A 40,697-nucleotide genomic window follows, 5' to 3' on the forward strand; every position below is an offset into this window, starting at 1 on the left:
GTTGGCACCGCTGGGGGCCAGACGGGCATTCACAAGCACGTCGTGCAAAAGCACCTCGGGCACGGGCTCTCGGGTGAAGCCGCGCACCGAGGTGCGCGCTCGCGCCAGAGCGCCGAAGGCGTCAACTTCGGACATGGGGATTAATAACCCCGCCCTGCATCCACCAACCCGGCGACTGTTTGCCCGCCCTGTAACGCGGCAATCTTGCGGGCAATCTGGGCAATGCTTTCTGCCCGCAAGGTACGCGCTGAGGTGTGGGGTGTGAGGGTAATCTTGGGGTGCGACCAGAAAGCATGGCCTTTGGGCAAAGGCTCTACCCGAAACACATCCAGGGTGGCGCCGGACAGGTGGCCACTGTCAATGGCGGCGAGCAAATCCGCATCCACCACATGGGCGCCACGGGCCACATTGATGACATAGCCACCGGCGCGGATATGCGCGAGGGTGCCGGCGTTGAGAATGCTATCGGTCTCGGGCGTCAAGGGCAGCAAACACACCACGATGCGGCTGGCCGCCAGAAACTGGGTGAGCTGCGCCTCTCCATGGAAACACTGCACGCCGTCCAGCGCCTTGGGTGAGCGGCTCCAGCCATTCACCGGGAAATCGAACTGCGCCACCGCCTTGGCCACGCGCTCGCCCAACACGCCCAGCCCCAGCACGCCCACCGGGTAGTCCACCCGGCTGCGCGGCTTACGGAAAGACCATTTGCCGTTGTCCATATCGGCCTCGTAGCCATCGAACTCGCGGAAGTGGCGGATCACCGCGTGGCACACATATTCCGCCATTTGCACCGACATGCCGGCATCGTCCAAACGGATCACCGGCAAACCGGCCGGCAGCTTGAGCTTCATCAGCGCATCGACCCCGGCACCGGTGTTGAAGATGGCTTTAAGGCCGGGCTGCTCATCGAGCATCTGTTGCGGCGGCTTCCACACTACTGCGTAGTCCACCGCAGCGGCTCCGGGTTGCCAGAGGCTGACCTCCGCCTCCGGAAAGGCCGCCTGCAGCCCGGGAATCCATTTGGCCTCGTCACCATCAGCCGAGTAGTAGGTAATGCGAACAGGAGTAGTCATGCCTGCATTTTCACCGCACTAGGGCCCCTTTTCGGCTCAGGCGGGCTGCTGCATGCGCAGCAGCTCACTCCCCTCGGTCACCTGGTCGCCCGGTGCGAAAAGCAGCTCGTCCACCGTGCCGTCAGCCGGTGCAGCAATGGTGTGCTCCATCTTCATGGCCTCCATCACCGCCAAGGCTTGGCCTTTTTTGACCACATCGCCCGCCTTCACCGCAAACGACACCACTTTGCCAGGCATGGGTGCCGTCAAGCGGCCGCCTTCAGACTGGGCGTCACCGGCATGAGCCAGTACGTCAATTGCTATGATTTGTGTAGCACCTCGCACAGTGAATACGTGCGCCACCGGCCCATTTGCATACACATTCACCAGACTGCGCTGCTCACCGACGCGCACATCCAGTGCATCACCCCGGGCAGCCCACTGCAGCGGATGGGTCTGTCCGTCCACCGTCAGTTCCAGCGTGCCACCGCGCACCGAGCGCAATAGGGCGGTATGGGGCTCGCCAACGTATTCGAGGGCAAAGCTGCGCACCTGCGCACCGTGCGACTTCCAGCCATCGCGCTGGGCCCAAGGGTCTTGCCAGCCACGCGCATCGGGTTGCGCCGCCTCGCGCTCGCCCTTTTGCAAGGTGTGCGCAATCAAGGCAGCCGCAGCCATGGGCAGACCCACCTTGTCTTGGTGGAACAAAACATCAGCCTCCCGCGGAATCAGCGCCGTGTCCAGTTGGGCCGCTGCAAACGAGGCACTGGTGGTCACATGGCGCAAGAACTGCACATTGGTCGCCAGCCCCACGATGTGGGTCTGCGCCAAAGCGGTGTCGAGGCGGGCCAGCGCCTCGGCGCGGGTGGCGCCATGCACGATCAGCTTGGCCACCATGGAGTCGTAAAACGGGCTGATGGCATCGCCCTCGCGTACGCCAGAGTCCACCCGCACGCCGCGCTCTGCACGCGCAAAGCTCGCATGCGGCGGCAGACCGTAAACCTGCACGCTGCCGGTAGCAGGCAGGAAGTTGTTGTCGGGGTTCTCGGCGCAAATGCGGGCTTCGATGGCATGGCCGTGGATTTGTAATTGGTGCTGGCGCAAAGGCAGCGGCTCGCCACTGGCCACGCGCAATTGCCACTCCACCAGGTCCAGACCGGTGATGGCCTCGGTGACCGGGTGCTCTACCTGCAGGCGGGTGTTCATTTCCATGAAGTAGTACCTGGCCCCCACGCTCCTCCGCTGCGCTGGATCGCTGCCCCCCGAAGGGACTGTTTCGCCTTGGGACGGCCCGGCGGCGAAACCTCCATCGGCCTCCTCTAGCCCGTAGCCGTCAGGCTGCTCCACGATGAACTCCACCGTGCCGGCGCCCACATAGTTCACTGCACGGGCGGCCTCCACAGCAGCGTGACCCATCTGGGCGCGCAGCTCGGGCGTCATGCCGGGCGCGGGGGCTTCTTCCAGCACCTTCTGGTGGCGGCGCTGTACCGAGCAATCGCGCTCAAACAGGTAGACATAGTTGCCGTGGGTGTCGCCAAACACTTGAATTTCGATATGGCGCGGGCGCTGCACGTATTTCTCAATGAGCACCGCGTCATCGCCAAAGCTGTTGATCGCTTCGCGCTTGCAGCTGGCCAAGGCCTCTGCAAAATCTTCTGCCTTGTCGACCGCGCGCATGCCCTTGCCGCCACCGCCTGCGCTGGCTTTGATCAGCACCGGGTAGCCTATTGCGTCGGCCTCGCGCTGCAAGAGTGCGGTGTCCTGATCCTTACCGTGGTAGCCGGGCACCAACGGCACACCGGCTTTTTCCATCAATTGTTTGGACTCCGCTTTCAGGCCCATGGCCTGAATGGCGCTGGCAGGCGGCCCGATGAACACCAATCCCGCGGCAGCACAGGCGTTGGCAAATTCTTCGTTCTCACTCAAGAAACCATAGCCGGGGTGGATGGCCTGAGCGCCGGTGGCCTTGGCGGCCTCGATGATTTTTTCCCAACGCAGGTAGCTGTCCTTGGGTGCGCTGCCGCCGATGTGCACCGCTTCGTCGCAAGCGGCCACATGTTTGGCGTGCGCATCGACATCAGAATAGACCGCTACGGTTTTGATAGCTAGCCGCGCAGCTGTGGCGGCCACCCGGCAGGCGATTTCGCCACGATTGGCAATAAGGATTTTGGTGAACATAAACTTTCCTTGCCTTACATGCGGAATACGCCGAACTTGGTATCTGGAATAGGCGCGTTCAATGACGCGCTCAAGCCCAACGCCAGCACACGGCGGGTGTCTGCGGGGTCGATGATGCCGTCGTCCCACAAGCGGGCGGTAGCGAAATAGGGGTGGCCCTGCTCTTCGTATTGCTGGCGGATGGGCGCTTTGAAGGCTTCTTCCTCCTCCGCGCTCCAGGCGCCGCCCTTGCCCTCAATGCCGTCGCGACGCACGGTGGCGAGCACGCTGGCCGCCTGCTCGCCGCCCATGACCGAGATGCGCGCGTTAGGCCACATCCACAAAAAGCGGGGGCTGTAGGCGCGGCCGCACATGCCGTAGTTGCCGGCCCCGAAGCTGCCGCCAATGATGATGGTGAACTTGGGCACCTGCGCGGTCGCCACGGCGGTGACCATCTTGGCCCCGTTGCGGGCGATGCCCTCGTTCTCATACTTGCGGCCCACCATGAACCCGGTGATGTTCTGCAAAAACACCAGCGGGATCTTGCGTTGGCAGCACAGCTCAATGAAGTGCGCGCCCTTGAGCGCGGACTCGCTGAACAAAATGCCGTTGTTGGCGATGATGCCCACCGGCATGCCCTCCACATGGGCAAAGCCGCACACCAGCGTCGTGCCGTAGCGGGGCTTGAACTCATGCAGCTTCGAGCCATCCACGATGCGGGCGATGATTTCACGCACATCAAAGGGTTTGCGAGTGTCAGTGGGGATCACCCCGTACAACTCTTCTGCTACAAATTTAGGAGCTACCGGCGCACGCAATTCGGGCGCCGGAGCCTTGTTTTTATTCAAATGCGCAATAGCCTCGCGCGCCAGAGACAGTGCGTGCAAGTCGTTCTGCGCCAAATGATCGGCCACGCCGGACAGGCGCGTGTGCACATCGCCACCGCCCAGGTCTTCGGCAGTTACCACCTCGCCGGTGGCGGCCCTCACCAGTGGCGGCCCGCCCAGAAAAATGGTGCCCTGGTTTTTGACGATGATGGTCTCGTCGCTCATAGCGGGCACATAGGCACCACCGGCGGTGCAGCTGCCCATGACCACGGCGATTTGCGCAATGCCCTGCGCGCTCATATTGGCTTGGTTAAAGAAGATGCGGCCGAAGTGGTCGCGGTCAGGGAACACCTCGTCTTGGTTGGGCAGGTTGGCGCCGCCCGAGTCAACCAAGTAGATACAGGGCAGGTTGTTTTGCGCCGCGACTTCCTGGGCGCGCAGGTGCTTTTTGACGGTTACGGGGTAGTAGGTGCCGCCCTTCACCGTGGCGTCGTTACACACAATCATGCAGTCCACCCCGCTGACCCGGCCGATGCCGGCGATCACGCCCGCGCAAGGTGCGCTGTCGGTGCCATCGCGGTCCGGGTACATGGCCAGAGCGGCCAAGGGGGAGAGTTCCAAAAACGGCGTGCCGGGGTCCAGCAACATGCCCACGCGGTCACGGGGCAGCAGCTTGCCACGGGCCGTGTGCTTGGCGCGGGCGGCGTCTCCTCCGCCGAGCGCGGCCTTGTCGATCTTGGCATTCAGGTCGGCGACCAGCGCGCGCATGGCCGCGGCATTGGCCACAAAGTCGGCGGAACGCGGGTTGAGTTTGGATTCGAGCAAGGGCATGGGTGCATCCGGTCAAGGTGGAACAGTCAAACGGCATTGTGCGACCAGCGGCAAGTCACGAATGCCGCGCCGAGGTTGCAAATTGCGCCATAAGAGGCACATTTTTTGGCACACTGTCAGCATGTCTGCACCCACCCCGATTGCCGCTACGCCGATGGCATTTGTCCAAGCTATGGCAGCGGCGTTTGCGCGCTACGGAAAAGACCCCTCTAACGCGTTAAGAGCAGCGCAGATTGCGCCATCCGCTTTGAATGATGCCGATGCCCGCATCACGGCATGGCAAATGGAGCGCTTGTCAGAGGCCGCCATGCGCGAGCTGGACGACGAAGCCCTGGGCTGGTTCAGCCGCCGCCTGCCGTGGGGCAGCTACGGCATGCTGGCCCGCGCCTCGATTTCAGCCCCTACGTTGCAAGTCGCACTCAGCCGTTGGTGCCGTCACCATGGCCTGATTGCGCCTGACATCACCCTCAGCCTCAGCACAGCCGGTGATAGTGCTTGCATCACGCTCACCGAGAACGACCTGCGCGAGGGCGGGGTGGCTGGAGTTTTTGCGCAGGTCAAGGAGGAGCCCGAAAAGCGGGCGGGGGACACGGAGCAAAAACTTCAGCCGCCCTGTACGCCCCAACCAATCCGGATCCCGGAGCCTTTCAGGGAGTTCTGCATGGTCTCCGTCTTGCGCAACGTGCTGGGCGTGGCCTGCTGGCTGATTGACTCGCGCATCACCTTGCTACGGGCCGACTTCCCCTTTGCCCCTCCACCACACGCCGATGCCTATTCTGTGCTGTTTCCGGGCCCCACCCGCTTCCAGCAGGCGCAAGCTGCTATTGTTTTTGATGCGGAGTACCTGAAGCTCCCTCTGCGACGGGACGAAAAATCATTGCAGCACATGCTGCAAAACGCCCTGCCCCTGACCGTGCGGCAGTACCGGCGCGACCGCCTGCTGGTGCAGCAAGTGCGGCAACTGTTGAGCAGCCAGCCCCAAGAGACCCACAGCGCAGAGGGACTGGCCGCCCTGCTCAACATATCCCCCCGCACCCTGCACCGCCAACTCCAGGAAGAAGGTGCGACGCTGCAAGCCATCAAAGACGAAGTCCGCCGCCGCAAAGCCAGCGAGCTGCTGCTGCGCAGCCAGCGGCCTATCAAGCAAGTGGCGGAGGCCGCGGGCTTTAACAACGAAAAGAGCTTTATCCGCGCATTCAAAACCTGGTCCGGACAAACGCCGGCCGAGTTCCGGCGCGTCAAGGGCGTCGACTTGTAGTGGACCCAAGCCTTACCCGGCTGGCAGCCTCACTCAAGGCGAACTGCTTTTTTGCAGGGTTTGCAAGAGTGCCTTGAACTCGGGCGACGCCCTCAACGTGGCCCGGCCGGCTGCGATGAGCTGGGTCACATCCTCCCCCGGAATGGTGAGGGCTGTCGGGATCTGCAGCAGCTTGGTGCGCTTGGGCAAATCCTGGTCGTCGGGGGCATCACGCAGGTTGACCTGTATCACATGCACCTCTGCGTCGTTGGCGAACACGTCTTTGCCGCGCGGAAAGCGTTGGGCCAGCTCGCCCTTCCACTGGCGCGTGACATCGGCAAGAAGCTCTTGGGTCTCTTTGGTCGCCCTGGCTCCGGCACCAAAGACCAAGGTATCCAACACCTCCGCAGCGCCGGGCAACAGGTCACTCTTGTCAATATTGGTGGAGGGGTCCCGCTCGGAATTCACCGACACCAACACCAGCTTACGCACCACCCCAGGTGCGATGCCGGCGCGATGCAGCACCGGGCGTAAGCCACCCTCGGCAAGCGCACTGTCCAGAAAACGGCGCACGCCCAGGTTGTCAGACAGACCGCCATCTAGCAAGTGGATATAGGGCCGGGCTTTGCTGTCCAGATAGCTGCGGGCCTGCTCGCGGTACAGGCGGGTACGATAGTCCTCCCACGCGTCGTCCACCGCTTCAGGGGGCTTGCACTGACCCGCGAAATTACGCAAGGTCACCGGGCTGAGCAACAAAGGCACCGAGGACGAGGCAGCCACTGCAAACGACACCGGTACCGATTGCAGGTTGGAGCAAATCAAGTCGAACTGGGTCTTGGAAAACTCAAAACCGGTGCCCAGGGTCATGTCAGTCGCGGTAATCAACAAATCGGGGTGGCCACGGCGACTCGCCAAGTCGCCAAAAGTAGCCGAGCCATAAAGGCTGTCCAAGCGCTCTGCCAGCAAATGCGAGCGGCCAAACCATGGCGAGGACAAGGCCACTAGGTTGCCCGGCCGCAGCGCATAACTCAACAGGTTTTCCTGAAAGTCCTGCCGCAGGTATTCGCGCTCAAAGCGCGGAAGCCGCGCAGAACCGTGGGTCGCAAAATAGGCGGCCACAATGCTGCCACCCGACACGCCACCCACGAGATCGACCTTATCCAGCAGATTGGTGTCGCGACCGTCCCATGCAAACCGGTTGGCCTGCAGCTCCATCAGCACCCCATAGCCGAACGCAGCCGCCCGGGCACCCCCGCCGGAAAAAAGGACCGCCATCAGGAGCGAGGGATCGCGGTCGTCGTCCACACCGCGCTGCAGGTCTGGCACCACGGCAGATACAGGCTCATTGATCCACGGTTTTTGGGCGGAACACCCTGCCACCGCCAGCGCGACGCAGCATACGAGCCAACGAAGCATCATCGTTCGCCCCCCGTCCCGCGATCCGCCACGCCCAAGAGCGCAGGCAGCATTTGCATAGAAGCAAACACCTGCGAAGCCCCCGCCTCCAGTAAAGCCTGCCCATCACCCAGCGGGGCATAGCCGAACACCGTGGCGCCTGCTGCCACACCCGCGGTGACACCGGTCACCGTGTCTTCCACCACAGCGCAGCACTTCGGTTCTGCACCCAGCGCGGCGGCCGCAGCCAAGTACACATCGGGGTGGGGCTTGGAGCGCGGCAGGTCGTGGCCGCTGAACACCCGCCCTTCAAAGTACGGCAACAAGCCGGTCTTGCCCATTTGCATTAGCACCTTGGGTAAATCTGCGCCAGAGGCGCAGGCTATTCTGCCGGCATAGGCCGTGTGGATGCGGGCGATCGCATCGGGCGCATGCGGAATCGGCTTGGCATGTTCCATGAGCGCGGCATTGCGGCGTGCGCGGAACGATGCCATCCACTCCGGTGTGAGCGGCTTGCCGGTTTCCGCTTCGATGCGGGCGCGCTCGTCCATCACGGCTTTGCCCACAAACACGCCCATGCATTCTTCCAGGCTCATGGTCCAGCCCTGCTCGGCCAGCATGTCGCGCAATACGCCGTTGGTAATCAGCTCGCTGTCCACCAACACGCCATCGCAGTCAAACAAAACGGCTTCAAATTTCATTGTTGGTCTCCATCCACATACAGCCACGTACCCGCCTCCAGCACAAAGCGGCTGCGTTCATGCAATCGCACCGCCGGGCCACTGGCCGGTTTCTGGCGAGCCACGAATTCGACCTCGGCATGGGTGGTGTCTTGCACGGTGTGGCTGCGCACGTCCAAGCCCAGCCATTTGACGCCGGGGTCGAACTCGATGCGCTCCGGCCGGTGGCTGGCGTGCCAGGTTTTGAGAAGGTACGCCTCGCGCTCCAGCACAAAGGCGCAGTAACGGCTACGCATCAGGCTCTCGGCGTCAAGCGCGGGGGTGTCGCTCTCCAGCCAACGGCCGCAGCATTGGCCGTGGGGGAGTATTTTTTTCTGGTGTTGCCGGCCACAGGGGCAGGCGTCGGTCATCACAAAGGGCTTCATGCCCTCCATCATGCCTTGGCTTTAGGCAACATCAGCCCTTGGCTTGGCGGCGCGCCTTTTGCGCTTCCAGGGTTTCGGTGGGGGCGCCGGCCTTCACCCATTCACCCCAGCCGCCGTCGATATGCGCCACATTGGTCATACCCATGTCCTGCAGCGCTTTGGCCGCGAGCGCACTGCGCCAGCCCGCACCGCAAAACAGGATGAACTCTTTGGACTCATCGGCAAACAAGGGCTTGTGGTACGGCGAATCGGGGTCTACCCAGAATTCCAGCATGCCGCGCGGCGCATGAAAAGCGCCCACCACGGTGCCGTCGTTCAGCTCGCGGATGTCACGGATATCCACGATCTGCACGCCTGGCTCTTGCAAACGAGCCTGCACTTCGGCCACGGAGTAGGTAGTCACTTGTGCCATGGCTTCGTCTACGAGTGTTCGGGCACTTTTGGTGATAGGCATAAGGGTCTCCTGGGCAGTGAAAGGTGAAGATACAAGGCTACGCGTCAAACACCACGCCATCTTGCAGCTTTGCAGCACCGGAGCGCACCAGGTCTTGCACGAGTTGCCGGGTGGCATCTTCGAGGGTGGTACCGGCAAAGTGCCGTTGAAACGTGTCACTGAAGTAGCTGGTATTGCGCGCCCAGTCCATCAAAGCGGGCAGCGGCAGGTGGCGGGCTTCGAGCAGCTTGAACTTGAGCAACACCTTGGCCGCGTACTGAAGGTGTTTGGCCGGGTTCTGAACAAAACCGTTCAAGCGCTGCCGTGCGTAGGCCAGAGCCTGCGTGGCATCGGTAAACGGGGCACCGTGGCCGGGGATGACGGTGGCGGGGTTCAGGCGCTCGATCACATCCAGCGTGGCGGCGACTTCATCAAACGCGTCATCACCGTCGAGCTCGGGAAAGACCACCCCAAAACCCTTCTCCCACAGTGCGTCGGCAGACACCAAGGTGCGACTCCGCGGCTCAAACAAAATGACGGAATGGGGGTCGTGCCCCGGTGCCGCATGCACCTGCCATGGCAGGTCGCCCAACAAAATCTCGGTTTCCGGTTCCAGCGTGGCAGTTAACTGGAAGCGTGGGCACTGCTGGCCGGTGGGCGTGTAGCTGAGGGCATGGGTATCCCAGACGCGCACAAAGTCCGCATGGCCCGGTGGAATATGCGTTTCCATAGCCGGATAGCGCGACTGCAGTGCGGCGTTGCCCCCGCAGTGGTCGCTGTGCAGGTGGGTGTTGAACAGCAAATCCAGTGTCCGGCCTTGCAGCGCCGAGTCCACCAGCGCAAGCGTCTGCTCGGCGTGGGTGCAGTAGCCGCTGTCGATGAGCGCGGTGCCACCCTCGCCCTGGATCAGGATGTTGTTGCTGGACAGCCAACCCCGTTCGAAAACGGTAACGCCGGCAGGCAGTGTGTGCGCCATGGAGCTCACGCCAGAGCGCGCTGGATGATGATCTTCTGAACGTCGCTGGTGCCTTCATAAATCTGGCACACACGCACGTCGCGGTAGATGCGCTCCACCGGGAAGTCGCTCACATAGCCGTAGCCGCCCAGGGTCTGGATGGCGGCGCTGCACACCTTCTCCGCCATCTCGCTGGCAAACAGCTTGGCCATGGCGGCCTCTTTCAGGCAGGGGCGGCCCGCGTCACGCAGCGCAGCGGCATGCCAGATGAGTTGCCGCGCAGCTTCCAGTTGCGTGGCGCAGTCCGCCAAACGGAAGCCCACCGCCTGGTGATTGAAGATGGGCTGGCCGAAGCTCTGGCGGTCTTTGGCATAGGCAATTGCCACATCGAGCGCGCTGCGGGCCATGCCCACGCTTTGCGCGGCAATGCCGATGCGCCCGCCCTCCAGCCCGCCGAGGGCGATGCCATAACCCTCGCCCTCTTTGCCGATCAGGTTCTCGGCCGGAATGCGGCAGTTGTCAAAGTTGATCTGCGCGGTGTCGCTGGAGTGTTGGCCGAGCTTGTCTTCCAGCCGCGCGACCACATAGCCCGGCGCGTTGGTGGGCACTAGGAAGGCGCTCATGCCCTTCTTGCCGGCCGCCTTGTCGGTCACTGCGATGACGATGGCCACATCGCCGTTCTTGCCGCTGGTGATGAACTGTTTAACGCCATTGATGACGTATTCATCGCCCTGCCTGAGCGCCGTGGTGCGCAGGCTTGAGGCATCGCTGCCCACATGCGGCTCGGTCAGGCAAAAGGCACCCAGCATCTTGCCCTGCGCCAGCGGCTCCAGCCACTGCTTCTTTTGCTGCGCGTTGCCGAACTTCATCAGGATGGCGTTGACCGGGCAGTTGGTCACGCTGATCACCGTGCTGGTGCCGCCGTCGCCGGCCGCAATCTCTTCCAGCACCAAAGCCAGGGTCACGTAGTCCAGCCCCGCACCGCCCAATTCTTCCGGCACGCAAATGCCGTAGGCACCTAGCGCGGCCAAGCCCTGGTGCGCCGCTTTGGGGAAGGTGTGCTCCTTGTCCCACTTGGCGGCGTTAGGCCAAAGCTCGGCTTGGGCAAAGTCGCGCACGGCATCGCGGATCATTTCCTGGTCTTGGGTCAGCAGCATGGGGATGTCTCTCGGGTCGTTGTGTTGGTGTTGGATTTACCAGCTGGAAAACGGGGTTCCATCCCAGCGCAGATAGGGTACGTCGCGGCTGGAAAATCCGGTGCTTGGGGTGGTGATGCGCGCGGCCACGGTTGCGCGAATGGCGGCCACACTCTCTTCGGGCAGCAAGGGAGCATCGGGCGTGCCCATATCGGTTCGCACCCAGCCCGGGTGGATCAGCAGAAACTGCGCATTCGGGTAATCGGGCTGCGCTGCCACTACGGCCATGTTCAATGCGGCCTTGCTCACGTGGTACACCCAGGCGCGGCTGCTCTCGACGCCGCCGATTTGCCCGAAGTCGCTGGTGATAAACACAAACTGGCCCCGCGCCTCCTCGACCCAGGGTGCCACCTGCGGCAAGGCCTGCATGGCGCCCAGCACATTGGCGTGCATCATCGCGTCAAATGCTTGCTGCGTCGGGGGCGACTTGGCGTCGTCCGCACTGAAAACACCGGCCACGTAATAGGCCCGGTCAATCTTTTCACCGTCCAGCTGCCAGCTCAGGCCGCTGACGCTGGCCGGGTTGGTCACATCCAGTTTCATGGCCTGTGCACCCAGGTCGCGCAGCCGCTCCAGCCCCGCCGCATCGCGCGCGGTGGCGATGACCCGCTCGCCCGCCTCCAGGTACTGGCGCACCAGCTCTAGGCCAATGCCGCGTGAGGCGCCCACAATCAAAATGGTCTTCATGGTGGTGGTGCCGCGTGTTCAGGCCAGATAGCCTGCGTACTCAAAGTAACCCGACCACGCGGGGTCGAAACTGGCCTTGATCTCAGCATCCGCGGCTTCAGGTCGCGCCAACAGGGGGGCCAGCGTCTGGCGCGCCAAGGCCTCGTCGACTACGTAGTAAAGCGCTTGCCGGCGGCCCTCTTTGGCCAGGGTCAGCACCATCAGGCCTTGGTGCATTTGCTGCAGCAGCATGCCTGCCTGGTCTTGCAGAGCCTGGGCCCGAGCCTGGGCGCCCTCGTCTGCCGCCGGCAGGTCCAGGGTCCATGCGGTGGCCAGGTCGGCGCGCATGGCAACGGCGTCTGCACTCAGGTTCACCGCCACAAAGCCGGCTTCTTGCGCGTCAGACGCGTCCTCGGTGACGGTGTCGTCGTCGCCCCAGGCAAAGTCGTCGAGCTCGATCTCATTGCCGGAATCATCGACCGCACAATTGAACTGGAGCTCCATGCCCTCCCAATGCGCCTCGCCGGTCGGGAAAATGCCGGTGCGGCCCAAAGTCTCTACCCAAAAGGTGTCAAACACCTGCGCCAGCGCGCTCAAGGGCGTCCAAGAAACCGGGGCGTCAGGCGCCGGGGTCACAAAGTCGATGGCCCCGACCTTGACCGCAAAATCGTACTCACCCAACACATGGTCGAGCATGATGAAAGCCATGTGCCGGGCCTGCTCCGCCAGGGCCTCGGAGACCTCGGGCTTGAAGTGGAGCTCCAGGGCCACACGGCCGTCGTCTTGCTCCAGGGCGACCATCACCTCTGAGGTCGAAAGCTCCAGCCCGTCCATCTGGATCGAAAAATCGGCTTCCGGGCTGCGCGCCCTGAAGGCAGTCACCCCGAAGTGCTCCAACGCGGGCGCAGCACCCGCCACCTGGGACAACAAGGGGAAAAACTCGATATGGCCATGGGCGGTCAGCACCAACTCCAGCCGGGTGGCATCGGGGGCACCCAGCACCTCCAGCGTCACACCGTGCAGGTATTGGCTGGCGAGTGCGTTGATCTGCTCCACACGATCGGCCGGGGGGAGTTGAAAGAACGCGGCTTCCTGGACTGCGAATTCGCGCCAAAAGCTGGCGATCTCGGGGGTGGGCTGCATGGATATCCTGAAAATAGTGAAGGTCGCTAGTATTTCAGAAGCTGGGTCCGCAGCCCGCCCGGTTTACAGCAGCTCCAGGGCGACCGCGGTCGCCTCACCGCCACCGATGCACAGGGTGGCCACGCCCTTTTTGAGGCCCCGGGCCTTCAACGCGTGAATCAGAGTGACCATGATGCGTGCACCCGAGGCGCCAATCGGGTGGCCCAGCGCGCAGGCGCCGCCGTTGACATTCACTTTGTCGTGCGGAATGTTGAGCTCGGCCATCAGTGCCATGGGCACGACAGCGAACGCTTCATTGATTTCCCACAGGTCCACGTCTTCCACTTTCCATCCGGCCTTGGCCAACAGCTTTTGCGTGGCACCCACAGGGGCGGTAGCAAACCAATTGGGCTCTTGGGCGTGGGTAGCGTGTGCCACGATTTTGGCCAGCGGCTTGCAACCGAGGTCTTTGGCGGTGCCCTCGCGCATAAGCACCATGGCGGCGGCGCCGTCGTTGATGGAGCTGCTGCTGGCGGCGGTGATGGTGCCGTCTTTTTTGAATGCGGCCTTGAGCGCGGGAATCTTGTCCAGCTTGATCTTGCCGGGGCCTTCGTCGATGCTCACTTGCACCTCGCCGGCGCGGGTTTTCACTGTGACCTGGGTGATTTCCGCCTCAAACGCTCCGTTTTTAATAGCTGCTTGCGCACGCTCTACGCTGGCTGTGGCGAAATTATCTTGTTGTTCGCGGGTGAAGCTGTATTTGGCGGCGCAGTCTTCCCCGAAGGTGCCCATGGAGCGCCCGGCCTCGTAAGCGTCTTCCAGGCCGTCGAGCATCATGTGGTCCATCACGCGGTCGTGCCCGATACGGATGCCGCTGCGGCCCTTGAGCAGCAGGTGGGGCGCGTTGGTCATGCTTTCCATGCCGCCAGCCACCAACACATCGTGGCTGCCGGCCAGCAGCATGTCGTGCGCGAACATGGCCGCGCGCATGCCGGAACCGCACATCTTGCTCAGGGTCACCGCACCGGCGCTTTTGGGCAAGCCGCCCTTGAAAGCCGCCTGGCGCGCAGGCGCCTGGCCCTGGCCGGCCATCAGGCAGTTGCCGAAGATGACTTCCGTGACCAACTCGGGGCTGATACCAGCGCGCTCCACCGCAGCTTGAATAGCGGCACCACCCAAGTCGTGGGCGGCAAGAGAAGCGAAGTCGCCCTGAAAGCCCCCCATGGGGGTGCGGGCGGCGCTGACGATCACAACGGTTTCTGGCATGGTCTTCCTCGGGGTCAGGTGAATGGCACAACGCCAACCATCAATTGACGTTTACGTAAACGTCAATTGTGGCAGAAAATCTTTACCGCAGCTTCACCCCGGGCTCACACGTCTTCATGCGGGGCGTGCACCATGACGGCATGACCCATGATGCCCGCTTATCACCCGCCACCCCGGCCACTGCGCCCCACTCTGTGCCCACATTGCCACGCCCGCACCACCGCCTCACGCGGCTGGCCGCACTGCTGTGCGCAAGCGCCTGTGTGTGGGTCAGTGCCCAGGCACAAACAGCTCCTGAACCGCTCGCACCGGCTGTCCCGACCAGCACCATTCGCAGCCTGGGCACCCCAGACTTTGCCCAGATCGTGCAGCGCTACGGCCCGGCGGTCGTCAACATCAGCACCAGTGGAACCCGGCTGGTCACCGCCGATGGCAAAGACGGTACGGGCAACACCAAAGGCGCCGACAACGACGACCCGACCCAGCTGTTTTTACGCAGATTCCAGGAGCAATTCGGTGCCAGCGGCGCGAGCATGCAGATTCCGGTGAATGCCAAAGGCTCGGGCTTTATCGTGAGCGCTGACGGGCTGGTATTGACCAACGCCCATGTAATTGCCCACGCCAGCGAGGTCACCGTCAAGCTGACCGACCGGCGCGAATTCAAGGCCAAAGTCCTGGGCAGCGATGCCAAAACCGATGTGGCCGTGCTCAAAATTGAAGCGGCAGGCCTTCCGGTGGTTGCCATCGGCCAACCCGCCAACCTCAGCGTGGGCGAATGGGTGCTGGCGATTGGCTCGCCCTTCGGCCTGGACAACACGGTCACCACCGGCGTGGTGAGCGCCAAGGGCCGCACCTTGCCCGACGACTACACCGTGCCCTTTATTCAGACCGATGCGGCCGTCAACCCCGGCAACTCTGGCGGGCCGCTGTTCAACGCCGCAGGCGAGGTAGTGGGCATCAACTCGCAGATCTACACCCGCAGCGGCGGCTACCAGGGCTTGAGCTTTGCCATCCCAATCGACCTTGCGCAATCGGTGGCGCGGCAGATTGTGGCCACGGGCCAAGCCTCGCACGGGGTGCTGGGCGTCTCAGTACAAGAGGTCACGCAAGCGCTGGCCGATGCTTTCAAACTGCCGCGCCCCATGGGCGCCCTGATTTCAGACGTCCGCCCGGACAGTGCCGCCGCCAAGGCCGGCCTGCAGTTCGGCGATGTGATCGTGGCGGTAGATGGCCACCCCATCCAATCCGGCAGCGACCTGCCGCTGTGGATCGCCATGGCGGTGCCCGGCCAGCAAGTGGTGGTGGATGCCCTGCGCGGAGGCCGTGCGGTGCAGGCCCGCGCCACGATGGACGACCCCGCCCAGCGCACTGCCGCCCCCGCCAAGGGCCAGCCGCAAGTGCCCTTGATTCCCCAACTCGGCGTAGCAGTGCGCCCTTTGTTACCGGTAGAGCTGCGCGCGGCGGACGCGCGTCACGGCCTGATGATTGAAGCCGTCCAACCCGATGCCGGGAAGGCAGGCCTCACGCCCGGCGATATCCTGCTCGCGATTAACGAAGTACCGGTGACCTCGGTAGAGCAAGCCCGCGCCCTACTGGCCCAAGCCCAGGGTTTGGTCGCCCTGCTGGTGCAGCATGAGGGCGAGAAGAACTACCTGGCGGTTACGCTCAAGCCGGCGGGCTAGTCGCCCAGCCGGACAACAAAGCGGCGCAGGCCGCTTCCGGGTCGCCTGCCTTCGTGATGGCCGAAATCACCGCGGCACTGGCTGCGCCTGTAGCAGCCACCTCTGCCACATTGCCCACGTCAATGCCCGCAATCCCCACCACCGGCAATGGCAACACACCGGCCCAGTAACGCAGGTTGTCCAAGCCCTGGGGGATCCAGGGCATGTCTTTGCTGTGCGTGGCAAAGATGGGGCCGCAGGCGATATAGCTGGGCCGAAGCGCCCACGCGCGCGCGACCTCCCAGTAGCTGTGGGTGCTGAGGCCGAGGCGCACGCCAGCGCCCCTCAGGGCCTGCAGGTCCACCTGGGCTAAATCTTCCTGCCCCAAGTGCACGCCATAGGCGCCATGCTGCAACGCGAGTTGCCAGTGGTCGTTAACAAAGAGTTGGGTGCCGGGCGTAGCGCGGGCCACCGCCACCGACGCCTGGATTTGCGCCGCAAGCGTAGGGTCGGCAGGGTCTTTGATGCGGAGCTGCACGGTGCGGATGCCGGCGGCCACCACCCGCTCGACCCATGCAGCGCTGTCCACCACCGCGTACACACCCAGCGCCGGATGGCTGAGCGCCGCAAAAGGGGGTGCCGCGTCATCCACCACCGGCGCGGTAGCACCGGGCAGTGTGAACGCAGGCAAGTTGGCGATGTGGTGCGCAAAGTCCGGCTGCGGGGCCACCGGGCCGGCGCCCTGCCCGGCCGGATAGGCGTGGCGGAGCGCATGGGTGGTGGCCATTTTGGCCAAGACCACCGCGTCGGCCACACAGTAGCCGCCAGCTAGGGCAGCCGCGGCGGTCGAGGCAAAGGTACACCCAGTGCCGTGATGGTGGCCGGTGCGGACCCGAGGCAGGCTGAGCCAGCCCGTGGCCTGCGGGCTTTGCAACCAATCGCAGGCCAGACCATCCGCCTGCACCTCATCTCCGCCGGTGATGACCACAGAAAAGCAGTCTTGCGCCACCATTGCATCAGACGGCGCCCACTCCCGCGTGCCCATACGCCAACGGACTTGCAGGGCTTGCGCCAGCGCAGGCGCAGCCGCGGCCTGCAAGGGGTGGTCCGGCACGCCGGCGTGGAGCAAGCGCAAGGCCTCGGCACGATTGGGGGTGATCAGGGTGGCGCGGGGCAGCAGCTGGCGGCAATAGGCGTCGAGCAGTGCCTCGTCCACAAAGTGGGTGCCCGTGGTGGAGCCCAGCACCGGGTCCACCACCAAGGCGACCGCATGCCCGTCAGCACGCAGCCGGTCTACCCATCGGCAGACCACGCGCAGGTTGTCCACGCTGCCCAGCAAGCCTGTCTTAATGGCCTGTGGCGGCATGTCTTGGGCGAGTGCGGCCAGTTGCGCGTCCAGCAGCTCGGGGCTGACCGGCTCTACCCGGGTGACTGCCAACGAGTTTTGCGCGGTGATAGCGGCCACCGCCGTGCAGCCGTGCACGCCGAATGACTGCATGGCTTTCAGGTCCGCCTGCAGGCCGGCGCCGGCACCGGAGTCGGAGCCGGCAATGCTCCAGACCACCGGACGTTGGCCGGCAGGTGCGCGGGCGAATTCAGTACCAAAAGTGCTTCCAGCCCGCATAGGCGTTGCGCGAATAGCTTCATTTTTCATAGCACTCTCACAACAAAATAGGATGACCTGCCACAGGGGTAGACGCCACCGCCATGTCCTGGCGGGCCATGACCCCGGCTTCAAACGCCAGTCGGCCCGATTCGATACCGAGCTTGAACGCACGGGCCATGCGCACCGGGTCTAGTGCGTGAGCCACGGCGCTATTGAGCAGCACGGCGTCCAGCCCTAGCTCCATGGCCTGCACCGCGTCGGCGGGCGAACCGATGCCCGCGTCCACGATGAGGGGCACGCCGGGCAGGCGGGCTCTCAGCGTGCGCAGTGCGCCGGGGTTCACCAGCCCCTGCCCGGAGCCTATGGGCGCACCCCAGGGCATGAGGATGTTGCAGCCAGCATCCAGCAGGCGCTGGCAAGTCACCAAGTCGTCCATGCAATACGGGAACACTTCAAAACCGTCTCTCACCAACTGCGTGGCGGCAGCCTTTAGCTCAAACGGATCGGGCTGCAGGGTATGGGCGTCGCCCACGACTTCGAGCTTGATCCAGGTGGTGTCGAACAGCTCGCGCGCCATGTGGGCCAGGGTGATGGCTTCGCGGGCGGTGTGGCAGCCGGCGGTGTTGGGGAGCAGGTGGGCGCCGGTGGCTTTGATGAGAGCGAAGAAATCGCCCGCCTCGGCTCCGTGGGCGAGTTGGCGGCGTAGGCCCATGGTGACGACTTGGGCGCCGGAGGCTTGGATGGCGTCTTGCAGGATTTGGGGGGATGGGTAGGCTGCAGTGCCCAGGAAGAAGCGGCTGGTGAGGGTTCGGCCGCCTATTTGCCAATCGTTGGTTTCCGGGGGGCGACTTGGCGGCAGCGTGCTCTGCTCCGTGTCCCCCGCCCGCTTTGCGGGCTCCTCCTTAACCTGCGCAGAACACACTGCCGCCAAATCTCTGGGTGTGGCGGTTGAACGCTCGAGACCATCCATCTTTTGATCGGCAGTACTTTGCTCAGCTGCTTCGTCATTCATATCTGGATTCATGGATCAACCGCCTTCAATGGGTTGAAAGGTCAGGATGGTGTCGCCCTCGGCCAGCGGCTGCTGCGCGCGCTGGCTGCGGGGCACGAAGTTGCCGTTGACGGCGGTGGCCAATGCGGCGGGCAGCACTCCGCGTGCGTCCACCCAGGCTTGCAGGGTCCGGGCACAAGTGGTTTCAGGGGTGCCGTTCACCCTGATGGTGAAGGTTGCCGGCTCGGTGGTAGTCAGGCTGTCTCGGAGGGTCATAGCTTCAGCTCGTGCAATGCCTGCTCCACCAATGCCGGGGCGATGAGCCAGCCGTGGCGGAAGAGGCCGTTGATTTCTGTTTTGCCTACGCTCTGGCGAATGGCGGGCAGGTTGTCGGGCAATGCGGGGCGCAGGTTGGTCTCGGTGTGCACCACGCGCGCCTCAGCAAGTGCGGGCATCACGCTGTGGGCTGCACTGAGCAGCTCCAGCGTGCTACGCAAGGACACTGGCGAGCGGTCTTCGCTTTCGATCTCGCTGGCACCCACCACGATCACATCGCCAGGGCGCGGCACCATGTAGATCGAGTGGCGCGGGTGCAGCAGGCGCGCCGGGCGGTGCAAAGGCACTCCGGGCGCGTGCAACCAGAACACCTCGCCCCGCACACCGCGCACCGGCAGCGCGGGCTTGGCACCCACACCGCGCACGTCGAACACGTGGTCGAAGTGATGTTGTGCTTCACCGACCTGGATGGCGCCTGCGTCCACCGCCGGGACAGTACTAGCCCAGTGCCATTGCACACCTTGCGCAGTGGCTTGGGTGGCCAGCGCCTGCAAGGCCTGTATGGGATGGATCTGCCCTTCGCTCGGCAGCAACCACGCCAACGCAGGGCCTTGGATAGAAGGCTCCAGCGCACGCAGGGCATCCATGGTGATTGGCTCCGGTTGCTTCGGCGCATCGGCCCTCGCTTGCAGCAAGGCGACCACACGCTGGGCAGCACCCGCATCGCTGCGGTGTGCCAGAAGCAAGCTGCCGTGCATGTGCAGGGCTACTGGCTCAGACAGTGCCTGCACGATCTGCGGCCACAGCTGGCAGGAGCGAACACCGAGCGCAAACACCTCAGCGCCCGCTCGCTCCAGCTCAGCCACCGGGCTGAGCATGCCGGCTGCTGTCCAACCCGCAGCCTGTGAGCCCGAATCCGCACGCGGCCCGGGGCCACTGGCGGGGTCAAACACCTGCACGTCGTGGCCCGCGCGGCTGAGCGTGAACGCCAGCAGCCGCCCGAGCACACCGGCGCCGGCAATGCCTATGCGCAGTGCCATGGTCAGGCCTTGGTGTCGTCGGTCGCGGCCTTCACCGGGTTGATGGGGATGTAGATTTCCCCGCCCACCTTTTTGAACTCGCCGGACATCACCTCCATGCCCGACTGCAGCGCCTGCTCTTCGCTCACGCCCAGGTTCTTGGCGTAGTCGCGCACCTCTTGGGTGATCTTCATGCTGCAGAACTTGGGACCGCACATGGAACAGAAATGCGCCACCTTGGCGCCCTCGGCGGGCAAGGTTTCGTCATGGAATTGCTTGGCGGTGTCGGGGTCCAGCGAGAGGTTGAACTGATCCATCCAGCGGAACTCGAAGCGCGCCTTGCTCAGCGCATCATCCCGCGCCCGCACACCCGGGTGACCCTTGGCCACATCGGCCACGTGGGCGGCAATCTTGTAGGTGATGATGCCGGTCTTCACGTCCTCGCGGTCGGGCAAACCCAGGTGTTCCTTCGGAGTCACGTAACACAGCATGGCGGTACCGAACCAGCCGATCATGGCGGCACCAATGCCGCTGGTGATGTGGTCGTAGCCCGGCGCGATGTCGGTGGTCAGCGGCCCAAGCGTGTAGAACGGGGCTTCGCCGCAGTGCTTGAGCTGCTCGGTCATATTGGCCTGCACCATGTGCATGGGCACGTGGCCGGGGCCTTCGATCATCACCTGCACATCCTGCTGCCAGGCCTTGTGCGTGAGCTCGCCCAGGGTGTGCAGTTCGGCAAACTGGGCTTCATCATTCGCATCGGCACCGGAACCGGGGCGCAGACCGTCGCCTAGCGAGTAGCTGACGTCGTACGCGCGCATGATCTCCGTCATCTCGTCGAAGTGCGTGTACAAAAAGTTCTCTTTGTGGTGCGCGATACACCACTTGGCCATGATGGAGCCACCGCGCGAGACGATGCCTGTCACGCGGTTGGCCGTCAAGTGGATGAAGGGCAAACGCACACCGGCGTGCACCGTGAAGTAGTCCACGCCCTGCTCGGCCTGTTCGATCAGTGTGTCGCGGAAGATTTCCCAAGTCAGGTCTTCGGCAATACCGCCCACCTTCTCCAGCGCCTGGTAAATCGGCACGGTGCCGATGGGCACCGGGCTGTTGCGAACGATCCAGTCGCGCGTAGTGTGGATGTTTTTGCCGGTGGACAAGTCCATCACCGTGTCGGCACCCCAACGGATGGACCAGACCAGCTTTTCTACTTCTTCTTCGATGCTGGACGTGACGGCCGAGTTGCCGATGTTGGCGTTGATCTTCACGAGGAAGTTGCGCCCGATGGCCATGGGCTCCAGCTCGGTGTGGTTGATATTGGCGGGAATGATGGCGCGGCCGCGGGCCACTTCATCCCGCACGAACTCGGGCGTCACCACCTTGGGGATGCTGGCACCGAAACTGTTGCCGGCCAGGCGCTTCTCGCGGTCCGCATTGCTCAGGTACTGGGCTTGCCATTCCAGGTTTTGGTTCTCGCGCAGGGCGACGTATTCCATCTCGGGCGTGATGATGCCTTTGCGCGCGTAATGCATTTGCGTGACGTTGGCGCCACTCTTGGCACGGCGCGGCTGGCGCTGCAGGCCGGCGGCTTGAGCGCGCAGCGCGGCAAGGGCATCTATCTCGCCGTTTTTCAGGCCGTCGTCCAGCGCAAAGGGTTTGCGGCCTTCGTACAACTCGGTGTCGCCACGACCGGCAATCCACTGCTCACGCACCAGCGGCAAGCCGGAACGCACGTCGATGTGGGCACGCGGGTCGGTGTAGGGGCCGGAGGTGTCATACACCGTAATGGCCTCGCCATTGCTCTGCATGATTTCGCGCAGTGGCACCTGGATGTCAGGCCGGCTGCCTTGCAGATAACGTTTGGTGGAAGCGGGAAGCGGCTCGCGCGTGAGGCGGATGAACTGGGCAAGCTTGTCGGGTGCGTTCACTGGGAAATCTCCGGGTTAACGCCCGAAGAAAGAGAAAAACACGCCCCCGAAAACTTGGAATGAGCCACGGCCCGCACGGTACACGGCCGGGGGCACTGCTCTGCACTTCTTACGCTGGTATGAACCAGATCAAGTTCACGGGTTTGGTATCCATCTCAGCGCAACCACTGCGCACCCCGGGCAGAGCGGAGTGTACGACAAAGGAGCAAACCCTAAAAAGAGTCCCCCATTGCTGACAACTAACATCCCCAGGAGAACCATAGACCACAAAAAGCATAGACACCAAGCGCCATTGCGATCAACCCATTCAAGATTCGCGTGCGAAGCAGAATGACATTCGGACCAGACCAGATCACGGCTCAGGTAGCGCAGCAGCGATGCGTACCTTTAATCGCTTTTGTGAATAAAGATGGCGCGCATAGCCATCCGGTTCCTGTCCTAAACACCGCTCAGCACTGCATCCATCGCCGCGATGATGTCATCTGCGCGTTCACGCAAGGTTGTAACTTTAGACTTCAGATGCCGCTTGTCCAGTGGGGCCGCTTCAAACGGAACCAACATCAAACTCTGGCCCTTAACTTGCACCAACGGACACAGGCGCTGCGGCAGGCTGGAGGCGGGCAAGGAGGTCAGAGCGAGTGGCACGACCATGCGCGTAGCCAGTGCTTTGAGCAGGTCGCTTTGCACGTCCAGCACATAGGGGTACACATCCCGCATGCGCGGGCTCGGGTTGGGGTAGACGTCGTACTGCATTACCAAACTCGCAGATCATCACACCAGAGCCCGTTCTTTTCAAAGCGGGCGTTTTGCTCGTCTATCCATGCCTTGTGCGTTTGGTTGAACGCCTTTTGGCGCTCCGCCAAGTTCTTGGGTTGGCTGGCCGCTTTCAGCGCCTCAAAGTCCTGCACTGACAAAATGACACTGTCAATGCGGCCATCTTTTTCAACAAAAACAGGCTCCGCTTTTGCTTGTGCGCAGACGTAACCGAAACGGTTTTTGGCTTCTGTGGCGGTGACTTGCATGGGATGCCTCGTTCAGATGGTGTTGGCTATTTTAGCCAACCAACTTAGCTACGGGCGAACCGCTTGTCTTTCTCATACGGGTACACATCGTGCACATACCCCGCCGCAATCCGCTCCTTTTGCGTTTGCCAAAAGGCGGGGTCCAGCAGGTTGGCGTGGTACTGCATGAAGACGTAGCGCACCAGCGGGTTACCCAGCAAAAACGGGGCAAAGGTTTCCGGAAACACATCGCGCGGGCCGACGGCGTACCAGATCTCGCCAGACATTTCTTCTTCCTCGTTGCGCGGTTCGGGCACTTTGCGGAAGTTGCAATCGGTGAGGTATTCGATCTCGTCGTAATCGTAGAACACGACCTTGTTGTTGCGGGTGATGCCAAAGTTCTTCCACAGCATGTCACCGGGGAAGATGTTGGCAGCCACCATGTCTTTGATGGCGTAGCCGTAGTCGATCACCGAGCGCTCAATCTGGTGCCGCGCCCGCAGAGCCTTGGGGCTCTGGTTGCTGCGGTCCGCGCCACCTGCATCAAAGGCTTCTTGCAGGTACATATTGAGCGGAATCATGCGGCGCTCGATGTAGACATGCTTGAGGATGACCTCGATGCGACCATCGCCATCGCGGTCGCTGATTTCAAGCTGGCTGGGCGCAAACTGCCGTAGCTCGGCAATCAGTTCGTCGCTGAAGCGGTCGTGCGGAAACGCCACATCGCCATAGTCCAGGGTGTCCGCCATGCGGCCCACACGGTCGTGCTGCTTGACCAGTTGGTACTTCGCCCGCACCTGCTCTCGGGTGGTTTCTTTCTGGTGCGGAAAGTAGTCTTTGATGACTTTGAACACATAGGGGTAGCTGGGTAAATCAAACACCAGCATGACCATGCCCTTGATACCGGCGGCGATACGAAACTTGTCGCTACTGTGTTGCAGGTGGTGCAAAAAGTCGCGGTAGAACAGCGTCTTGCCCTGCTTGGCCAGCCCCAGCGCGTTGTAGATTTCGTTGCGGGGTTTACGCGGCATCATGCTGCGCAAGAACTGCACATAGGCGCTCGGTATCTCCATGTCCACCATGAAATACGCCCGCGCAAAACTGAAGAGGCGCAGAAGATCATCCTCCCCGAACAGCGCCGCATCGATACGCAGCTGGCCGTCTTTGCTGTGCAGCACCGGCAGGGCAAAGCCGGCTTCGGTGTAGCCGTTGATCAGCTTGCCGATGATGTAGCCGCCCTTGTTACGGAAGAACAGGCTGGAGAGCACCTGTACCTGAAAGTTGGCGAGCAGTTTGGCCTCGCCCAACTGCCGGGTCATGACCGCCAGCACGTTGCGGGCATCGCGCTCCAGGTCTTCAAATGGCACCCGCAGGTCAAAGTCCTGCACCATGCGCACCAGCTGCGCCTGCACGTCGTCCACCGTGGGGTAGTAGCAGCGGTAGGTGGGCTGGTAGAGGGCGCCCGGCGCATCGAGGTTTTCGATGTACTCGGTGCTGACCGCAGGCCGCACGAAAATGAAATCGTTCTGGAAGTAGCTGCGGTGCAGGATCTTGGTGGTCACCGAGTTGAAGAAGGTCTCGGCCAGTTCCGGCTGATGGTGATTCACCAACAGGCCGATGTAGTGCAGCTTGATCTGCTGCCACACCTCGGCGCCCTGCTCGCCGGCCTTGAACTCGCGCTCCAGCCGGCGCGAACACTCTTGCACCCGCAAGCCGTAAAACTCGATGCGCTCGCGCTGGGCGCGCTGCTGGCCATGCCAGTCGCGGGTTTCAAACCGGTGCTTGGCCCGCGCACTCTCGGTGCGGAAGAGTTGGTAGTGGCGGTTGAAGCCATCGAGCAGCGCGCGGGCGATGTCGTAGGCAACCGAAGAGTCAAGCCGGGTGGGGAACATGCGCAACGCTCACTATGTTTTTGATAGCTACCCGCGCATATTCCACGAGGGCTAGAGTTCGATTTGATGCCTAACGCGCGTGGCGCGGCATCAAGCGCACACCGGAGATGGCTTCGCGGTACAGCGCATCGAGGTTGTCCTCGCGGCCTACCGTCATGTGCAGGTCCTGCACCAGGCCGTCGTGCACGCCGTACACCCAGCCATGCAGGGTCACTTCCTGCCCGGCGGCCCAAGCGTCTTGCAGCACGGTGCTCTGGGCCACATTGACCACTTGCTCGACTACATTGAGCTCACACAGGGCCGCCGCCTTGCCGTGTTCGGGGATCAGGTCGAGCACATCGCGATGGCGGTCCCGCACGTCTTGAATATGGCGCAGCCAGTTGTCGGCGAGGCCGATGCGGGCGCCTTCGAGTGCTGCTTGCACGCCCGAGCAGCCGTAGTGGCCCACGACCATGACGTGCTTGACCTTGAGCCGCTCCACCGCGAACTGGATGGTAGACAAAGCATTCAGGTCGGAGTGCACCACCACGTTGGCTACGTTACGGTGCACAAAAATTTCGCCCGGTGCCAAGCCGATGATTTCGTTGGCAGGGACGCGGCTGTCGGAGCAGCCGATCCACATGTACTTGGGCTTTTGCTGGTTAGCCAGTCCGGTAAAAAAGCCGGGGCGCGTGCGCTCCATCTCCGCCGCCCACGTGCGGTTGCGGGAAAAAAGGTCGTTGAGTTTGTCTGTCATAGCCGTGATTATTTCTGAAGAGAGATGCGCACATTCCAGTCGAGGAGTCCGTACCGGGCACGTTCCTGCTGATCGTCGAGCGCGTTGAATTCACATTGCGCCGGCGGCGTGGCCGCGGTGCACACAAAAGACTTAGGGTTGCCCAGCTGCCACATACCCCGGGCGTTGCGCGCCTCGCCGGTAAAAAACAGGCCGCGCGGCGCATTCATGGGGTCGGGTTGCGCCGGCAGCGGCTTGAGCAGATTGCGGCCCGAGTTCACATAGCCGCCCTCAATGCCAGCCAAGGGGAACAGGGTGTTGAACATGTCCCGGTGGCTGGCGGGCTGCGTCAGCTGGTTGCCGCACTGCAGCTTGTCGCCCCAGATGACAAAGGGTACCTGCCGCATGAGGTAGCGGCGCTTGGCATCGGCATAGACCCCGAAAGAGCGGACGTTGTGGTCGCCCGTGGCCGCCACGATGGTGTTCTCCTTGAGCGGGCCTTGTTGCACGGTCTGCACAAAAGCGCCCAGCAGGTCGTGTGCGTAGCGGTAGGTGTCGAGGTTGGGCACCAAGGTGGCCTCGCTGGTTTCGCCCTTCCATTGCGCCATGTCCAAAGGCACCCGTTGGTAGTCGGCGGGCAAGTCGTAAGGCGGGTGGTTGGTCGCCGTGAGCACGAACACGAACAAGGGCTTATTCTTGGGTTGGGCAGCCATGCGCTTTTCAAGGTAGCGGTAGACGAAGCTGTCCCACACGCCCCACAGGCCTACCGTGGCCTCGGGGTAGTCGGCCTTCAGGTTGTTGGCATCAATGACCTCGTCAAAACCCTGAACTTTTAACACCCGGTTCAGGTCGCGCCAGCCGGATCGGGCCGAGGTCACAAACAAAGTGTCATAACCCGCCTGCTTGGCTACCTGCGCCACGCCCCAGGGCAAGGGCTTGCGACCGGCATCGCCCATAGTGAGCGGGGTGATGGGCGAGGAAAACAAAATGGCTTCCAGCGACGGGTGGGTGCCGGGCTGCGCCGACTCGAAATTGCTGAAATGGCAGGCTTTATCCAGGGTGGGTGCCATGCGACCCAGCACATCGAAAGTGGGACTCTGGTAAAGCATGGGCTCCGCGCTCCAGGACTCCATCAAAAAGAACACCAGATTTTTTTTCGCGGTGGTGGCAGGCAACGGGTCGTGGCGGTAGAGGGCGTCACGCACCTCGGCCTCGGTAGCATGGGGCAGGCCCAGCACCTGTGCTGCGGCCTGTGGCGAGTCAAAGCCCAGCGCCTTGAGACCCACCAGCGGATCCGACAAGTTCTGCGATTGGCGCCGGTTGTCCCATGCGTATTTGAGTGCGATGACGCCATTGGGCACCATGTCATTCAAGAACTGCGAAGTGGTCACTGTAAGGTGCTGGCGCTGTAGTGCCATTTGCCGGAGGGTGCCCTTGCCTGCAAACAACAATGCCAGCAACGCCACCGCCACCACCACCAGCCGCAACCCAACGCTGCGGTGCTGCAAGACGGTGTCCGGTTGCACAGCGTGCGCGGCCATGCGGTGAACCGCTATGCCCAGCACCGTGGTTACGGCTACCGCGATCAACGTACCAACAATCGGGAAATCGTGCCAAATGGTTTGAAGCACCGCTGCGGTGTCATCCTCAAACAGACCAAAGACGACCGAATCGATCGGCGTTTTGTAAAAGCCAAAGTAATGAAGGTTGATGAAGCCGAGAAACACAAACAGCAACACCAACCCCGTCACCAGGCGCCGGTACAACGCAGAGGGCGCCCAAGGCAACACCAACAACAGCAAAAAACCCGCGATTGCACTAACCTTCAGGTCGAAGCGGAAGCCTTGCAATGCGACCGCGGCGAGGTCTGCACCCGCGGCGTGAAAGTCTTGTGGCCAAAAATACGCCAGTTGCCCCCACCGAACCACACTCAACGCCACCACCAAGGGCACGATGAGCACCCAGGCGCGCATCAGGCCGCGCAGGCTGCCGTTGAGTAAAAGGGTCAGGGTACGGGCAATGGCATGTTTCATAGCCCCTACATTGTCTCAGCGAACAGCTCCCGTCCTATGAGCATGCGGCGGATCTCGCTGGTACCCGCTCCGATTTCATAGAGCTTGGCGTCGCGCCACAAGCGCCCCAGTGGGTACTCGTTGATGTAGCCGTTGCCACCAAAAATCTGCACACCCTCGCCCGCCATCCAGGTGGCTTTTTCAGCGGTCCACAAAATGACCGAAGCGCAGTCTTTGCGGACCTGGCGCACATGCTCGACGCCCAACAAGTCCAGGTTTTTCGCCACTGTGTAAGCGAAGGCCCGGCCGGCCTGCAGCACGGTGTACATATCAGCCACCTTGCCCTGAATCAGCTGAAACTCGCCGATGCTTTGGCCGAACTGCTTGCGGTCGTGGATGTAGGGCACCACGTTGTCCATCACCGCCTGCATGATGCCCAGCGGCCCGCCAGAGAGCACCGCGCGCTCATAGTCCAAGCCGCTCATCAGCACCTTGGCGCCGCCATTGACCTGCCCCAGCACGTTGGCAAGCGGCACTTCCACGTTGTTGAATACCAGCTCGCCGGTGTGGCTACCACGCATGCCAAGCTTGTCCAATTTCTGAGCGATGCTGAAGCCAGGCATGGACTTCTCGATCAGGAAGGCGGTCACCCCGCGTGCACCCAGCTCGGGCTCGCTCTTGGCGTAGACGACCAGGGTGTCGGCATCCGGGCCGTTGGTGATCCACATCTTGTTGCCATTGAGCAGGTAGTAGCCGCCTTTGTCTTCGGCCTTGAGCTTCATGCTCAGCACATCGCTGCCGGCGCCCGGTTCGCTCATGGCCAGGGCACCCACGTGCTCACCGGTGATGAGTTTGGGCAGGTACTTGGCCCGCTGCTCGGGCGTGCCGTTGCGCTTGATCTGGTTCACGCACAGGTTGCTGTGCGCGCCATAGCTCAGGCCCACCGACGCGCTGGCGCGGCTGATTTCTTCCATGGCCACCATGTGGGCGAGGTAGCCCATGTTGGCGCCGCCATATTCCTCACCCACGGTGATGCCGAGCACACCCAGGTCACCCATCTTGCGCCACAAGTCCATGGGGAACTGGTCGCTGCGGTCGATCTCCGCGGCGCGGGGGGCGATTTCGGCTTGGGCGAACTCGCGCACGGCATCGCGCAGGGCGTCAATGTCTTCGCTGAGTTGGTAGTTCAGTCCGGGCAGGTTGCTCATGGTGGTCTCCTCGTTGTAATGGGGTTATGAGTCGGCGCGATGACGCGCGGCACAGCGCTCAGGCCTGTGCGGTTTTTTTGCCAGTCGCTTTGCCTGGCACTTTGGCAGCCGGTTTGTGGGCTGGTTTCACAGGGGCTTTATTACTTGTCTTGGAGCCCGGCTTGCCGGAGACCTTGTCGGCGTGGGCCTCGCTTTTAGCCAGCAGCGCCTTGGCCTCACGCTGGTGAACTTTGATCTCATCGAGGTTGGCCTGCAGGTCTGCCATTTGCTCTTCGACCTGTTTGCGGTGGGCGGCCAACACGTCCAGAAACTTTTGCAACTGCGCGCCGGTGTCGCGCGGGCTGTCGTACATCTCGATGATGTCTTTGGCCTCGGTCAGGCTCAGGCCCAGGCGCTTGGCCCGCAGGGTGAGCTTGAGGCGGGTACGATCCCGCCCGCTGTACACCCGGTTGCGCCCGCCGGGGCCCGTGCGCTCGGGCTGCAAAAGCCCCAAGTCCTCGTAGAAGCGGATAGCGCGGGTGGTCAGGTCGAACTCTTTGGCCAGGTCGCTGATACTGAAGGTGGTGCTCATGGTGCGGTACAGCTACGGCCGGGCCGTAGAAAGTTGACGTTTACGTAAACGTCAATTATGAATCAAAAGATTCCACACCGGAGAGCCGCAAGCCCGCAGGGGCGGCTCAGGGCCTCACCACTTGGGTATTGCCGGGTCCTTGAGGGTGTGGCGTAGCTCAGCGTAATCAGGCACGACGGTGCGCACCGTGTCCCAGAAGCGGGGGCTGTGGTCCATGACTCGCAAGTGGCTCAACTCGTGGGCCACCACGTAGTCGATGACCGGCAGCCTGAAATGAATCAAGCGCCAGTTGAGGCGAATGGAGCCATCGCTTTTAGCACTGCCCCAGCGGGTGCCCGCATTGCTCAGGCTGAGTTTTTTCCATTGCACTTGCAACTGCGGCGCAAAGTACTCCAGACGCTGCAAAAACAAGGCCTTGGCCTCTCGCATCAGCCAGGCCTGCACCGCATCGCGGATTTGCGCTGCTGTGGCCGTTTGCGGCAGAGCGACCCGCAAACTGCGCACACCCGCGTCGTCTGCCTGCGCATCCAGCGCAGCACCTTTGGCGGTGAACGCATGTGCAGAATCCAGCGCAATGCGCACCGGCACCCCGAGGTACGGAAACTCGGCACCCTGCGCCCATTCAATTTGCGCTTCTTGCTGGCGGGTGGTGCGTTCGCGGGTTTCGCGCAGTTTGCGCAGGATCCACTCGGCCTTTTCTTGCAGCGCCGCGTCTACTTCATACAACGGCGTCCAGCGGGGCGCCCGCACCGCCAAGCCATCAGGCCCGACAGAGAAACCGATGGTTCGGCGCTTGCCTCGGGCAAAGGCGTAGCGCACCACCGCACCGTCGAGCCGTACTTCGCGACTGGCCTGCGGGTGGCTGTAGTGGACAACCTGGATAGCTTGGGCAATCGGCTGACCGGGCTCAAAGGGCCCCCGCTCTACTGGGGGTGCCCCCGTCACTACGCCGGCCGCCGAATCAGGGGCAGCGACGGGCGAGCGTCTTTTTGCTACTCTTTTAGGAGCTATAGGCGCAGTATTTACCGGGGCGGGAGCCTCAAAAGGCTCAAAAAGATCGAGCGTAAAGCGCAGCAGCGGATGCATGGCGCGGACCTGCTTCAGTCTTTGGCTGGGTAAGCCTCGGGGTCCAGGCGGCGCATTTCAGCCTCGATCCAAGTTTGTACTTCCTGCATCAAATCTTTGGGGTCACGGCCTTCGCTGGGAATGGGTCTTCCAATCGACACTTCCACTACGCCGGGGGTTTTGATGAAGGCTTTGCGGGGCCAGCATTTGGCGCTGGTCACGGCGACCGGAATCACCGGCGCGCCGGTTGCCACGGCGAGGCGGGTGCCGCCCAGCTTGTAGTTGCCCACCTGTCCACGCGGGATCCGGGTGCCCTCGGGAAACATAATGACCCAGATACCTTGCTCCAACAGGCGTTTGCCCTGCTCCACCACTTTACTGAAAGACTCGGCACGCTGGCTGCGGTCTATGTGGATCATGTCCAAACGCCCCATGGCCCATCCAAAAAACGGCACATAAAGCAGTTCTTTTTTGAACACATAGGCCAGCGGGTGCGGCATCAAGGTGGGCATCAAAAACGTCTCGAACGTTGACTGATGCTTCACCAGCAAAATGGCCGGCGCGGTGTCTCCGGTGGGCAGGTTTTCCCAACCGATCACGCGGGTGCGGATACCCAGCAGCACGCGGGCACCGCCAATCGCCCAGCCCAGCCAGCGCACCGCCATCCACCACAGCGGCTTGCCGCGCACCCGGATCGAGGCGACCACCATGATGATGCCCCAGGGGATCACGGTCACCAACATCCACAGCATGTGCAGGCACGACCGCAACACAGCAATCAGCCAGTTGGGCTTTTTGTGTGTGGGGATAGATACAACGGGGGGCATGCCGCTCATGTTCGGGTTACCAGGTAATCGGCAAAAGCCATCAGATCGTCATGGACGCGGGTGCCCGGCGGGTAGTTGTCGGGCAGTGGCCGACCGCGCAGCGCGGCGGCTTTGCCGGTCAGTACTAGGTGGGGCTCGCAGCCGACCGCAGCACCGGCAATCAGGTCGCGAGCCGAGTCGCCCACGCCTGGCACGCCATGCAAGTCAACACCGAAGCGCTCGCCGATCTGCTCAAACAAGCCTGGCTCGGGTTTGCGGCAGCGACAGTTGTCGTCGGGTGCATGGGGGCAATAAAAAATGGCGTCCACTTTGCCCCCCACCGCTGCCAGCATGGTGTGCATTTTGGCGTGCATGGCGTTGAGCGACACCACGTCAAACAAGCCCCGCCCCAGGCCGCTTTGGTTGGTCGCCACCACCACACGCCAACCCGCATGGTTGAGTTTGGCGATGGCCTCTAAAGCGCCCGGCAAGGGGCGCCACTCGTGAGAGCTCTTCACAAACTCCGCACTGTCTTCGTTGATGGTGCCGTCGCGGTCGAGAATGCAGAGTTTCATACAGCGCTTTCGGTCAGGCCGCGAGCTTGGACAGGTCGGCCACGCGGTTCATCGCCACGTGCAGGCTCTTGAGCAGGCCCAAGCGGTTCAGACGCAGATCGAGCTGTTCTGCGTTGACCATGACATCTTCAAAGAAGGCGTCAACCGGCAGGCGCAAAGCTGCCAAAGACTGCAGCGAGGCGGTGTAGTCACCAGCTTGCCACTGGCTCTGGGCCTGGGGCAGCACGGTTTGCATGGCTGCGAACAGCGCCTTTTCGGCTGCTTCTTGCAACAACACCTCGCTCACGAGTGCGTCCACATCGTCGGTCTTTTTAAGGATGTTGCTGATGCGCTTGTTGGCTGCGGCCAACGCAGCGCTTTCGGGCAAGGCCGCAAAGGCGCGCACTGCGGTCAGGCGCTTGGCGACATCACCCAGACGCTGGGGCTTGAGGGCCAACACAGCATCTACCTCTTGGGCACTGTAGCCCTGCTCACGCAGGGAGCCGGCCAAGCGGTCGAACATGAAGTCCACCAAAGCAGCACGCGAGGATTCGTCAGCGAAACGCTTGGAATGACCATAAGCTACTACCCGGTCACCACCGTCGCCCTTCATGGACTGAGACGCGGCATCCGCTTGCGCTTTGCTCCACGCAACTTGGATGGACTCATCCTCGTAAACAGCCCAAGCTGCTCCGAGAGCAATATCCAATCCGAGCGGCAAGTCTTTTTCGACCAACATGCGGATCACACCCAGCGCGTGACGGCGCAGGGCGAACGGGTCTTTGTCCCCGGTCGGCAGGTTGCCGATGCCGAACATGCCGACCAGGGTTTCCAGCTTGTCTGCCAACGCGACCACCACACCCGCGGTGTTGCGGGGCAGCGCATCACCCGCAAAGCGGGGCTTGTAATGGTCTTCGATCGCATGGGCGACGGTCTCACCCAAGCCATCGTTCAAGGCGTAGTAGCCACCCATGATGCCTTGCAACTCGGGAAATTCGCCCACCATGTCGGTGACCAGATCCGTCTTGGCCAATTGCGCGGCCTGGTCGGCTTGATCCACCAGTGTTGCATCGCCCAGTTGGGCTGCAATGGCCTTGGCAATTGCGCGCACACGCTCCACGCGCTCGCCTTGGGTGCCGAGCTTGTTGTGATACACGACCTTGCCCAGACCGTCCACGCGGGAGGCGAGCGTCTTTTTACGGTCCTGGTCGAAGAAGAACTTGGCATCGGCCAAACGGGGGCGCACCACGCGCTCGTTGCCGCCAATCACCAAGCTGGCGTCATCGGGGTTGATGTTGCTCACCACCAAAAACTTGTTGGTGAGCTTGCCGGCGGCGTCCAGCAGCGGAAAGTACTTCTGGTTGGCCTTCATGGTCAAAATCAGGCACTCCTGCGGGACGTCGAGGAATTGGGCCTCGAATTCGCAAATCAGCACATGGGGGCGCTCCACGAGGGCGGTCACTTCGTCCAGCAAGGCAGCATCTTCGATGGGTTTGCAGTTCCCACCCACCTTGGCGGCCGCAGCGTCCAGCTGGCGAACGATGTCGGCGCGGCGCTCTGCAAAGCTGGCAATCACCGCGCCATCTTTGGCCAAAGTAGCGGCATAGGCGTCGGCATCGGTAATCACTACGGGCGACACCGTAGCTTCAAAGCGATGGCCTTCGGTGTGATTGCCGGCGTGCAGACCGAGGGCTTGCACCGGCACCACATCGCTGCCGTGCAAAGCCACCAAGCCGTGCGCTGGGCGCACAAAGCTCACACTGGTCCAGCCGGGCAACTCGCAGCCGCTTTGCAGCTGGTAGCTCATAACCTTGGGGATAGGCAACTTGGCAATACTCTCCAGCAGTGCCTTTTGCAGGCCGTCCACCAAGGTGACTCCGGTGACCATGCTGTCGTAGAACAAGGCTTCCGCCTTACCGTCCACGGCGCGCTTGAGGGTAGAAACCGCGCTGGCATCGGCGCCCAGGGCTTGCAATTTTTTGAGCAAGGCGGGGGTTGCGTTGCCGGATGCATCAAGGCCCACGGCCACGGGCATCAGCTTTTGCGAGACAGCTTTGTCGGCCGCTTGAGCCGACACCGCAGCCACATGTACAGCCAAACGACGCGGAGATGCGAAGTGTGTCACGGCAGCATCCGCGGCTACCAGACCTTGTGTCTTGAGCGAGTCGGCCAGCACCGTGGCGAACGCTTCGCCCAATTTCTTCAGCGCCTTTGGTGGCAGCTCTTCTACAAACAGTTCGACCAGAAGGTTTTTTGTTGTCATGTCTTAGTTTCTCCGTGCGCTTACGCGGCCTTCTTGGGCATCTGTTCAATCCACTCGCGCGGCGCCATCGGAAAGCCCAAACGCTCCCGGCTCTCGTAGTAAGACTGCGCCACGCTGCGCGCCAGATTGCGGATGCGACCGATATACGCTGCGCGCTCAGTCACGCTGATTGCGCCCCGGGCGTCCAGCAGGTTGAAGCTGTGCGCGGCTTTGAGCACTTGCTCATAGGCAGGCAAAGCCAGTTGCTGTTCGATCAGGTATTTGGCTTGCTTTTCGTGCGCGTTGAACGCAGTGAACAAAAAGTCGGCGTCGCTGTGCTCGAAGTTGTAGGTGGATTGCTCGACTTCGTTCTGGTGGTACACGTCGCCGTACTTCAGCGTGTCAGTCCACTGCAGGTTGTAGACGTTGTCGACGCCTTGCAGATACATGGCCAAGCGCTCCAGACCGTAAGTGATCTCACCCGTAGCGGGCTTGCAATCAATGCCACCCACTTGCTGGAAATAGGTGAACTGGGTGACTTCCATGCCGTTGAGCCAGACCTCCCACCCCAGGCCCCATGCGCCCAGTGTGGGGTTTTCCCAGTCGTCTTCGACAAAGCGGATGTCGTTTTTCTTTAGATCAAAACCCAAGGCTTCCAAAGAGCCGAGGTAGAGCTCCAAAATATTGGCCGGTGCAGGCTTCAACACCACCTGGTACTGGTAGTAGTGCTGCAAGCGGTTGGGGTTCTCGCCATAGCGGCCGTCTTTCGGCCGGCGGCTGGGTTGCACATAGGCGGCTTTCCATGGTTCAGGGCCGATGGCGCGCAAGAAGGTGGCCGTGTGTGAGGTCCCGGCACCGACTTCCATGTCATAGGGCTGCAAGAGCGCGCAACCCTGGCGATCCCAGTAGTCCTGGAGGCGAAGAATAATTTGCTGAAAAGTGAGCATGGTGTGAGAGCGATCTCCGGCAAGAGCCGGTGCAGGGCAGGCAGTCAAGTAAACCACGCATTTTACGGGGTGACCGCAGGAGCGAGGGTGTTATCAGGAAGGGGGATTGGAGTCGCGTTGCCGCCACAAGACGACCGATACAGCCAGCGCGATCAGCCACAAGGGCCACAGGCCGTATCGGGAGGCCCACCACGCAAAAGGGGTGGTGCCGCTTCGGCCTTGAACCTCACCTCGCAGCACTCCGCGGGTCTGGGGTGGCAACAGGTGTTGGACAACACCCTCGTGACTCAATACAGCTGTCGCGCCGGTATTGGTGGCCCGCACAAACGGGCGCTGAAACTCGAGAGCGCGTGCGCGTGAAATGTGGAGGTGCTGATCCAGCGCCACGCTGCGATTAAACCAACCGAGGTTACTTACATTGGCAAACACAGTGGGTGCAAGCGCGGCATCGGTAAACCGGGTCGCGAGTTCTTCGCCGTACAAGTCCTCATAGCAAATATTCGGGGCGATCCGTTCGCCCTTCACGGTCAAAGAGGGCTGCCCGAGCGGGCCACGGTTGAAATCACCAAGCGGAATATTCATCAGCCGGGTAAACCACTTGAACAGCGGCGGAATGAACTCTCCGAAGGGTACCAAATGGTGTTTGTCGTATTGCCAGCCAGTTTCACCGGCGGCGAGCGCGACCACCGAGTTGGTGTAGCCCGCCTGGAAGCTCCCTAGCGGTATACCGACGAGGGCTGCTTGCGCCGAGGTCTCGAACTTGCTGCTTAAGCTGGCCCAGTAACCCTCGGGGAGCTGTTGGGGCAAAAGTGGAATAGCTGTTTCTGGTGCGACGACCAAATCGCCCTCGGCTTGCAGCAAGGCGTCGCGGTACCACTGCAACGCGAGTGGCACGCCGCTGCCGGTTTCGAACTTTTCGTCTTGGGGAATATTCCCTTGCAAGAGAGTGACCTGCAGAGTGCCGGTAGGCGTAGTCCACTGGTTCGCGCCTGCAGGTAGCAGCGTGGGCGCCATCAAGAGCACGCTAACCCACACCGCAGGTGCTATCTGACGACGCGCCACGGCGACAGCCAGTGAAGCGGCCCAAGCGGCTGCCAAGGCGCTGACGCCATAGCTTCCAACCCAAGGCAAGAAGAAAGCCAGCGGGCCGTCGAGATGCGCGTATCCGATAGCGCCCCAGCCAAAGCCCGTGAGCCAAGTGCCGCGCGCCATTTCAGCCATGAGCCAAAGGGCCGCAAAGCCTACAGTCGCGCCCCAGTTAGTCCCCAGTGCCCAGCGACGCCAAGCCCAGACTGCGCCTGCGTAGTAAGTGGCTAACGCCGCTGCCAACGAGACCACTGCGATTACGGCCAGCAGCGATGGCAAGCCGCCATAAGTGTGCATCGCCACATACAACCACCAGAAAGTGGTGCTGAGCCATACGGTGGTGAACCACCACGCCGATAGGGCGGCTGCTTTCGGACTTCGCGCCTGTGTCGCTGTCAAAACCAAAATAGCCAGAGCAATGGGCTGCATCCACCAAAAGAGCTGCCCCTTTGAGAAATATGCATCAATTGGCCAGCTAGCGCTCATAGATTGCGCGCATGCCGCTATAAATAGAATAGCAAACGTCATCCAAGGAGGCGCATCCAGTCGGCGCTGGCCTCGGCGTACGAACGGCATCAGTCAGTGATGCCAGGTGCTGGCGTATGTGAAACCTTGAACCACTTCACCGCGCCACCTTTGGTGTGCAGCACGGTAAAGTCGAGTCCACACAGGCTGTAGCGCTCTCCGCGTTTAGGCACGTGGCCCATTTCGTGGGCAATCAGGCCGCCGATGGTGTCAAAGTCGTCCTCAGGGTCTTCTCCCCGCATGGTGAGGGAAAACGCCTCATTGATGCGTTCGAGTGTGGTGTCTCCACTTACCCGGTAAGTCTGATCGGCCAGTGCAAAAATATCGCCTTCGTCCTCGGCGATATCGAATTCGTCTTCAATTTCCCCGACGATTTGTTCGAGCACGTCTTCAATCGTGATGAGGCCAGCGACACGGCCGAACTCATCGATCACGATGGCCAAGTGATTGCGGTTGCCCCTGAAGTCGCGCAAGAGGTCGTTCAACCCTTTGGACTCCGGAACGAAAACGGCGGGACGCAAGAGGGCACGGATGTTGAGCTCGGGCGCGCGCTGCAGCTTAAGCAGGTCTTTGGCCATCAGAATGCCAATGATGTTCTCGCGCTCACCGTCGTAAACAGGGAAGCGCGAGTGTGCGGTATCTATGACCTTGTGCATCAGCTCATCCGGCGTAGCGTGAATGTCCAGCAGGTCCATGCGGGTCGCAGGAACCATCACGTCGCCCGCGGTCATGTCTGCCATCCGGATAACGCCCTCTAGCATGACTCGCGACTCAGCGCCGATGATGTTATTGTCTTCCGCCTCCGCCAGTGTCTCAATCAATTCCGCAGTGGAATCTGGCCCGGGGTGGAGGAATTCGGCGAGTTTCTGGAGAAGGGTGCGCTTGTCCTCTCGTTCGAGATGGCGCGCTGGATGCGGATCAGACACTAGGGTTTGCCCATTTCGGGCGGTGGTTTCGAAGCCTCAAGGATAGCGGATCTTAGGATCCGACCCACGTAAGCACTAAGGCGAACATATTTTTGCAGCGGCAATGGCCCGGCTGCGTACGCTCTGAAAGCCCTTTAACATTTCCACCCAGATACGGCTTTGGGCCACGAGGCTGTAGTGCAAACCCGCCAAATACTCTCCTGCCAACTCACGCAACCGTGACTCGAGATCAGGATGGGGCAGCTTCAGATAGGCCTCTGATTCTGAACCTTGCCGGTGTACGGTCGCACCCCGCTTGCGGGCTATCGCCAGCATAGCGCCATTTTCGGCGAGTGCTTGTATCTGAAGCACCTCGACACCCTCATTGCAAGCGTGCAAAGCGGCTCTCTCGTAGAGCCTGCCGCCAATTCCATGACCCCGTAGCGACGGGGCCACTGAAACGCCGAAATCGCCTACTGGGGGACCATTCGGGGAGTTACAGATAGCCAAGTGCGCCATTGCAACAATGTGAAGTCGGCGATTAAAGACCCCAAATACAGCATCGTTGATAAAGTCCAAGCGATCAACATACGCAGAAATCTGTTGGTCGGTGGCGACGTAGCCAAACCGTAGGAAACGATCTGCAGTCTCCAGCGCTAACAGATGCTTCCTTAAGCGCTCGCGGTGATTAGGACCCAAAGCTCGTATGCTGACCGCTATGCCTGTCTCTTTTGCTGCACGCACAGCACCTGAATTTTCGGCCACCGGTGATCTTTTGTCGTAATTCCTTGGGTGGTACATGCCACTGACTGTAAGGGTTTTCCCTTGATTTTCGTAGAGCAAGGGCTTTAATTCGGATTTAGTGAGGTTTTCAAGCGTCAAGCCTTCCTAAGATGGACAGCATGAAAAAACATGCAGGCGCCGAAGAGATACACCGGGCATTTCATGAGGTCGCGCTACTTCGTAGCTCTAACGAATCTCACCGATCACGCGGCGTGACTCTGCGTGCGCTGAAAGCATTTCAAAGCAAGCGCTTTGAACACACTTACCACGACCTGCTCGCTAGTGAGGTGTATGGCCCTCCTTGTGATTTTTTTCTCAAAGAGATCTATGGGGATAAAGACTTCTCGCAACGTGATCGACAGTTTGAACGCATTGCGGCGTCTGTCGAGCGGATGTTTCCAAGGAACATCCTTGAGATGGCCGTAGACCTCGCTGAACTCCACGCGCTGACCGAACTGCTAGACACAAGAATGGCCGAAGCTATGGAATCATTGGGCTACAGACCTAGCCAAATGCCGTTGGATAGCGGGACCTATGCGGTAGCCTGGCGTACGAGCGGACTTTCAGCACAGAGAACGCAACAACTAGAAATGGTATTGGAATTAGGCAATAGGCTGGACCGCATAACGACCATGCGCGGGGTTAGATTTACCCTAAGGGCGATGCGCCTACCCGCTCGCGCAGCGAATCTGTCAGCACTTCAAAGCCTTTTGGAAAAGGGCTTTGAGACGTTTAGTGGACTTGCTCAGCTGAAAGGCTGCACGGCCCACTTTCTCAACACGATCGCGGAACGAGAATCGGCATGGATAAGGAGACTAGATGGTTCCCAGTGACACATCAAAAACCACAGGCGAAAAAAAACCCCACCATCACTGGTGGGGTTTCTTCGGCTGTAATAGCCTGACGATGACCTACTTTCACACGGGGATCCGCACTATCATCGGCGCTGACTCGTTTCACTGTCCTGTTCGGGATGGGAAGGAGTGGTACCAAGTCGCTATGGTCGTCAGGCATAACTTGTTGTCACCCAGACCAGAGGTCTGGGCAACCAATTTATAGAGCTAATCAGCTTGTCTTTTACGACGCCATCTCACTTTGAGATGGTCATTTGAATGCGTCAACTTGGCATAACTTCCTTGAAGTACTTGCGTACATCAAAGTTATAGGGTCAAGCCGCACGAGCAATTAGTATCGGTTAGCTTAACGCATTACTGCGCTTCCACACCCGACCTATCAACGTCCTGGTCTTGAACGACTCTTCAGGGGGCTCAAGGCCCCGGCAGATCTCATCTTGAAACGAGTTTCCCGCTTAGATGCTTTCAGCGGTTATCTCTTCCACACTTAGCTACTCGGCAATGCCACTGGCGTGACAACCGATACACCAGAGGTGTGTCCACTCCGGTCCTCTCGTACTAGGAGCAGGCTTCCTCAAATCTGCAGCGCCCACGGAAGATAGGGACCAAACTGTCTCACGACGTTTTAAACCCAGCTCACGTACCTCTTTAAATGGCGAACAGCCATACCCTTGGGACCGGCTACAGCCCCAGGATGAGATGAGCCGACATCGAGGTGCCAAACACCGCCGTCGATATGAACTCTTGGGCGGTATCAGCCTGTTATCCCCAGAGTACCTTTTATCCGTTGAGCGATGGCCCTTCCATACAGAACCACCGGATCACTATGTCCTGCTTTCGCATCTGCTCGACTTGTCAGTCTCGCAGTTAAGCACGCTTATGCCATTGCACTATCATCACGATGTCCGACCGTAACTAGCGTACCTTCGAACTCCTCCGTTACGCTTTGGGAGGAGACCGCCCCAGTCAAACTGCCTACCATGCACTGTCCCCGATCCAGATAATGGACCTAGGTTAGAACCTCAAACACACCAGGGTGGTATTTCAACGTTGGCTCCATAAGATCTAGCGACCCTACTTCAAAGCCTCCCACCTATCCTACACAGATCTGTTCAAAGTCCAATACAAAGCTACAGTAAAGGTTCATGGGGTCTTTCCGTCTTTCCGCGGGGAGATTGCATCATCACAAACATTTCAACTTCGCTGAGTCTCAGGAGGAGACAGTGTGGCCATCGTTACGCCATTCGTGCAGGTCGGAACTTACCCGACAAGGAATTTCGCTACCTTAGGACCGTTATAGTTACGGCCGCCGTTTACTGGGACTTCAATCAAGAGCTTGCACCCCATCATTTAATCTTCCAGCACCGGGCAGGCGTCACACCCTATACGTCCACTTTCGTGTTTGCAGAGTGCTGTGTTTTTAATAAACAGTCGCAGCCACCGATTTTTTGCAACCTCATTGGGCTCCATCCGCAAGGGACTTCACCTACTAAAGGCACACCTTCTTCCGAAGTTACGGTGTCAATTTGCCGAGTTCCTTCTCCTGAGTTCTCTCAAGCGCCTTAGAATACTCATCTCGCGCACCAGTGTCGGTTTGCGGTACGGTCGTGTGTAGCTGAAGCTTAGTGGCTTTTCCTGGAAGCAGGGTATCACTCACTTCGTCTGCAAGCAGACTCGTTATCACTCCTCATCTAAGCCCGGCGGATTTGCCTACCAGGCACGACTACAAGCTTGAACCAACATGTCCAACAGTTGGCTGAGTTAACCTTCTCCGTCCCCACATCGCACTACACATCGGTACAGGAATATTG

The 40,697-nt window shown here is 61.3% G+C and carries 36 protein-coding genes, 2 rRNA genes and 1 riboswitch (2 of these 39 cut by a window edge); of the genes, 3 read left to right on the forward strand and 35 right to left on the reverse strand.

Features of this window, described 5'->3' with window-relative positions:
• The 4 genes in view from U5L73_RS16970 to U5L73_RS16985 are tightly spaced (at most 36 nt apart) and all read right to left on the reverse strand, a layout consistent with a single transcriptional unit that may run on beyond the window.
• Positions 1-135, reverse strand: partial view of a nitroreductase gene (locus U5L73_RS16970; protein ID WP_322563438.1) — the start only. The gene continues 543 nt to the left of window position 1, outside the view; only the first 135 of its 678 coding nucleotides appear in the window; the start codon lies at positions 133-135; its stop codon lies beyond the left edge, outside the window.
• Positions 136-140: 5 nt separating this feature from the next.
• Complete coding sequence (locus tag U5L73_RS16975; protein ID WP_322563439.1) at positions 141-1,073, reverse strand: glyoxylate/hydroxypyruvate reductase A; 933 nt, start codon at positions 1,071-1,073, stop codon at positions 141-143.
• Between the two features lie 36 nt (positions 1,074-1,109).
• Positions 1,110-3,230: an acetyl/propionyl/methylcrotonyl-CoA carboxylase subunit alpha gene (locus tag U5L73_RS16980; RefSeq protein WP_322563440.1), complete on the reverse strand. Its 2,121-nt coding sequence runs from the start codon at positions 3,228-3,230 to the stop codon at positions 1,110-1,112.
• A gap of 14 nt (positions 3,231-3,244) precedes the next feature.
• The gene (locus U5L73_RS16985) at positions 3,245-4,867 is read right to left on the reverse strand and encodes a carboxyl transferase domain-containing protein (protein WP_322563441.1); all 1,623 of its coding nucleotides are present in this window, start codon (positions 4,865-4,867) and stop codon (positions 3,245-3,247) included.
• Positions 4,868-4,988: 121 nt separating this feature from the next.
• Here U5L73_RS16985 and U5L73_RS16990 point away from each other — a divergent pair, with 121 nt between their 5' ends.
• Positions 4,989-6,125 carry an AraC family transcriptional regulator gene (locus tag U5L73_RS16990; RefSeq protein WP_322563442.1) on the forward strand — a complete coding sequence of 379 codons (1,137 nt, stop codon included), beginning with the start codon at positions 4,989-4,991 and terminating at the stop codon, positions 6,123-6,125.
• 33 nt (positions 6,126-6,158) lie between these two features.
• Here U5L73_RS16990 and U5L73_RS16995 read toward each other — a convergent pair whose 3' ends face one another.
• The 9 genes from U5L73_RS16995 to U5L73_RS17035 form a co-directional block, all read right to left on the reverse strand.
• Positions 6,159-7,520: a patatin-like phospholipase family protein gene (locus tag U5L73_RS16995; protein WP_322563443.1), complete on the reverse strand. Its 1,362-nt coding sequence runs from the start codon at positions 7,518-7,520 to the stop codon at positions 6,159-6,161.
• Entirely contained in the window at positions 7,520-8,200 is a 681-nt protein-coding gene (locus U5L73_RS17000) for an HAD family phosphatase (RefSeq protein WP_322563444.1), read from the reverse strand. The genes U5L73_RS16995 and U5L73_RS17000 overlap by 1 nt, the downstream gene beginning before the upstream one ends.
• Positions 8,197-8,604, reverse strand: a complete 408-nt coding sequence (locus U5L73_RS17005; protein ID WP_322563445.1) for a YchJ family protein — start codon at positions 8,602-8,604, stop codon at positions 8,197-8,199. The genes U5L73_RS17000 and U5L73_RS17005 overlap by 4 nt, the downstream gene beginning before the upstream one ends.
• Positions 8,605-8,635: 31 nt before the next feature.
• Positions 8,636-9,058: a rhodanese-like domain-containing protein gene (locus U5L73_RS17010; protein WP_322563446.1), complete on the reverse strand. Its 423-nt coding sequence runs from the start codon at positions 9,056-9,058 to the stop codon at positions 8,636-8,638.
• 37 nt (positions 9,059-9,095) lie between these two features.
• Complete coding sequence (locus U5L73_RS17015) at positions 9,096-10,013, reverse strand: MBL fold metallo-hydrolase (protein ID WP_322563447.1); 918 nt, start codon at positions 10,011-10,013, stop codon at positions 9,096-9,098.
• A 5-nt stretch (positions 10,014-10,018) separates the two neighbouring features.
• Positions 10,019-11,149 carry an acyl-CoA dehydrogenase family protein gene (locus U5L73_RS17020; protein ID WP_322563448.1) on the reverse strand — a complete coding sequence of 377 codons (1,131 nt, stop codon included), beginning with the start codon at positions 11,147-11,149 and terminating at the stop codon, positions 10,019-10,021.
• A gap of 36 nt (positions 11,150-11,185) precedes the next feature.
• Entirely contained in the window at positions 11,186-11,875 is a 690-nt protein-coding gene (locus U5L73_RS17025; RefSeq protein ID WP_322563449.1) for an SDR family oxidoreductase, read from the reverse strand.
• Between the two features lie 18 nt (positions 11,876-11,893).
• Positions 11,894-12,997 (reverse strand): DUF695 domain-containing protein, encoded by a 1,104-nt coding sequence (locus U5L73_RS17030; RefSeq protein WP_322563450.1) that lies wholly within the window; start codon positions 12,995-12,997, stop codon positions 11,894-11,896.
• 63 nt (positions 12,998-13,060) lie between these two features.
• Positions 13,061-14,242 carry an acetyl-CoA C-acyltransferase gene (locus U5L73_RS17035; RefSeq protein ID WP_322563451.1) on the reverse strand — a complete coding sequence of 394 codons (1,182 nt, stop codon included), beginning with the start codon at positions 14,240-14,242 and terminating at the stop codon, positions 13,061-13,063.
• A gap of 68 nt (positions 14,243-14,310) precedes the next feature.
• On the opposite strand from U5L73_RS17035, the gene U5L73_RS17040 reads away from it, so the two are divergent.
• The gene (locus U5L73_RS17040) at positions 14,311-15,924 is read left to right on the forward strand and encodes a Do family serine endopeptidase (RefSeq protein ID WP_322563452.1); all 1,614 of its coding nucleotides are present in this window, start codon (positions 14,311-14,313) and stop codon (positions 15,922-15,924) included.
• Here the strand turns inward: U5L73_RS17040 and thiE are convergent.
• The 20 genes from thiE to U5L73_RS17140 form a co-directional block, all read right to left on the reverse strand.
• Positions 15,908-17,557 carry a thiamine phosphate synthase gene (gene thiE / locus U5L73_RS17045; protein ID WP_322563453.1) on the reverse strand — a complete coding sequence of 550 codons (1,650 nt, stop codon included), beginning with the start codon at positions 17,555-17,557 and terminating at the stop codon, positions 15,908-15,910. The two genes, U5L73_RS17040 and thiE, sit on opposite strands and share 17 nt — an antisense overlap.
• A gap of 7 nt (positions 17,558-17,564) precedes the next feature.
• The gene (locus U5L73_RS17050; protein WP_322563454.1) at positions 17,565-18,521 is read right to left on the reverse strand and encodes a thiazole synthase; all 957 of its coding nucleotides are present in this window, start codon (positions 18,519-18,521) and stop codon (positions 17,565-17,567) included.
• A 15-nt stretch (positions 18,522-18,536) separates the two neighbouring features.
• Positions 18,537-18,776: a sulfur carrier protein ThiS gene (thiS, locus tag U5L73_RS17055; RefSeq protein ID WP_322563455.1), complete on the reverse strand. Its 240-nt coding sequence runs from the start codon at positions 18,774-18,776 to the stop codon at positions 18,537-18,539.
• Positions 18,773-19,816: an FAD-dependent oxidoreductase gene (locus U5L73_RS17060; protein WP_322563456.1), complete on the reverse strand. Its 1,044-nt coding sequence runs from the start codon at positions 19,814-19,816 to the stop codon at positions 18,773-18,775. Before U5L73_RS17060 ends, thiS begins: the two co-directional genes overlap by 4 nt.
• 2 nt (positions 19,817-19,818) lie before the next feature.
• Positions 19,819-21,720, reverse strand: coding sequence for a phosphomethylpyrimidine synthase ThiC (gene thiC, locus U5L73_RS17065; RefSeq protein WP_322563457.1), 1,902 nt, complete (start codon positions 21,718-21,720; stop codon positions 19,819-19,821).
• Between the two features lie 88 nt (positions 21,721-21,808).
• A riboswitch (TPP riboswitch) is annotated at positions 21,809-21,909 on the reverse strand.
• A gap of 249 nt (positions 21,910-22,158) precedes the next feature.
• Positions 22,159-22,473: a CcdB family protein gene (locus U5L73_RS17070; protein WP_322563458.1), complete on the reverse strand. Its 315-nt coding sequence runs from the start codon at positions 22,471-22,473 to the stop codon at positions 22,159-22,161.
• Positions 22,473-22,742 (reverse strand): type II toxin-antitoxin system Phd/YefM family antitoxin, encoded by a 270-nt coding sequence (locus U5L73_RS17075; protein WP_322563459.1) that lies wholly within the window; start codon positions 22,740-22,742, stop codon positions 22,473-22,475. Before U5L73_RS17075 ends, U5L73_RS17070 begins: the two co-directional genes overlap by 1 nt.
• 44 nt (positions 22,743-22,786) lie before the next feature.
• Positions 22,787-24,613, reverse strand: coding sequence for a bifunctional isocitrate dehydrogenase kinase/phosphatase (gene aceK, locus U5L73_RS17080; protein ID WP_322563460.1), 1,827 nt, complete (start codon positions 24,611-24,613; stop codon positions 22,787-22,789).
• A 70-nt stretch (positions 24,614-24,683) separates the two neighbouring features.
• Positions 24,684-25,349 (reverse strand): carbonate dehydratase, encoded by a 666-nt coding sequence (gene can, locus U5L73_RS17085; RefSeq protein ID WP_322563461.1) that lies wholly within the window; start codon positions 25,347-25,349, stop codon positions 24,684-24,686.
• An 8-nt stretch (positions 25,350-25,357) separates the two neighbouring features.
• A complete protein-coding gene (locus U5L73_RS17090; protein WP_322563462.1) occupies positions 25,358-27,361 on the reverse strand; it encodes an LTA synthase family protein in 2,004 nt (667 codons plus the stop codon).
• Positions 27,362-27,366: 5 nt separating this feature from the next.
• The gene (locus U5L73_RS17095) at positions 27,367-28,548 is read right to left on the reverse strand and encodes an isovaleryl-CoA dehydrogenase (protein ID WP_322563463.1); all 1,182 of its coding nucleotides are present in this window, start codon (positions 28,546-28,548) and stop codon (positions 27,367-27,369) included.
• 58 nt (positions 28,549-28,606) lie between these two features.
• Positions 28,607-29,119, reverse strand: a complete 513-nt coding sequence (locus U5L73_RS17100) for a MerR family DNA-binding transcriptional regulator (RefSeq protein WP_322563464.1) — start codon at positions 29,117-29,119, stop codon at positions 28,607-28,609.
• Positions 29,120-29,233: 114 nt separating this feature from the next.
• Entirely contained in the window at positions 29,234-30,205 is a 972-nt protein-coding gene (locus tag U5L73_RS17105; protein ID WP_322563465.1) for a SprT family zinc-dependent metalloprotease, read from the reverse strand.
• 14 nt (positions 30,206-30,219) lie between these two features.
• The gene (locus tag U5L73_RS17110) at positions 30,220-30,963 is read right to left on the reverse strand and encodes a lysophospholipid acyltransferase family protein (RefSeq protein WP_322563544.1); all 744 of its coding nucleotides are present in this window, start codon (positions 30,961-30,963) and stop codon (positions 30,220-30,222) included.
• Positions 30,964-31,016: 53 nt separating this feature from the next.
• Complete coding sequence (gmhB, locus tag U5L73_RS17115; RefSeq protein ID WP_313874139.1) at positions 31,017-31,565, reverse strand: D-glycero-beta-D-manno-heptose 1,7-bisphosphate 7-phosphatase; 549 nt, start codon at positions 31,563-31,565, stop codon at positions 31,017-31,019.
• 13 nt (positions 31,566-31,578) lie between these two features.
• Positions 31,579-33,807, reverse strand: coding sequence for a glycine--tRNA ligase subunit beta (gene glyS / locus U5L73_RS17120; RefSeq protein ID WP_322563466.1), 2,229 nt, complete (start codon positions 33,805-33,807; stop codon positions 31,579-31,581).
• A gap of 20 nt (positions 33,808-33,827) precedes the next feature.
• On the reverse strand, positions 33,828-34,733 hold the full coding sequence (gene glyQ / locus U5L73_RS17125) for a glycine--tRNA ligase subunit alpha (protein ID WP_296509318.1): 906 nt from the start codon (positions 34,731-34,733) through the stop codon (positions 33,828-33,830).
• Between the two features lie 93 nt (positions 34,734-34,826).
• Entirely contained in the window at positions 34,827-36,395 is a 1,569-nt protein-coding gene (lnt, locus tag U5L73_RS17130; protein WP_416221326.1) for an apolipoprotein N-acyltransferase, read from the reverse strand.
• Positions 36,395-37,270, reverse strand: coding sequence for an HlyC/CorC family transporter (locus U5L73_RS17135; protein ID WP_322563468.1), 876 nt, complete (start codon positions 37,268-37,270; stop codon positions 36,395-36,397). The genes lnt and U5L73_RS17135 overlap by 1 nt, the downstream gene beginning before the upstream one ends.
• Positions 37,271-37,345: 75 nt before the next feature.
• Complete coding sequence (locus U5L73_RS17140; protein WP_322563469.1) at positions 37,346-38,131, reverse strand: GNAT family protein; 786 nt, start codon at positions 38,129-38,131, stop codon at positions 37,346-37,348.
• Positions 38,132-38,151: 20 nt separating this feature from the next.
• Between U5L73_RS17140 and U5L73_RS17145 the strand changes: the two genes are divergently transcribed.
• Positions 38,152-38,865, forward strand: a complete 714-nt coding sequence (locus U5L73_RS17145) for an FFLEELY motif protein (protein ID WP_322563470.1) — start codon at positions 38,152-38,154, stop codon at positions 38,863-38,865.
• Positions 38,866-38,930: 65 nt separating this feature from the next.
• Here U5L73_RS17145 and rrf read toward each other — a convergent pair.
• Positions 38,931-39,043: ribosomal RNA gene (gene rrf, locus U5L73_RS17150) — 5S ribosomal RNA — on the reverse strand.
• A 153-nt stretch (positions 39,044-39,196) separates the two neighbouring features.
• Positions 39,197-40,697, reverse strand: a 23S ribosomal RNA gene (locus U5L73_RS17155) (it continues 1,377 nt past the right edge of the window).

This window comes from Rhodoferax sp. (assembly GCF_034520025.1).
Taxonomy (GTDB): domain Bacteria; phylum Pseudomonadota; class Gammaproteobacteria; order Burkholderiales; family Burkholderiaceae_C; genus Allorhodoferax.

Coding starts and splice junctions, on each gene's coding strand:
- U5L73_RS16975 (WP_322563439.1), bottom strand. CDS start 1,073: ATGACTACTCCTGTTCGCATTACCTACTACTCGGCTGATGGTGACGAG.
- U5L73_RS16980 (WP_322563440.1), bottom strand. CDS start 3,230: ATGTTCACCAAAATCCTTATTGCCAATCGTGGCGAAATCGCCTGCCGG.
- U5L73_RS16985 (WP_322563441.1), bottom strand. CDS start 4,867: ATGCCCTTGCTCGAATCCAAACTCAACCCGCGTTCCGCCGACTTTGTG.
- U5L73_RS16990 (WP_322563442.1), top strand. CDS start 4,989: ATGTCTGCACCCACCCCGATTGCCGCTACGCCGATGGCATTTGTCCAA.
- U5L73_RS16995 (WP_322563443.1), bottom strand. CDS start 7,520: ATGCTTCGTTGGCTCGTATGCTGCGTCGCGCTGGCGGTGGCAGGGTGT.
- U5L73_RS17000 (WP_322563444.1), bottom strand. CDS start 8,200: ATGAAATTTGAAGCCGTTTTGTTTGACTGCGATGGCGTGTTGGTGGAC.
- U5L73_RS17005 (WP_322563445.1), bottom strand. CDS start 8,604: ATGAAGCCCTTTGTGATGACCGACGCCTGCCCCTGTGGCCGGCAACAC.
- U5L73_RS17010 (WP_322563446.1), bottom strand. CDS start 9,058: ATGCCTATCACCAAAAGTGCCCGAACACTCGTAGACGAAGCCATGGCA.
- U5L73_RS17015 (WP_322563447.1), bottom strand. CDS start 10,013: ATGGCGCACACACTGCCTGCCGGCGTTACCGTTTTCGAACGGGGTTGG.
- U5L73_RS17020 (WP_322563448.1), bottom strand. CDS start 11,149: ATGCTGCTGACCCAAGACCAGGAAATGATCCGCGATGCCGTGCGCGAC.
- U5L73_RS17025 (WP_322563449.1), bottom strand. CDS start 11,875: ATGAAGACCATTTTGATTGTGGGCGCCTCACGCGGCATTGGCCTAGAG.
- U5L73_RS17030 (WP_322563450.1), bottom strand. CDS start 12,997: ATGCAGCCCACCCCCGAGATCGCCAGCTTTTGGCGCGAATTCGCAGTC.
- U5L73_RS17035 (WP_322563451.1), bottom strand. CDS start 14,242: ATGCCAGAAACCGTTGTGATCGTCAGCGCCGCCCGCACCCCCATGGGG.
- thiE (WP_322563453.1), bottom strand. CDS start 17,557: ATGAAAAATGAAGCTATTCGCGCAACGCCTATGCGGGCTGGAAGCACT.
- U5L73_RS17050 (WP_322563454.1), bottom strand. CDS start 18,521: ATGAATGACGAAGCAGCTGAGCAAAGTACTGCCGATCAAAAGATGGAT.
- thiS (WP_322563455.1), bottom strand. CDS start 18,776: ATGACCCTCCGAGACAGCCTGACTACCACCGAGCCGGCAACCTTCACC.
- U5L73_RS17060 (WP_322563456.1), bottom strand. CDS start 19,816: ATGGCACTGCGCATAGGCATTGCCGGCGCCGGTGTGCTCGGGCGGCTG.
- U5L73_RS17070 (WP_322563458.1), bottom strand. CDS start 22,473: ATGCAGTACGACGTCTACCCCAACCCGAGCCCGCGCATGCGGGATGTG.
- U5L73_RS17075 (WP_322563459.1), bottom strand. CDS start 22,742: ATGCAAGTCACCGCCACAGAAGCCAAAAACCGTTTCGGTTACGTCTGC.
- aceK (WP_322563460.1), bottom strand. CDS start 24,613: ATGTTCCCCACCCGGCTTGACTCTTCGGTTGCCTACGACATCGCCCGC.
- can (WP_322563461.1), bottom strand. CDS start 25,349: ATGACAGACAAACTCAACGACCTTTTTTCCCGCAACCGCACGTGGGCG.
- U5L73_RS17090 (WP_322563462.1), bottom strand. CDS start 27,361: ATGAAACATGCCATTGCCCGTACCCTGACCCTTTTACTCAACGGCAGC.
- U5L73_RS17095 (WP_322563463.1), bottom strand. CDS start 28,548: ATGAGCAACCTGCCCGGACTGAACTACCAACTCAGCGAAGACATTGAC.
- U5L73_RS17100 (WP_322563464.1), bottom strand. CDS start 29,119: ATGAGCACCACCTTCAGTATCAGCGACCTGGCCAAAGAGTTCGACCTG.
- U5L73_RS17105 (WP_322563465.1), bottom strand. CDS start 30,205: ATGCATCCGCTGCTGCGCTTTACGCTCGATCTTTTTGAGCCTTTTGAG.
- gmhB (WP_313874139.1), bottom strand. CDS start 31,565: ATGAAACTCTGCATTCTCGACCGCGACGGCACCATCAACGAAGACAGT.
- glyS (WP_322563466.1), bottom strand. CDS start 33,807: ATGACAACAAAAAACCTTCTGGTCGAACTGTTTGTAGAAGAGCTGCCA.
- glyQ (WP_296509318.1), bottom strand. CDS start 34,733: ATGCTCACTTTTCAGCAAATTATTCTTCGCCTCCAGGACTACTGGGAT.
- lnt (WP_416221326.1), bottom strand. CDS start 36,395: ATGCCGTTCGTACGCCGAGGCCAGCGCCGACTGGATGCGCCTCCTTGG.
- U5L73_RS17145 (WP_322563470.1), top strand. CDS start 38,152: ATGAAAAAACATGCAGGCGCCGAAGAGATACACCGGGCATTTCATGAG.